Source organism: Streptomyces sp. NPDC005791, assembly GCF_042871485.1.
GTDB lineage: Bacteria > Actinomycetota > Actinomycetes > Streptomycetales > Streptomycetaceae > Streptomyces.
The window spans coordinates 1-54,532 of record NZ_JBIAIP010000021.1; the positions used below are offsets into that span (position 1 = coordinate 1).

The 54,532-nt window shown below is 69.8% G+C and carries 63 protein-coding genes (1 of these 63 cut by a window edge); 38 read left to right on the plus strand and 25 right to left on the minus strand.

Annotated elements, in window-relative coordinates:
• Together ACFYSH_RS30590 and ACFYSH_RS30595 are read right to left on the minus strand one after the other, a co-directional pair.
• A partial coding sequence (locus tag ACFYSH_RS30590) for a transposase (RefSeq protein ID WP_388756650.1) occupies positions 1–342 on the minus strand: 342 nt, incomplete at its 3' end.
• A 536-nt stretch (positions 343–878) separates the two neighbouring features.
• Positions 879–1,145: a hypothetical protein gene (locus ACFYSH_RS30595; RefSeq protein WP_388756653.1), complete on the minus strand. Its 267-nt coding sequence runs from the start codon at positions 1,143–1,145 to the stop codon at positions 879–881.
• Positions 1,146–1,364: 219 nt separating this feature from the next.
• On the opposite strand from ACFYSH_RS30595, the gene ACFYSH_RS30600 reads away from it, so the two are divergent.
• The 7 genes from ACFYSH_RS30600 (at position 1,365) to ACFYSH_RS30630 (ending at position 3,524) form a co-directional block, all read left to right on the plus strand.
• Positions 1,365–1,703 (plus strand): DUF317 domain-containing protein, encoded by a 339-nt coding sequence (locus ACFYSH_RS30600; protein ID WP_388756656.1) that lies wholly within the window; start codon positions 1,365–1,367, stop codon positions 1,701–1,703.
• An 81-nt stretch (positions 1,704–1,784) separates the two neighbouring features.
• Positions 1,785–1,943, plus strand: a complete 159-nt coding sequence (locus ACFYSH_RS30605) for a hypothetical protein (protein WP_388756659.1) — start codon at positions 1,785–1,787, stop codon at positions 1,941–1,943.
• Between the two features lie 37 nt (positions 1,944–1,980).
• Entirely contained in the window at positions 1,981–2,241 is a 261-nt protein-coding gene (locus ACFYSH_RS30610) for a hypothetical protein (protein ID WP_388756662.1), read from the plus strand.
• Between the two features lie 52 nt (positions 2,242–2,293).
• Complete coding sequence (locus ACFYSH_RS30615) at positions 2,294–2,506, plus strand: hypothetical protein (protein ID WP_388756664.1); 213 nt, start codon at positions 2,294–2,296, stop codon at positions 2,504–2,506.
• An 89-nt stretch (positions 2,507–2,595) separates the two neighbouring features.
• Entirely contained in the window at positions 2,596–2,925 is a 330-nt protein-coding gene (locus tag ACFYSH_RS30620) for an esterase (protein WP_388756851.1), read from the plus strand.
• A gap of 106 nt (positions 2,926–3,031) precedes the next feature.
• Positions 3,032–3,268: a MarR family transcriptional regulator gene (locus ACFYSH_RS30625; protein WP_388756667.1), complete on the plus strand. Its 237-nt coding sequence runs from the start codon at positions 3,032–3,034 to the stop codon at positions 3,266–3,268.
• A gap of 22 nt (positions 3,269–3,290) precedes the next feature.
• Complete coding sequence (locus ACFYSH_RS30630; RefSeq protein WP_388756670.1) at positions 3,291–3,524, plus strand: hypothetical protein; 234 nt, start codon at positions 3,291–3,293, stop codon at positions 3,522–3,524.
• 70 nt (positions 3,525–3,594) lie between these two features.
• Here ACFYSH_RS30630 and ACFYSH_RS30635 read toward each other — a convergent pair whose 3' ends face one another.
• From ACFYSH_RS30635 to ACFYSH_RS30675, 9 genes are all read right to left on the minus strand, one after another.
• A complete protein-coding gene (locus ACFYSH_RS30635; protein ID WP_388756673.1) occupies positions 3,595–3,999 on the minus strand; it encodes a hypothetical protein in 405 nt (134 codons plus the stop codon).
• 105 nt (positions 4,000–4,104) lie between these two features.
• Complete coding sequence (locus tag ACFYSH_RS30640; RefSeq protein WP_388756854.1) at positions 4,105–5,874, minus strand: relaxase/mobilization nuclease domain-containing protein; 1,770 nt, start codon at positions 5,872–5,874, stop codon at positions 4,105–4,107.
• Positions 5,874–6,539, minus strand: a complete 666-nt coding sequence (locus ACFYSH_RS30645) for a plasmid mobilization protein (protein ID WP_388756675.1) — start codon at positions 6,537–6,539, stop codon at positions 5,874–5,876. Before ACFYSH_RS30645 ends, ACFYSH_RS30640 begins: the two co-directional genes overlap by 1 nt.
• Positions 6,536–6,760 carry a hypothetical protein gene (locus ACFYSH_RS30650; RefSeq protein WP_388756678.1) on the minus strand — a complete coding sequence of 75 codons (225 nt, stop codon included), beginning with the start codon at positions 6,758–6,760 and terminating at the stop codon, positions 6,536–6,538. The genes ACFYSH_RS30645 and ACFYSH_RS30650 overlap by 4 nt, the downstream gene beginning before the upstream one ends.
• Before the next feature lie 90 nt (positions 6,761–6,850).
• Positions 6,851–7,918, minus strand: a complete 1,068-nt coding sequence (locus ACFYSH_RS30655; RefSeq protein WP_388756681.1) for a DUF2637 domain-containing protein — start codon at positions 7,916–7,918, stop codon at positions 6,851–6,853.
• Positions 7,915–8,481 carry a WhiB family transcriptional regulator gene (locus tag ACFYSH_RS30660; protein ID WP_388756684.1) on the minus strand — a complete coding sequence of 189 codons (567 nt, stop codon included), beginning with the start codon at positions 8,479–8,481 and terminating at the stop codon, positions 7,915–7,917. Before ACFYSH_RS30660 ends, ACFYSH_RS30655 begins: the two co-directional genes overlap by 4 nt.
• 117 nt (positions 8,482–8,598) lie before the next feature.
• Entirely contained in the window at positions 8,599–9,300 is a 702-nt protein-coding gene (locus ACFYSH_RS30665) for an ATP-binding protein (protein ID WP_388756686.1), read from the minus strand.
• Positions 9,300–10,319: a hypothetical protein gene (locus ACFYSH_RS30670; protein WP_388756689.1), complete on the minus strand. Its 1,020-nt coding sequence runs from the start codon at positions 10,317–10,319 to the stop codon at positions 9,300–9,302. Before ACFYSH_RS30670 ends, ACFYSH_RS30665 begins: the two co-directional genes overlap by 1 nt.
• Position 10,320: 1 nt before the next feature.
• Positions 10,321–10,647 carry a transcriptional regulator gene (locus ACFYSH_RS30675; protein ID WP_388756692.1) on the minus strand — a complete coding sequence of 109 codons (327 nt, stop codon included), beginning with the start codon at positions 10,645–10,647 and terminating at the stop codon, positions 10,321–10,323.
• Positions 10,648–11,051: 404 nt separating this feature from the next.
• Between ACFYSH_RS30675 and ACFYSH_RS30680 the strand changes: the two genes are divergently transcribed.
• From ACFYSH_RS30680 to ACFYSH_RS30695, 4 genes are all read left to right on the plus strand, one after another.
• Positions 11,052–11,480: a helix-turn-helix domain-containing protein gene (locus tag ACFYSH_RS30680; protein WP_388756695.1), complete on the plus strand. Its 429-nt coding sequence runs from the start codon at positions 11,052–11,054 to the stop codon at positions 11,478–11,480.
• Between the two features lie 201 nt (positions 11,481–11,681).
• Complete coding sequence (locus ACFYSH_RS30685; protein WP_388756697.1) at positions 11,682–12,209, plus strand: secondary metabolite protein; 528 nt, start codon at positions 11,682–11,684, stop codon at positions 12,207–12,209.
• A gap of 1 nt (position 12,210) precedes the next feature.
• Positions 12,211–13,383: an MAB_1171c family putative transporter gene (locus tag ACFYSH_RS30690; protein WP_388756698.1), complete on the plus strand. Its 1,173-nt coding sequence runs from the start codon at positions 12,211–12,213 to the stop codon at positions 13,381–13,383.
• A 59-nt stretch (positions 13,384–13,442) separates the two neighbouring features.
• Positions 13,443–13,961 (plus strand): hypothetical protein, encoded by a 519-nt coding sequence (locus ACFYSH_RS30695; RefSeq protein WP_388756700.1) that lies wholly within the window; start codon positions 13,443–13,445, stop codon positions 13,959–13,961.
• A 390-nt stretch (positions 13,962–14,351) separates the two neighbouring features.
• Here the strand turns inward: ACFYSH_RS30695 and ACFYSH_RS30700 are convergent, their stop codons facing one another.
• Both ACFYSH_RS30700 and ACFYSH_RS30705 read right to left on the minus strand, forming a co-directional pair.
• Positions 14,352–14,588, minus strand: a complete 237-nt coding sequence (locus ACFYSH_RS30700) for a DUF397 domain-containing protein (protein WP_388756703.1) — start codon at positions 14,586–14,588, stop codon at positions 14,352–14,354.
• On the minus strand, positions 14,585–15,478 hold the full coding sequence (locus ACFYSH_RS30705; RefSeq protein ID WP_388756706.1) for a helix-turn-helix domain-containing protein: 894 nt from the start codon (positions 15,476–15,478) through the stop codon (positions 14,585–14,587). Before ACFYSH_RS30705 ends, ACFYSH_RS30700 begins: the two co-directional genes overlap by 4 nt.
• A 198-nt stretch (positions 15,479–15,676) precedes the next feature.
• On the opposite strand from ACFYSH_RS30705, the gene ACFYSH_RS30710 reads away from it, so the two are divergent.
• From ACFYSH_RS30710 to ACFYSH_RS30730, 5 genes are all read left to right on the plus strand, one after another.
• The gene (locus ACFYSH_RS30710) at positions 15,677–17,155 is read left to right on the plus strand and encodes a transcriptional regulator, XRE family protein (RefSeq protein WP_388756709.1); all 1,479 of its coding nucleotides are present in this window, start codon (positions 15,677–15,679) and stop codon (positions 17,153–17,155) included.
• 55 nt (positions 17,156–17,210) lie between these two features.
• A complete protein-coding gene (locus ACFYSH_RS30715; protein ID WP_388756711.1) occupies positions 17,211–18,215 on the plus strand; it encodes an asparaginase in 1,005 nt (334 codons plus the stop codon).
• A gap of 27 nt (positions 18,216–18,242) precedes the next feature.
• Positions 18,243–18,707, plus strand: coding sequence for a PPC domain-containing DNA-binding protein (locus ACFYSH_RS30720; RefSeq protein WP_388756714.1), 465 nt, complete (start codon positions 18,243–18,245; stop codon positions 18,705–18,707).
• An 80-nt stretch (positions 18,708–18,787) separates the two neighbouring features.
• Positions 18,788–20,137 carry a hypothetical protein gene (locus ACFYSH_RS30725; RefSeq protein WP_388756716.1) on the plus strand — a complete coding sequence of 450 codons (1,350 nt, stop codon included), beginning with the start codon at positions 18,788–18,790 and terminating at the stop codon, positions 20,135–20,137.
• A 15-nt stretch (positions 20,138–20,152) separates the two neighbouring features.
• Positions 20,153–20,890 (plus strand): 2'-5' RNA ligase family protein, encoded by a 738-nt coding sequence (locus ACFYSH_RS30730; RefSeq protein ID WP_388756719.1) that lies wholly within the window; start codon positions 20,153–20,155, stop codon positions 20,888–20,890.
• Positions 20,891–20,939: 49 nt separating this feature from the next.
• Here the strand turns inward: ACFYSH_RS30730 and ACFYSH_RS30735 are convergent, their stop codons facing one another.
• The gene (locus ACFYSH_RS30735; protein WP_388756721.1) at positions 20,940–21,944 is read right to left on the minus strand and encodes an aldo/keto reductase; all 1,005 of its coding nucleotides are present in this window, start codon (positions 21,942–21,944) and stop codon (positions 20,940–20,942) included.
• Positions 21,941–22,396, minus strand: coding sequence for an ATP-binding protein (locus ACFYSH_RS30740; RefSeq protein WP_388756723.1), 456 nt, complete (start codon positions 22,394–22,396; stop codon positions 21,941–21,943). Before ACFYSH_RS30740 ends, ACFYSH_RS30735 begins: the two co-directional genes overlap by 4 nt.
• A 572-nt stretch (positions 22,397–22,968) precedes the next feature.
• Between ACFYSH_RS30740 and ACFYSH_RS30745 the strand changes: the two genes are divergently transcribed.
• The 13 genes from ACFYSH_RS30745 (at position 22,969) to ACFYSH_RS30805 (ending at position 33,577) form a co-directional block, all read left to right on the plus strand.
• Positions 22,969–23,328 (plus strand): hypothetical protein, encoded by a 360-nt coding sequence (locus tag ACFYSH_RS30745; RefSeq protein WP_388756725.1) that lies wholly within the window; start codon positions 22,969–22,971, stop codon positions 23,326–23,328.
• A 391-nt stretch (positions 23,329–23,719) separates the two neighbouring features.
• Positions 23,720–25,051 carry a histidine kinase gene (locus tag ACFYSH_RS30750; RefSeq protein WP_388756726.1) on the plus strand — a complete coding sequence of 444 codons (1,332 nt, stop codon included), beginning with the start codon at positions 23,720–23,722 and terminating at the stop codon, positions 25,049–25,051.
• Positions 25,044–25,466: a roadblock/LC7 domain-containing protein gene (locus ACFYSH_RS30755; RefSeq protein ID WP_388756728.1), complete on the plus strand. Its 423-nt coding sequence runs from the start codon at positions 25,044–25,046 to the stop codon at positions 25,464–25,466. The genes ACFYSH_RS30750 and ACFYSH_RS30755 overlap by 8 nt, the downstream gene beginning before the upstream one ends.
• A 26-nt stretch (positions 25,467–25,492) precedes the next feature.
• A complete protein-coding gene (locus tag ACFYSH_RS30760; RefSeq protein WP_202435929.1) occupies positions 25,493–25,819 on the plus strand; it encodes a DUF742 domain-containing protein in 327 nt (108 codons plus the stop codon).
• The gene (locus tag ACFYSH_RS30765; protein ID WP_388756732.1) at positions 25,800–26,399 is read left to right on the plus strand and encodes an ATP/GTP-binding protein; all 600 of its coding nucleotides are present in this window, start codon (positions 25,800–25,802) and stop codon (positions 26,397–26,399) included. Before ACFYSH_RS30760 ends, ACFYSH_RS30765 begins: the two co-directional genes overlap by 20 nt.
• Complete coding sequence (locus tag ACFYSH_RS30770; protein ID WP_388756735.1) at positions 26,396–27,646, plus strand: cytochrome P450; 1,251 nt, start codon at positions 26,396–26,398, stop codon at positions 27,644–27,646. The genes ACFYSH_RS30765 and ACFYSH_RS30770 overlap by 4 nt, the downstream gene beginning before the upstream one ends.
• Complete coding sequence (locus ACFYSH_RS30775) at positions 27,643–28,878, plus strand: cytochrome P450 (protein ID WP_388756738.1); 1,236 nt, start codon at positions 27,643–27,645, stop codon at positions 28,876–28,878. The genes ACFYSH_RS30770 and ACFYSH_RS30775 overlap by 4 nt, the downstream gene beginning before the upstream one ends.
• 114 nt (positions 28,879–28,992) lie before the next feature.
• Positions 28,993–30,045, plus strand: a complete 1,053-nt coding sequence (locus tag ACFYSH_RS30780) for a hypothetical protein (RefSeq protein WP_388756741.1) — start codon at positions 28,993–28,995, stop codon at positions 30,043–30,045.
• A 122-nt stretch (positions 30,046–30,167) separates the two neighbouring features.
• Positions 30,168–30,620: a hypothetical protein gene (locus ACFYSH_RS30785; protein WP_388756744.1), complete on the plus strand. Its 453-nt coding sequence runs from the start codon at positions 30,168–30,170 to the stop codon at positions 30,618–30,620.
• Entirely contained in the window at positions 30,617–30,781 is a 165-nt protein-coding gene (locus ACFYSH_RS30790; RefSeq protein ID WP_388756747.1) for a hypothetical protein, read from the plus strand. The genes ACFYSH_RS30785 and ACFYSH_RS30790 overlap by 4 nt, the downstream gene beginning before the upstream one ends.
• A complete protein-coding gene (locus tag ACFYSH_RS30795) occupies positions 30,778–31,353 on the plus strand; it encodes a hypothetical protein (protein ID WP_388756750.1) in 576 nt (191 codons plus the stop codon). Before ACFYSH_RS30790 ends, ACFYSH_RS30795 begins: the two co-directional genes overlap by 4 nt.
• A gap of 32 nt (positions 31,354–31,385) precedes the next feature.
• A complete protein-coding gene (locus tag ACFYSH_RS30800; protein WP_388756753.1) occupies positions 31,386–32,051 on the plus strand; it encodes a hypothetical protein in 666 nt (221 codons plus the stop codon).
• Between the two features lie 200 nt (positions 32,052–32,251).
• Positions 32,252–33,577 carry a transcriptional regulator gene (locus tag ACFYSH_RS30805; RefSeq protein ID WP_388756755.1) on the plus strand — a complete coding sequence of 442 codons (1,326 nt, stop codon included), beginning with the start codon at positions 32,252–32,254 and terminating at the stop codon, positions 33,575–33,577.
• Positions 33,578–33,676: 99 nt separating this feature from the next.
• Here the strand turns inward: ACFYSH_RS30805 and ACFYSH_RS30810 are convergent, their stop codons facing one another.
• The 10 genes from ACFYSH_RS30810 to ACFYSH_RS30855 form a co-directional block, all read right to left on the minus strand.
• Positions 33,677–34,780, minus strand: a complete 1,104-nt coding sequence (locus tag ACFYSH_RS30810) for a class I SAM-dependent methyltransferase (RefSeq protein ID WP_388756758.1) — start codon at positions 34,778–34,780, stop codon at positions 33,677–33,679.
• Between the two features lie 93 nt (positions 34,781–34,873).
• Positions 34,874–35,437: a nitroreductase gene (locus ACFYSH_RS30815; RefSeq protein WP_388756761.1), complete on the minus strand. Its 564-nt coding sequence runs from the start codon at positions 35,435–35,437 to the stop codon at positions 34,874–34,876.
• The gene (locus ACFYSH_RS30820; RefSeq protein WP_388756764.1) at positions 35,434–36,696 is read right to left on the minus strand and encodes a cation:proton antiporter; all 1,263 of its coding nucleotides are present in this window, start codon (positions 36,694–36,696) and stop codon (positions 35,434–35,436) included. The genes ACFYSH_RS30815 and ACFYSH_RS30820 overlap by 4 nt, the downstream gene beginning before the upstream one ends.
• A gap of 67 nt (positions 36,697–36,763) precedes the next feature.
• Positions 36,764–37,630, minus strand: coding sequence for a dimethylarginine dimethylaminohydrolase family protein (locus tag ACFYSH_RS30825; RefSeq protein ID WP_388756767.1), 867 nt, complete (start codon positions 37,628–37,630; stop codon positions 36,764–36,766).
• A 127-nt stretch (positions 37,631–37,757) separates the two neighbouring features.
• Entirely contained in the window at positions 37,758–38,192 is a 435-nt protein-coding gene (locus ACFYSH_RS30830) for a GFA family protein (RefSeq protein ID WP_388756770.1), read from the minus strand.
• Complete coding sequence (locus ACFYSH_RS30835) at positions 38,192–39,022, minus strand: DUF3865 domain-containing protein (RefSeq protein ID WP_388756773.1); 831 nt, start codon at positions 39,020–39,022, stop codon at positions 38,192–38,194. The genes ACFYSH_RS30830 and ACFYSH_RS30835 overlap by 1 nt, the downstream gene beginning before the upstream one ends.
• The gene (locus tag ACFYSH_RS30840; protein WP_388756776.1) at positions 39,019–40,344 is read right to left on the minus strand and encodes a JmjC domain-containing protein; all 1,326 of its coding nucleotides are present in this window, start codon (positions 40,342–40,344) and stop codon (positions 39,019–39,021) included. The genes ACFYSH_RS30835 and ACFYSH_RS30840 overlap by 4 nt, the downstream gene beginning before the upstream one ends.
• Positions 40,345–40,420: 76 nt before the next feature.
• Entirely contained in the window at positions 40,421–41,566 is a 1,146-nt protein-coding gene (locus ACFYSH_RS30845) for an inosamine-phosphate amidinotransferase 1 (RefSeq protein ID WP_388756779.1), read from the minus strand.
• A gap of 112 nt (positions 41,567–41,678) precedes the next feature.
• Positions 41,679–42,722, minus strand: a complete 1,044-nt coding sequence (locus tag ACFYSH_RS30850) for a fatty acid desaturase (protein ID WP_388756782.1) — start codon at positions 42,720–42,722, stop codon at positions 41,679–41,681.
• 134 nt (positions 42,723–42,856) lie between these two features.
• Complete coding sequence (locus tag ACFYSH_RS30855) at positions 42,857–43,102, minus strand: hypothetical protein (RefSeq protein WP_388756785.1); 246 nt, start codon at positions 43,100–43,102, stop codon at positions 42,857–42,859.
• 503 nt (positions 43,103–43,605) lie between these two features.
• Between ACFYSH_RS30855 and ACFYSH_RS30860 the strand changes: the two genes are divergently transcribed.
• The 9 genes from ACFYSH_RS30860 to ACFYSH_RS30900 all read left to right on the plus strand — a co-directional run.
• A complete protein-coding gene (locus ACFYSH_RS30860) occupies positions 43,606–44,484 on the plus strand; it encodes an amino acid--tRNA ligase-related protein (protein ID WP_388756788.1) in 879 nt (292 codons plus the stop codon).
• 26 nt (positions 44,485–44,510) lie between these two features.
• Positions 44,511–45,383, plus strand: a complete 873-nt coding sequence (locus ACFYSH_RS30865; RefSeq protein ID WP_388756791.1) for a TauD/TfdA dioxygenase family protein — start codon at positions 44,511–44,513, stop codon at positions 45,381–45,383.
• A gap of 52 nt (positions 45,384–45,435) precedes the next feature.
• Positions 45,436–46,572, plus strand: a complete 1,137-nt coding sequence (locus ACFYSH_RS30870) for a hypothetical protein (protein WP_388756794.1) — start codon at positions 45,436–45,438, stop codon at positions 46,570–46,572.
• Between the two features lie 541 nt (positions 46,573–47,113).
• Positions 47,114–48,979 (plus strand): ABC transporter ATP-binding protein, encoded by a 1,866-nt coding sequence (locus tag ACFYSH_RS30875; protein ID WP_388756857.1) that lies wholly within the window; start codon positions 47,114–47,116, stop codon positions 48,977–48,979.
• A gap of 81 nt (positions 48,980–49,060) precedes the next feature.
• Positions 49,061–50,536 carry an NUDIX domain-containing protein gene (locus tag ACFYSH_RS30880; RefSeq protein ID WP_388756796.1) on the plus strand — a complete coding sequence of 492 codons (1,476 nt, stop codon included), beginning with the start codon at positions 49,061–49,063 and terminating at the stop codon, positions 50,534–50,536.
• Positions 50,537–50,617: 81 nt separating this feature from the next.
• Positions 50,618–51,064, plus strand: a complete 447-nt coding sequence (locus tag ACFYSH_RS30885; protein WP_388756798.1) for an HIT family protein — start codon at positions 50,618–50,620, stop codon at positions 51,062–51,064.
• Positions 51,061–52,095: a phosphotransferase enzyme family protein gene (locus tag ACFYSH_RS30890; protein ID WP_388756801.1), complete on the plus strand. Its 1,035-nt coding sequence runs from the start codon at positions 51,061–51,063 to the stop codon at positions 52,093–52,095. Before ACFYSH_RS30885 ends, ACFYSH_RS30890 begins: the two co-directional genes overlap by 4 nt.
• Positions 52,079–53,461: an MFS transporter gene (locus ACFYSH_RS30895; protein ID WP_388756804.1), complete on the plus strand. Its 1,383-nt coding sequence runs from the start codon at positions 52,079–52,081 to the stop codon at positions 53,459–53,461. The genes ACFYSH_RS30890 and ACFYSH_RS30895 overlap by 17 nt, the downstream gene beginning before the upstream one ends.
• A protein-coding gene (locus ACFYSH_RS30900) for a protein-L-isoaspartate O-methyltransferase (RefSeq protein WP_388756807.1) crosses the window boundary here: on the plus strand, positions 53,458–54,532 show its 5' portion. It continues 275 nt past the right edge of the window; only the first 1,075 of its 1,350 coding nucleotides appear in the window; its start codon is at positions 53,458–53,460; its stop codon lies off the right edge, out of view. Before ACFYSH_RS30895 ends, ACFYSH_RS30900 begins: the two co-directional genes overlap by 4 nt.

The following is a 54,532-nucleotide window of genomic DNA, read 5'->3' on the forward strand; positions in this document are numbered from 1 at the left end:
ATCAAGGCGCATCCCGGCGGCGTCGTGGTGGGCACGTGCGGTGGTGGAGTCCACGCTGACCAGCGAAAGGTCCACCTCACCCCGCTCCGCGGCCTTCGCGATCAGACCTTCCAGCAGGTTCTCGAAGACCCCGGCGTCCCGCCACTGGCGGAACCGGTTGTACACGGTGGGCCAGGCACCGAACTCGGCCGGCATCTCCCGCCACTGTGCGCCCGAGCGGAACTTCCAGATCACACCCTCGAACTGCTCGCGCAGTTTCTTGGGGTACGGCCCGTACTCGCCGATCGGCAGGTACGGCTCCACGTACCCCCACTCCTTGTCCGTCAGCTGTCTCCGCGTCATGCACACCGGACTACACGATCCGCCCCCGAAGCGAGGGCGAATCCCGCAGATTGATCACAACTCGATACAAGCCCTAATGCCCACACTTCGGGCGTGTAACATCCCGTGAGTTTCTCTGAGCCCCGCTGAGTCCTTGCCTCTGTGGGCAGGGGCTCTTCCTCCTTCGTATGGTCTGCGGTCTTGCGTCGTAACTTCCGAAGGGTTCGGACTCCGTCCGGCCGGCCCACAGTTGGGCCGAAGGCGAGGGGGCTCGGGTTGGCGGCGCTGGTAGTCGTATGTGATCTGCGCGACCGCTGGGCGCCAGCGTCGGCGGAGGAGCGGTTCGAGACCGACGTACCGGCTGGGTTCGTCTTTGCCCGAGCCTCGGCGGGCCTGGCGGACGGCACCATCCGCGGCGACGTCGGACACCTGGCCCAGGCCGCTGTCGCCCGCTCCGGGCATGCGCCCAATGTCCCAAGCCAGATTGCCCGGCCCGCCCGCTCCTTCGGCTGTCGTCGGGCCGCCGACGCCCGCTGCGGGGCCGCGTCGCTAAACGGTCAGGCGAGGTCCTCGTCGCGGTGGGCCTCCTCGCTACGGGGGCTCACCGCGCGGGCCAGCTCCTCCAGCGTCAGCTCGACGCGTCGGCTGTCCGCGACCCGGTGCTCCACCACCGTCTCCTCGTCCGGCCACCTGTCGGCCTGCGTGTCGACGCCCCACTGGCCGTCGGCGACCATCCCGATGTCGCCCACGGTCCACGGCCGCCCGGCAGCGCGGATCTTGCGCTCCAGCCCGGCTCCGTCCCAGGGTCTGCTCGCCTCTGCCATCCCTGCACCCCCTTCGTTCTCGTGCGGCCTGTCGCCGCAACCCAGGTACGACAACCGCGTTCACCGATCCATTCCCCCGGCCTGCGGCCACCCGCTGGCGATCTCCAGTTCGCCCACGGCAGACGTTTCCCTCGGGGAAACGACTACGTACTTCGGCATGTTTCATGTCAACGTACGGGGATCGGGAAAACCGCAGGTCAACGAAGGGATCGTCTAACCGTGAACATCTCCGCCGCCCTCCTGCCCGCCGTCGTCCGCCCCGCCGTGGAAGACCGCCACTGGCTCACCTCCGACCACTGCGCCGCCCCGGTACTCGACCTTCTCGACGGCCTCGGCTGGGTGATCGTCGATACCCCGGAGGCCAACGTCCACGCGACCAGCCCCGACGGCTGCGTCTACGTCGGCTGGCTCCCGGAGGAGGCCACTGCCTGGAAGCGCGGCACCGTCTGGCACGTCCGGGTTCAGCCCGCCCACGGTGACGCGTGGGTCCAGGAGTTCGGCACCCACACTCCCTCCGAGGCTGTCGCCGGATTCCTCGCCGCCCATTCCTCCCGCTGACCGCTGAACCGCTGGGGTGGGCCGGTACCGGCCCACCCCGTTCACCGGCGTGCTCGTCCGCCCGACAGGGGGTTTCGTCCCGTGCGCATGCTCCTGGCCACCCGCCCCGGCTACCGCCGTAAATACGCTTACGCCCGCCGCTGCACCTGCTATTACCTGCCCGGTCAGTACGGCCGCCGCGCCAAGACCATCCGCCGCCGCGCCGAAGCGCGCCTGCGGCGGCGCGACCTCACTGAATGACCGTGTGCCCCACCCCACCTACGAGGAGCTGCCCACCATGTCTTTCCGCGCCCCGCTCACCAACCACCACGCCGACGCCACTCTCTGCCCGGCAGACCACAAGCACACTAACTCCGGCAAGCCGCTCCACCCCGACTGCCCCGGCCGTGCGTGCACGAAGGCCGTCTGCTCATGCGGCGACTGGGAGAAGAAGGATTGCGGCAAGGGCTACGTCAACGAGTGCCGCAAGCGGCATCTCGCCGACCATGCCCAAGGGCCGGATGTCCTCCGCGACCTGCCCCGCCTCGACGCCTTCTGACGCGCCGCCACCGGCCCGGACTCGTCTTCCCGTACCGCTCTCGGAGGTTCCCATGCCCCAGTACCTGACCGTCGGCCACCTGCTCCGCCAGCTCCAGGGGCTCGACCCCAACCTGCCGGTCCGCCTCGCCGTCAACCCAGACTTTCCCTTCGCCCACTACGTGGGGGCCGATGTCGTCGTCCGGGACGGCACGGCGTTCATCGCCGAGGACGGCCAGGAGGGCTATCTCCCGGCTGGGGCCCGCGATGCCCTCGCCTGGGCCTGACCAGTTCCCTCAACACCACGGAGGCTTCCATCTCGTCGCGATCCCACCCTTCGCCCGTCCTTCCGCTGCACAACCTCGCCGTGCGCCCCATGCCGGACGGCGTGAACGGCGCGCTGGTCCGGCGTGTCTCCGCCCGGCCCGACGGCCCGCTCGACATCACGTGGCTCGCCACCGGAACTCCCAGACTCCCCCTCGGCCGTATCCGTCTGCACTGGGGGCCCGCCCCCCTCACCGGCTGGGACGTCACCGCCCACCTGGGCCTGGCCACCACCGAGGTGCACCTCGCCTCCTGGCCCGCCGCCCCGGACGACTGGCCGCGCCTGGTCCGTCCGACCCTCCACGAGGTGACCGGCCTGTGCGCCGCCCTCACGTTCGCGACCGACGCCCTCGACCTCTCGAACCGCCTCGCCGGAGTCTGACCCAGGACCACAGAAGGCCGCCCCGCGCCGATCAGGCAGGGGCGGCCTTACCGTGGACCCACCCGCGCGTTGCGTACGCTCATCCCGACGAACGAGGAGGAACGCCATGGCCGACGACCAGCAGCTCTGGGGCTACACCGAGGTCGCCGCCCACCTGGGTATCAGCGTCGGTGCCGCCCGCAGCCGAAAGAGCCGGGGCAGCCTGCCCGTACCCGACGACGACAGCGTGCCGGACCGGCCCCGCTGGAAGCCGGCCACCTTCCAGCGCTGGAAGCCGGTCGGCCGGGGATTCCGCAGCGACCTGCACCGCTCCTCCCCGCAGGAGAACGCTCCGTCTGACTGACCGGCACCCGTAGGGTTCGGCCATGACGACCGACTCTCCGATGCCCTCCCCGCCGTTCCCCTCAACCGACAACGTAGTGCTCCGGTTGATCGTCGGTAACGCCATCAAGGCGGTCCACAGCGGCGAGGTCTCCGTCGAGGACGCGATCCTGCACGCTGCGGTCCACAGCTGGTACGAGGGTCACATCCAAGGTGAGGACGAGTGCCCCGGATGCGGCTTCCGGGGCGAGCTGCCAAAGGGCACCAAGCGCGGCTGACCATTCCAGAACACCGAGGGGTGCCACCGATGTATCGGTGGCACCCCTCGGCGTTTGGTCTGTTGCTCGCCTACTCCAGGTAGGTGCCGGCGAAGACGCCGTCGAAGCCGAGTGCGGCCAGGCCCTCCTCGACGCTCGGATAGGTAGTCCCGTTCGGGCCGCCGATCAGGGCGTCGAAGTCGGCGCGGTTGATCTCGGGTTCGAGCCACTGGTTGCCGCACCGGCAGCGGATCCAGACGTTGCGGCCGTGGTTGATGAGCAGCCAGTCGCGCCGGGCCCGGCAGGCCGCGCACCTCGCGGGTATGCCGCCGAGGGCCAGCTCGTGTGGGTGGCCGACGCAGCGTGTCGCGCCGGGTCCGTCGGCCGGCTGCGTCTCGTACTGAAGTTGCAGCAGGGGGTCGGTGCCGGTGGGAGGGACGGGCAGCGCGGGTGCCGGCTCCGTGGTGCGGTTGGTGGTTCTGAGCACGAGCGTCATCTCCCGGTCGAGGGTCCTGTTTTCATCCCTAACAGCCGGTGGAACCGGCTGTTAGGGGGTTTCATGGAGTCCGGTCGGCCAGTAGTCGGCCTCCGGATGAGCTGATCAGCGGCGCGGTGCGCGGCTGCGCGGGTCGGGGACGGCCGGGCGGACCGCCGCCGCAGGGGCGTTGCGTTCGCTGGTGCGGCTGGCCGGGGTCTTGGTCGGGCGGGTGTCGGCCTGCGGCCGGCGCGGAGCTTCGCCCGGGTGGGCGGGGAGCTGGGCGAGGCGGCGAAGGCGCCACACCAGGACGTCGTTCACGTCCTCGGCGGTGTCGAGTTCGCGCATGTCGATGGCCTGCCGTAGGAGTGCCTCGGGGTCGTGGCCCTTCCGCTCGGCTTGGGCGAGGGTGGCGACCAAGGCGTCGGTCCTTGTCGGTGTGCCCTCTGCTCGTACGCCCGGTTTCGGCAGAACCGCACGGAGGGTGGCCTCGTGCGTCCGGCGTTGGGCCTCGGGGAGGGCACGGCCCTGGTCGTGCAGCACGCGCATCGGCGTGGCGGCGGCCTGGTGGTAGGCCGTTCGCAGGTGTGCGGCGGCTTGTCGGGAGGCGTGAGCCTGCTGGGCGTGGCCGCGGGCGGAGTGCCAGTGGGCAGCGGCGAGGGTGACCAGGACCAGGGTGGAGAGGAGCATGGCGGTGGTGCCGCCGTCCTCGCCCCGGCCGAGCGCGCCACCGGCCTGGACGATGCCCCGGGCGGCCGAGCGGAGCGCCCGGGTGTCGGCGCGTTCGGCGCGGACGTGGCTGCGGGTTGCCCGCTCGAAGGCTCGGGCGGCGGCAGCCAGCTCGGCGCGGGTGGCGGCCGGGGAGGTCTGGGCGACCGCGTCCAGGAGTTCTCCGACGCCCACGAGCTGGGCGGCGGCATTGTCGTCGCCGTCGTCGAGGAGGCCGGCGGCACGCTCGGCGATGCCGGTGGCGCTGCGTCGCTCGCGGGCGGGCGGGGACCAGTCCGCCCGCCCGTCGGCGGCCGGAGGCACTGCCTGCTCGGCGGTACCGTCGGCCAACCGGAGGCGGATCTTCGGCAAGGAGAGGTCCGGGGACAGTTTGGAACCCGGGTACCAGACCGGCTCGCCATGGCGGTTGCGGTCGCCAGGCAGGGCCACGTTGTACCCAAGGGCGTCGCCGGACGGGGCGTGGCGCACCTTGACCCGCAGGCCCGCCTCGCGCAGCCGGGTGAAAAACTCCTTCTCGTCGTCGGCTCCGGCGAGGGCCTGGCGGACGGCTTCGCGGAGCGTCTGGCGCGAGGGCTCCGGGCGGCCGGTGCGCTCGGCTTTGAACTTCTCGGCGCTGGTGGGGTTCTTCGCTGCGGTTCCGTCGCCGGCGTTGAGTCGGCGCAGGCCCATCTCCTTCTCGATGCGGCGGCATTCGGCCTGGGCCTTGTTGAAGTCGTAGTTCAGGCGCGGGTTGCGCAGATCGCCACGTACGAGGGTGGCGACGATGTGGATGTGGTCCTCCGCGTGGCGGACGGCGATCCACCGGCAGCCGTCGGGGTCCCCGTCCGGGGCGATGCCGGTGGCGTGAACGATGCGCTGGGCGACGGCGTTCCACTCCTCGTCGCCGAGCCACCGGTCGCCGGGGGCGGTGCGGACCGAGCAGTGCCAGACGTGCTTGGCGGGCCCGCGGTCGCCGGCCTGCTTGACCCGGAGGTCCAGAGCGGCGGTGAGCCGGGCGAGGGTGACCTTCGGGTCGGGGTCGAGGCCGGTGTCGCGGCCGGGGTCGGGGGCGAAGCCGTCCCAGGAGCCGACGAGGTGCGCGTCGGTGTGCTCCTCACGTCGTCCGGGGCCGTACAGGTAGACGAGGAGGCCGTGGGTGCGGGAGCCGCGCCCGATATCGGGAACCATCACAGCCGCCGAGTCACCAGGACGTTCGCCGCGTCATCGACGCGGGCGAGAAGTCCGGTCAGCGCGCCCAGCGCGTGTTCGAGTTCACCGGCGCGCGGGTGGCCACCGCTGTTGAGGACGAAGGCGATCTGGTTGATGTTGTTGCCGATCCGGGCCAGCGCGGTGCGTAGGGCGGCGAGTTCGTCGATGGCGGTGTCGAGTTGGTCGTTGCTGTGCACGGCGGCGCGTCCGCGGGCGGCGCTCAGGCCGGCGGTGGCGAGGAAGCGGGCGACGGTGACGCCGCGTTGGGTGGCGGCGTCGGTGATCTCGGCTTTCTCGGTGTCGGAGAGGCGGGTGGTCGTCTTGCGGGTGCGCTGGCTCGGGTTGCGGCTACGGCGGCGCGGGGTGCGGTCGGGGAAGGCGGGCGTGCTCGGGCTCGGCTGCTCGCGGTCGGCAGGGTCATCTGCTTCTCCCCCGGTGACCGGCGCCCCCTGGTGCCGGTTGCCCGGCTGGTCCCCGAGCGCCCTCGCTCGGGGACCAGCCGGGCTTCCCCCACTCTCTGGGGCGGGGGCAAGTGCGTACGACGGGCCGTAGGACCGTCGTACGCGATAGCTTGCTCCGCCAGGAGCCGTCGTGGGGTCACGCTGCTGTCCGTCCGTGGTGGCCACCGGGTCGTTGTCGGTCACCGGTGCGTCTCCGGGTTCTGCTGACGGATTTCGCGGACGAGTTCCTCGATCCAGTCCATGGCCAGGACCGGGTGGTGCAGGGTCCAGGGGCGAGAGTCCCGGGTTCGTTGCACGGTCCAGGTGTTGTCGGGGCCGGCTTGGGCGCGGTGGAGGTGGCCTCGCTGGTGCAGGACGGTCAGCAAGGAATCGACCTCGGCAGATGTGGCCGGGTGGGTGCGCATGCGGGGGTTCTCCGGTTCGCTTCGGAAGGATTTGGGGAGCGGGTGACCGGTCGGGGTTGCCGGCTCGGTCACCCGCTTTGTGATGGCCGGTCAGTTCCGGGCGGAGGTGACCGGCTGTCCGTGCTGCTCGCGGAGCTGGGCCATCAGGGCGGTCAAGGTGTCGCTGGACAGCGGTATCTGCTGACCTCGGATCGCCTGGGCGACCACCTTGCGGGTCAGCTTGTCCTCGGCCCTGACCGCTGACCGGGCGATCTTCAGCAGCTCCTCGGTGTCCGGGTCACTCCGCCGGTCACTGACTGTCCGGGTGTCCCGGTCAGTGACCGGCGGCGGAGTGACCGGCCGGTCGGTGTCCGGCGTGTGGCTGTCCTGGTTGCCGGTGACCGGCTCGGTACCGACCGCACGGTCAGTGACCGGCGGCGCGGTGTCCGACTGTCCGTGCAGGTCAGGGGCCTCGCGCTGCTGTTCGCGGTCACCCGGACTGACCGAGCTACTGTCCGCCGGGGCGCTGTCCCCGGTCAGTGACCGAGGACTCGGTGCCTGCTTGTTCAAGGACGGTCGGGGTCGGTTAGCCAGAGCGGTGACCGGCTGCCCGGCGCTGACTTGACCGACCTGCGGCTGCTGCTGACCGACCCGGTCAGTCCGGGTGACCGCTATGCCCTCGGGCCGGTCAGCCTGACCGAGGTGACCGCCCTGACCGGAGTCCTCGCGGTCACTGTCTTTGACCGGCCCCCGGGCGATGAGGATGTAGAGGTGGACCGCTCCGGCCAGCGCGAGCGGGGCGATGGTGGACAGCACGGCGACCACCGTGTCTCCGAGCCGGAGCCCGGTGTCGGCGACCATCTCTTCGTTGAGCCGGACCGCGTGGAGCGCGTTGGCCCAGATGCTGGCGGCGGTGGCCGTGCCGAAGAGGGCCCAGACGTAAAGCCGGGCGCGCATGGGTGCCTCGCGGAGGACCAGGAGGGCCCGTACGCCGTAGGCGATGAACCCGTCGATCACCAGGGGGAAGAGGTAGGTCAGGAAACCGCGGACGTGGATGGCGCCGGCCATCTGCTGGAGGGCGTCGTAGGACAGGGCGCATCCCGCGCCGCCCAGGGCGATGACGACCGCGCGGTCCCAACCGGAGATGTGCGCCGTCTTCGGCGCGCTCGTGGCGCTCACGCCGCCGTCCCGAAGTCGTCGCGGCCCAGGTGTTCACCGTCGGTCGCAGGTGAGGTGATGGTCTCCGCGTTCTGCGGCAGGTCTCGGTTGCGCAGGGCGCGGCGGATCTCGCGGTACAGCTTCTGGGCGTGCTCCTCGGTGATCTTCAGGAGCCAGGCCAGGCGCTGCTCGGTCACTCCGTGGCGGTAGGCGGCGTGGACGACCGCGCGGCGTTCGGCCGTGGTGAGGTGGACGTCACGCCCGGCGATGGTGGCGTTGACGCGGCTGTAGTCGAAGCGGTGGGCGAGCTTCTTGTGCAGCGGTCCGCGCTCCTCCTCGGTCAGTCCGCCCCGGATGCCGTCGGTGTCGCCGCCTTCCAGCGCGGCGTCCAGGCAGGCGCGGCGGACCGGACACTGGCCGCACAGTGACTTCGCGGCGGTGATCTTGTCGGTCTCGTCAGGCTCCGGGAAGAAGATCTCGGGGTCCACCGGGTTGTACTCGGTGTTGTGGCAGACGGCCTCGCCCTGCCAGGTGTGGTCGCCGAGGAGGCGGTGGGGGGCAGGGGTGATCGTCGTGGTGGTCATGCGGGGTGCTCCGATCGCTCTCCGCGCGCAGGGGCGTCTGCGGAGAGGTGCGCTGGTCGGGAAGGTGCTCGGGGCGGCGTGCGGAGGGCGCGGCCCGGTGTAGCGGCCTGCTTCGGGTCAGGCGGCGGCGCGGTAGCGTCTGCGGTCGACGTCTTCGAACTCGACCCGGGTAGTCATCTGCGCGAGCCGGGACGCGACCCTGTCGCCGAGGTAGGCCCGGAGGTCGCTGATGCGCAGGTTGGTGGTGATCAGGGTCGGGAGTTCGTAGTTGTACCGGCGGTTGATCAGCCGGTAGGTGATCTCCTCGGTCCAGTCACTGGCCTTGGCCGCGCCGAGGTCGTCGATGATCAGGAGCGGGCAGCGGCTGACGGCCGCCAGTTCCCGCTCGCTGTCGACCCCGGGCCGAGGGCGCAGGTCGGCGTACAGGTCGGCGGCGGTGGTCGCGCGCCAGCGCACGCCGACTCCGCCCTGCACCAGCAGCCGGACCGCGCCGTACGCCTGATGGGTCTTGCCCGCGCCGACGACCCCGGCCATCAGCAGGCTGGGCCCGGTGGCGACCTGCCGGCGGGCTCCTCGGCTGGGGGCGACGGCCGCCTCGGCGACGTCCCGGACCCAGGCCAGGACCTGGGGGTGGTCGGCGATGGCGGCCCGGTAGCGCGGGGGCATGCCGGCGGACAGGGCGTCCAGCGGGGAGAAGGGCTCGGGTTCGTCGGGCAGCTCGGCGGCCGGGTCGATGTTGCGGGCAGCCAGGATCCGGGCCATCCGGTCCAGCGTTCCCTCGCTGGCGAGGGTCTGCGGTTCGCGGTTACGGGTGCGCATCACAGCTCCTCGGCGTAGGCGGTGGCAGCGTTGGCCGGGTTGGTCCACGCCTGGTGGGCGGGCACGTTAGGCCGGATTCCCGGGCGGGCCAAACCGCCGGAGCGGACGTTCATGGCCTCGTTGACCATGCTGGTCAGCACGCTGGGGTGCTTGGGGTTGGCCGCGAAGGTCTGCAGCCCGGCCCGGATGTGCTCCGGGGCGATGCCCTCGCCCAGGAGCTTCTTGGTGATCCGCCCGAGGTGCCCGATCACGTCGCTGGGCGGACGCTCGTCGCAGGCAGTGATGTACTCGCCGACGAGCTGGTTGGCCGAGACGGTGGGTGCGGGCGCTGTGCGCCCCGTAGGGATAGAAGATCCAGGATCCAAGATCCTAGATCCAGGCGCCGAGCCCTCTCCGAAATTTCGGGGAAGGTTCGGAGAGGGCTCGGCGAATGCCTCCTGACCTGCACTTTTCATGTCTGGGCGACTAGGGGCGCCGACCATGCCGTCGAAGGCATCCTGCTGAACGGCGGGAGCCTGCTCGGCGTGGCCGCGAGGTGTCGCGGCGGGCAGCGCGGGCAGATCGAGGGCGCGGGGAGGGTTCGGCGAAGCCTCGCCGAACCCTCGGGTAGGAATGGGCGACTCCTCGACTCGCTTGGTGCAGGTCCCCCTGCAGGTGCCGCACCGGTCGGCACCGTGGTGCTGCGGGCAGGAGGGCAGGCGGGACTGGCTCGGCTTGTCGATCTTCTGATGCATTGACCAGGTCACGATGTGCAGGTAGCGGCGGCCGTCGCAGCCGGTGTACCGGCAGATCAGACCGGCAGTCGCGAGCTGGTGAAGATCGTCCTCGACGTGGACCGAGGTGTGCTCAGCGCGCAGCGGCCAGAGCAGCCCAGCGATGATCGCAGCGTTGTCCCGGTGGCGACCGTGGTCGTCGGCCTGGGTGAGCAGGCCGAAGAAGGTCCGTTCTGCCTCGACGCTTACTTCGGCGAGCGACTCGGAGATGAACGCCTCCGGCTTGATGGTGCGTATCCGCGCCATGTCAGCGGCCCCGATCGGCAGAGATCAAGTCGCTGCGAGTGAGGACCGCGGTGGCGAGGTCGAAGGTGTGCGGCCTGGTCCAGTCCACCTTCGGCCAGACCCGAAGGATCCAGCGGGCTGCGGCCCTGGCTGCAGTCCGGACCAGTTCCATGGTCTCCCCGGCCTCGTCCTTGACTATGGCGTGAGGGTGGGGCCACGTCTGTTGCGGGTCGGTAAGGCTGACCCGGATGGTCGCCGCGCCCGGGATCATGTCGGCGAGCTGGGCGGCGAGGCGGTGCTGGCGGTCGGTGTCCGGGCAGGCCGGGATTCCGCTCGGCATGGCGAGCATGCGATACTCCGTTGTTCGTAAGAACGCGGTGCGGCGGTTCTCGTGCAAAAGCCCCGCCGCCCGCGAGATGTGAGTCGGCACTCCTCGGAGTGTCGGCCTGGCGTTCCGGGAGTTACAGCTCCCGGGCGCTGGGCCCTCTTCTACGGCTCCCTGCCCCTCTCGTTGGCGGCTGCAGCGCCGGGCAGGCGTCTGCGTGGACCAGGACCATATGGTGAGCCTGGCCACAAGTCCACCATCGGCACCCCTTTGACCAGGGGCTTAACACTCCAGTCGATGAAGTGGTGATCAACATACACTGCGATCGCGCCACTTCGTCAACTGCAGTGTCGTCAGCCGGTACGCTCGAACGCGAGGCGCGACCGGAGTGGATAAACTCGCCCCAGCGGCGAAGGGATACGGACCGAATGACTACAGAGCGACAGTTCTCGGAACTGCTCGACCGACTCTTCAGAGACATGCACCCCAAGGGGCGAGGGCCGTACACGTACGCCGAGGTGTCCGCCGGTATCCGGGAGCGCCAGGGCGTGTCCATCTCGGCCAGCGCCATCCAGCAACTTCGGACAGGAGGCAACCGCAACCCGAAGCTGGAGACGATCAGAGCCCTGGCCTCCTTCTTCGGCGTGCCTCCCGCCTACTTCTTCGACGCTGAGCAGTCGGAGCGGATCGAAGCCGAACTGGCCTTGCTGACGACCATGCGGGACGCCGATGTCCGCGCCGTAGCCTTGCGCGCCGCCGGCCTGTCAACGGAGACGCTCTCGACGATCAGCGGCTTCATCGAAAGAGCACGCGCACTGGAAGGGTTGCAGGACGACGCCCCGAAGCCGAGCACGTGACGGTCGTCACCGCACCGCCGGCGAGGCGCGACAGCAGGCAACAAAAGGTCGCAGTATGTACCAATTTCCCACTTGATCAACTGACGGACGATCAATAATTGCATTCCTCACATTCACCTGGCCGATTCACGCGCGCTCCCTGTCGTATCGTGATTTGGCCGAAGGGAACGCTTCGGTAAGGCGTTGAACCGGAGCCGTACCTTGAATCTGCGCAGTCATTTCGGCCGGGCGGGCGGCGGCGGGGCGCGACCTCCAGGCTTCGAAGACTTGCTCGCTGCGACGGAGATCCCCGACCCGTTCGACGTACAGCTCTTCTGCGAGAGGCTGTCCGTGCAACGGGGGCGGCCCTTGCACCTTCACAGCACGCCGGGAATTACCGCCACTGGGGTGCCGTGTGGAGCGTGGATCGCCACAGAGCGGGCTGACCACATATTCCACGAGGAAGCAACTTCCCCACTGCACCGCACGCACATCGTCCTTCATGAGGTCAGCCACATGCTTCTAGGCCATACCTCGCTTCAGCTTGAACAGCTGGCCCATCTTTTTTCACAAGTCGACCCGTCGGCCGTGAAAAGTGTGCTCGGGCGGGCTAGCTACAACACGGAGGATGAGCGAGCTGCCGAGCAGTTCGCCGACCTTCTAGCCAGGAAAGCCAACCTGTTCTCCCCCAGCGAGACCAGGAACAACCCCGTCTTGCAACGGCTCGACGATGCGTTGAGCGACTCTTGAGATGATTTCCCTCATTCCCGCTGCTCTCCTGTGGGTCGTTACGGCATGGCGTGCGCCCGCTGCGTGGCGTGTCTCAGCCAAGCGTCCTCTGTGGGTGGCCTTCTTCGCCTTGTCAATCGCCATGACGATTCGCCCGGACAGCATTGCGACTGCTGTGGATGCCTGGTTGCGGATTAACAACCTGGCGACTCTCTTCAAGCATCTGGCAGGTATCGCAGCAGCGTACGCCGTGCTGATGTTCGTACACGACGTCGCGCAGGAACAGGCCAAAGCTCTCAGAAATTCGCGCCTGCACATCGCTGTTCCCTTGATCGCAGGAGCGAGCCTGATCCTGCTGTTCTTTGCCGCTCCACTACCCAGTGAAGCCACCGACCTACTCACGGACTTCGCCGACGACTGGCGGATCGCTACTTACGGCGTGATCTGGTCCGGATATCTCGGTGCCGCTCTTGTCAGCGCAACTCGACTGTGCTGGCAATGGGGTCGTTTGCCGGGTACTGGACTTCTTGGGCGCGGGCTTCAGCTGACTGGGCTGGGAACGGCGCTCGGTATCTGTTACGCGGGCCATCGCGTGCTCGCCTTGGCACTGCGCTTTTTCGACGTCGCTCCTCTGACGGCTCAGGCGGACGAACGAATCAGCAACATTTTCCTGTTCGGCGCTTTGGTCTTCATCCTCGCCGGCAGCACCTTGCCCGCCGCCCGACGGCTCCGCAGATGGGGCCGCGCCCATCTCGCTCTCGTACGGCTCTACCCCCTGTGGCTCGATCTCACTGCTGCTGTCCCTTCCGTGCGTCTCGATCCGCCACGCAGCAGAAGATCGGATGCTCTCCACTTCCGTCGTACGCGCGACCGTCTGTACCGACGGGGTATAGAAATCCGGGATGCAATTCTGGATCTTGGAGACCACGCCTCCCCAGCTCTGCGATCCGAGGCTGCAAGCTACGTAGCTGAGAAGGGCCTCGTAGGCGCGCAGGCCGGGATCTACGCCGAGGCATGCTGGTTGGTCAGGGCCAAGGCGGCACGCGAGCATGGTGACGCCCGTATAGGCGAACACACTTCTCCTGCCAGCGGCGGTCAGGACCTCCACAGCGAGGTTGAGGCCCTGAAACACCTGGCCACTGCGTACGAATCCGCCATTGTTCTAGAATTCGCCTCAGCCCGGAAATCAGGATGAACTCCAAAACTCGTCTCGCACGCATAGTTACCGATGCCCTCGCACCCGCTTATCTCGTAATGGCCATCCTGCTGGTCATCGGGTGGCACAGCACGAAAAGCTTCGAGGGCCTCGCCTGGGGGCTTCTCGCTGCGCTGTTCTGTGGAGGGATTCCCTTCGCCATCATCCTGCTTGGTGTGAAGCGCGGTTCTTGGACGGACAAGCACATCAAGGTGCGCTCCCAGCGAGCGGTCCCGCTCACAGCGACCATGGTCTCTGTGCTGGTCGGGATCTTGCTTCTGGTCGTCTTCGATGGCCCGCGCGAGGTCTTCGCTCTGGTCATCGCCATGCTCGTCGGTCTGGCTGCCACCATGGTGGTCACCATCTGGTGGAAGGTCTCGGTCCACACCGCCGTCGCCGGCGGCGTGGTCACGATCTTGACGCTCGCCTTTGGGCTCCCACTCGCCCTCCTCGCTCTCGTGGTCGCTGCGATCGGATGGTCCCGTGTTCAGCTCCGGGACCACACCGTCGCCCAAACCATCGTCGGCGCCCTGCTCGGTGGACTAGCCGCTGCCGTAACCTTTGGGCTTCTGCGATAGCTCGCCGTCAGGGCCCAACTCGCCCGGTCTGTTGCACCTCAGGCCCTCACGCCAAGGACCTCGTGGTAACCACGCAATGCCGTGCTGGGAACCGGAACACGCCGAGTCCTCGCGCCGGCGCCAGCCCAGTGCTCGGTGACGGCGCCGTACACGTACCCGAGCGAGGCCCGGTCGTTGATCGCCTCCAGAGTCCGTGCCCATGGTCTGCGCGGTGTGTCCGCGCGCGATGGTGGTGATCTGCGGCTCGCCGCGGCTGTTGGCCACGAGAACCCGTCCACCGGGGCTTGTCGTGAAGCACGAGTGGCACCGAGCAAGCGCCAAGCGCAAACGACTGGGTTGGCCCCAGATGTCATGGAGCCAGCCCAGACCCTCTCCGCCCTCAGGACAAGGTCAGAGGTCGAGCACGAAGTCGAACTCGCCGCCCTTCGCGCCTTCCAGCCATGCCTTGGCCTCAGACGGTGTGTAGACGTGGGGCAGCCGATCGGGATTCTGCGAGTCGCCGACCAGGACGTAGCCGCCCTGCACGCCGACTCGAACGCAGTTGCCACTGCCTCCACTGCGCGAGGAGACGGTCCACTCGACACTTTCGAGGTCGAAGGTGGACGGCTCGGGCTTCACGACGGTCACTTTTGGAGCTCCTTGATCTTGTTCTCTAGGTATATGTACGTCTCATCGGGCGCGAGTGCCCGCCCCCACATTCCGGTGAAAGCATCGGTGTAGAGACGCACGCTTGCCTCAGTGTCGACGTACACCGAGTGGGTCATGGTCTCCGCCCAGGCGACCTCTCGGGCGGCTTCGGGGAAGTGCATGACGACGAACGGGCCCGCCATGCCGGGATGGAACCCGAGCTTGGGCAGAAGCCGAATTTCCTGTTTCGACTTCTCGCACTCCTGGAGCAAGCGCCGGATCTGGATGAGGTCGCACGCTGCGTCGTTGACCGCTTCGAGGTTGATGAGAGCGCGGAAGGACTCCATGGCCCACTCGTCGACTTGCCGTTGTCGCTCCATGCGAACGTCGACGAGAACCTTGACCTCCCTCGGGCTCAGGTCGGGGCGCATACCCATGATCACGGCGTGCGCGTACTCCTCGGTCTGGAACAGGCCGGGAAGCAGCTCCCTCTCGTAGTTGTCGATGGAGGACGCGCGGCGCTCCATCCGGAGGAAGCCCTCAAACTGCGTAGGGCCCAGCAAAGTTGCGTTTCGGCGCCAGGAGGCCGGTCGGCGAGGACGGCCGGCGGGCGTCGTGTCCACGCTGAGCAGGTCGAGCACGTGCTGACGCACTTGCGACTCGGCGCCGTACACGTCGAGCAACGCTTCAACGGTCTCGCTCGGCAGTCTTTTTCTTTTACCGTTCTCGATGTTGCTGAGCGTGGAGATGTTGGTCTTGACGCCGTGTTCCTGCAGCAGAAGGTCGACGACGGCGCGCTGGGTCAGGTCGCGGAGCTCCCGCAACTCCTCCAGTCGGCTGCCCACCTCGCTGTGGGTGAGAGACCAAGGGGCCTTGCGTACGTCCGACATGAAGTCAGTGTGGCGGGTCTGCCCGGCTCCCAACAACCAATTCTATGGAGAAAATTTCTGGTTTCTGTTGCGCAGGGCACAGATGGAGGAGCATCCTGACCGAGGTCACGATCTGTGTTGTTGTTGTCGCGCCGTGTGGGATGTGTCCGCTCCACCGTGAGAGCCGCGCTCCGTCGCTGTTCGAGGAGGGCCGTGTTGATGCCCCACCCCAGTCTGTTCCACGTGTTGCTCGTGGAGCGCCGGTGGGACCAATGGAGCGCCTTCTGCCTTCAGTTCGAGCGAGTCGCCCGTGATCTGGCGCTAGAGCTGGGCAAACCGAAGCTGGCCAGTGTCACGGTGTCGCGGAAAAGCTTCCACCGGTGGGCGAAGGGCGACTGGTACGGACGGCCTTGGCCCGACACCGCTCTGATCCTTGAGCACCTCTTCAAGGTCCCGGCAGCCGATCTGTTCAGCCCGACACCGGATCCTGCGCCCGAGGGCGGGGCTCTGAGCGCCTCCGTACTTGTCGCAGAGCAGTGGCCCACGAGCCGGTTCTTCATGGGGTCCGGCGGGGCGGTCGGCGGGTGGGAGCTGGCCGGTCGGCAGACACTGGACGGCACGACAGCAGCTGTCGTCTTCCGCGCCGCCACTGGTGCAGGCTGCCTTGCCCACCTCGACGCCGGCGATGCGGGAGCGTTGGACGAGTTCCTCCGCCCGGCCCGTCGCGGCTTTCTCATCGGCGTCGACGACAGGGAGTCCCCACAACTGTTCGTCGTCGACGCCGCGATCGCCCGCCGTGACAGAGCGGCATCGGCCGGCCAAGGTGCGTCGGCCCTGCCGAGAGCTCACTTACTGGACGACCTCACGTACGGCTTGGTGTGGTCTCTCGTTCAGTTGGACGACGGACTCCTGGCCGACGACTTCACTCTTGAGCAGGAGCAGAAGGTACTGGAGACGTACCTCGATCTCCCGAGATCGGCCCCCAGCCGCAGGACCGTTCCCGACCTCACGAAGGCAGGTGCCCAGTGGCTCGGATCCACGTACTGCGCCCGCCACATCATGCGGCGGCTGGACGGCCTGACGGATCCGCCGGCGTTCTGGACCCGGGAGCAGACGGGCGAGCAGGCTGCCGCGTGGCTGTGGCTCAGTCACAAGGCTGACTATCTCAAGGCCATCTCGGCGCGCTATGCCGGCTCCGCCCCGCTCTCCCGCGCCTTCTGCATTCCCGAGACCGAGGTGAGCCGCAGTGGCAGGTACGAGCGGATCCTTCTGCTGCTGGCGATCGCGTTGATGGAACTGCACGGCGTCCGTGTGGATGTGCTGTCCAAGCCCGATTACTCCCACGTCGACGGCTTCGTCCTCGTCCCCGGACAGCGGGCCGTGGTGGCCAACTGGGCGCGGACAGACGAGGAGATCTGGGCCGTCGACACCGTCACACGGCGGCCGTCCCTGCGGGAGTACAGCGAGGCCCTCGGCGAAGCGCGGGAGCACAGCGTGATGCAGGGGCCCGACCCGGGAGCCCGGCTCCGCTCCATGGCCGCATACCTGGACATCGACTGGGTGTGGCTGGTCGAGAGGTCCCGAGAGATGAGCGAATGCGGAACGGCGAGCATCGTCCGTCCGCGCAGCCGGCACCTGACCGCAGAGTCCCTCGACTATGTGTTCGCCTTCCTCGCCTCGCTTACCCCGGACCGCTGACAAGTTCGACGCCGTTTCCGCACTCCTTGATCCGCTTCTTCGAAAGGTAGCTCTCATGGACCCCAGCCCTCGGGCCCAGCTCCCCTCCGCTCTCGTTCTCTCCCTTGGCGGCACCATCGCGATGGCTGCCCAGGGAACAGGACACGGCGGAGTAGCGCCCCGGTTGACCGCCGAGGACCTCGTAGCCGCGGTTCCGGAGCTCGCCGAGGAAGCCGAGCTGGAGCTGCGGGACTTCCGGAAGATCCCCGGAGCGTGGCTGGAGATCGACGACATCGCCGCTGTCGCCGAGCTGCTCAACAAACAGGCCGCAGCGGGTACGACCGGATTCGTGATCACCCAGGGCACCGACACCCTGGAGGAGACCGCCTACCTTCTCGACCTGCTGTACGAGGGGGCGGCGCCCGTCGTCGTCACCGGTGCTATGCGCAACGCGCAGATGGCCGGGGCCGATGGGCCGGCCAACCTCCTCGCCGCGGTGCGGACCGCGGTCAGCCCTCAAGCGCGTGACACGGGAGTCCTCGTCGCTTTCGCCGACGAACTGCACGCCGCCCGCCACGTCCAGAAGGTCCACAGCACCAGTCCGTCGGCCTTCTCCTCACCCGGGGCCGGGCCAGTCGGATACCTGGTCGAAGGTCGGCCGCGGTTCCACTTCGCCCTCCGGCGCCAGCCGCGCATCGAGCTCCCCCTGACCTGTCCTGCCTCCGTCGAGGTGATCGAAGCCACGCTCGGAAGCGAAGGCGCCTTCCTCGACACGGCGGCCTCCCTGGACGGCCTGGTCGTCGCGGCCTTCGGCGCCGGCCACGTCCCCCGGGCCTGGGCGCCACGGCTGGGCGACCTGGCTTCCCGCGTCCCTGTCGTCCTCACCTCACGCACAGGGGCAGGAAGCGTCCTGACCAGCACCTACGACTTCGGCCCGGGCTCCGAAACCGACCTCCTGGGCCGTGGCCTGATCAACGGCGGCCGACTGGAGCCGCGTAAGGCTCGGCTGCTGCTGCTGGCGCTGCTGCGCTCCGGCGCCGATCAGACCACGATCCAGGCCGCTTTCGCGGCGCACCGCTGACCCACCGAGACCCACGATCGGATCATCATGCGCGCCACCAAGATCACCGTCGGCCGGAAGTTCGCCGTCGTCTTCGAGCACGGCGAGGACTTCTTCGAGGCCCTGGACCGCTTCTGCCGTGAGGCCGGCGTCCGGGCGGGCCACCTCACCTTCATCGGCGGCTTCAGCCACGCCCGGCTGGTAGGGACCTGCGAGCCCCTGAAGCATCCAGAGCGCCCCCTGTGGAAAGAGATCGAAGTCGAGACCCTGGAGGTCCTCGGAAGCGGGACGCTCGCCTGGGACCCCGAGCAGGAGCGAGTCACGCCGCACATCCACATCTCCGCAGGGCTCAAGGCGGACTCCGCCGACGGACGCACCAGCCATCTGCAAGGCGGGACCGTGCAGTTTCTCACCGAGGTGGTCATCGAAGAGTGGGCAGCCCCGGAGGCGACCCGCCCGCGCGACCCCGGCCTGTACGACGTGCCCCTGCTCACGTTCGGCCGGACGGACTGAACGCACCGGCGGGCGCGGCCAGTACGCCGGTCCAGCAGAGCACGCGCATTCATCCGGAGCCCACCCGAAGGGGACGGCAGGTGCACACCACCACACGATTCGCCCTCCTGGTGCAAGAACGGCACTGGGACTCGTACGAGGTCTTCTGCATCCGCTTCGCCAGAGCGGCGGAGCGAGCGGCCGAGAAGGAGAACAACCCGCGGCTCGCACGCACCGACATCGCCCGCAGCACCTACGCCCGCTGGATGGGACGCAAGGGCGCGGTCACGAGCACCCCCCGCCGTGACGCCGCCCTCGTTCTTCGGCACATGTTCAACATGTCGCCCGAGCGGCTCTTCGAACCCATTGATGCCAGCTCCTGGAGCTCGGGGCACCTCAACACCACCTCTGCCGCGCCTGCGGATTCTCTCGGATTCGACGACCCGCTGACCATCGTGAGCCAGACGCACAGGCTGACCAGCTCCAACGCCGACGCCCCCATCCTCGGCATGGTGAGGGGAACGATCGCCAGCATCGTCGCCCGGTACGAGATGCTCGGACCCCAGCATCTGGCAGGGGAAGCCAGGATCATCCGCGAGACGCTGCACGGCATCCTCGCCGGCCACCAACCACCTCGTACGAGGACGGAACTCTTCCGGCTCGCATCGCAGGCCTCGGGACTTCTCGGTTATATGGCCGTCAACGCCGGCGCCCGCTACGAGGTGGTCGCCGCCTACTGCTCAGAAGCGGAGACCTTGGCCCGGGAGGTCGGCGAGGTGTCGATGGAGATGTGGGCGAACGGCACCCGCTCGCTCGGCCTGTACTACCAGAAGCGCTACGCAGAAGCGGATGACGCCGCCTCTGCCGGCATCGCCCTTGCTCCGGGCCACCCCCAGGCCATCAGGCTGCTGGTCAACGGCCGTGCCCGGGCGCTCGCTCGCATCGGCGATCGCGCAGGGGCTGAAACAGCCATCGGGCAAGCCCTTGAACTGTCCGACCGCCAGACATCACTCCCCGACGGCCTGACCTCGTGCATCAGCTTCGAGCCCTACTCCATGGCGCGCTCCCTCGTCAACGCCATCACCACTCGGCTCTCCCTCGGGGACACCGCGGAGGTCTTGGCCCACGCCGACCAGATCGAAGAGCTGGTCGAGCATTCACAGTCCGAGTGGAGCCGGGCCCTGGTTGGGCTGGATGTGGCATCCGCGCTGCTGAAGCAGGGCTCGCCCGAGATCGAGCACGCCATGGCGCGGGGCCGTCGCGCGCTGAGATCTGGTACCGGCCGGCCGATCAAATCCGTCTGGGAGAGGGCGGTCGAGCTGTACCAGAACGCCGAGCGGTGGCACGACGAAGCCGAGGTAGGGGACTATGCCGAGGAACTGCGGACCTGGCAGTCACAACCGCAGGTCGGCCTGATCGCCGTCGGCTCGCCGTCGCAGATCGCCCCCTGACCCCCGAGGAGCCTTGTGTCACCCGAGCTGGACACCGATCCCAGCGCCTTTCCCAGTGCGCCGCCTGCGAGCCTCGATGATCCCGAAGTGATCGTCGAGCACGACTGGCACGCGTTCCAGAGGGTCGAGCGTACGGCCGATCACTGGGACCGGCCCGGGTGGTCGGGTCAGCAGCGCTCGTACTACTGGATGCACACGTTCCCGGACCCCGGCGAGTTGCTGCAGCGGACGGAACACTGCCAACGAGCCCTGCAGCATCTGGGCATGGACCCTGTCCCCGCCGACGGTCTGCACGTGACCGTGCTGCGCGTGGGCGCAGTCGACCAGGTATCGACCGCGCAGGTGGAGCACCTCCTGGACTTGACGCAGGAGCTGCCCGTCAGCGCTTTCCACGTCCTCGCTCACCCTCTGGCCGGCTCACGGGGTGCCGTCCGTTTCAGCCTCACGCCGTGGAAGCCGCTGGTCCGCCTCCACGCCGCTCTCCACGCCGCAGGAAAGCAGGCCGGCGTCCCCGGCGGCGCTCCGACGACGGCGTTCCGTCCGCATCTGGGTATCGCCTACAGCAACCAGGAGCGATCCGCGTCCGCGGTCATCGACGCCGTCGCACCTCTGCGGTCTCTTCCTCCGGTGCCGCTGCACTTCACTACCGTCGATCTCGTGGAACTGCGGCGCCAGAGCAGAACCTACCGCTGGAAAACGATCCGCTCGATTCCCCTGCCCTCTGCCGCAACCTCGCGGACTCCGTTCACCTAGGAGACGATCGCACGGTTGACAGCAACGGCCCGGCGGGACCACTGCCCCGTCACATGCCGGTGCCGGCCGCCAGCCTCTCCTTCGGCTTCGGGTGCGTCTGCGCGCGGACCCGTGCGTACGCATCGTCGAGCAGTCGCAGCTCGACAGCGGTGAGGACAGGGCCGGAGAGAGACTCGAAGCTCTCTTCGAGCTGATCCTCGCTGGTGAAGCCGACGACCGTGGCACAGTGGCCGACGCGCTGAACGCCGGACAGCAGCGCGAGGCGGGTCAGAGTTCCTGGAGTGTCACCGAATCGGGCGCGCAGCGATTCCAGCCCGCCGGGTACCTTCTCGGCGCCGGCCGGAGCAAGAGCGGTCCGGAGGCCCAGGGCGACCGGCGCCGCGAGGATCACACCGACCCCGTGGCGTGCCGTGAACGTGAAGAGGTCATCGCCCTCCAGTGTGATCACCGGCGTGAGGGCGTTGCATCGAGTCCAGATGACGTTCGGTCTGATCAGTCGGAAGAGGTAGAGGAATCGCTCGGCGCAGGCAGCGCGTTCGGCGGGCGTCGCTTCGGCGGGCGTGTACGGTCCCCGCATTCCGATGGCCTTGATGGCGCCGACTTCCCGCAGGGTGTGCATCTGATCGATTGCGGGGCCCAGGTAGCGGTCTTGAGGGCCGAAGTCCCACGAGTCCAGGGTGTAGAGGTCCAGCTCCTCGACGTAGAGATTCTCCAGTGTCTGCTGCAGCTGGTGGTGAATGTGCCGGTCGGCGTAGGCGTGCGGCGCGGAGCCTCGGATCCTCCCGACCTTGCTGCTGGTCAGGAAAGTCCGATGCGGATACTCCCGCAGCAGGCGCCCCAGCATTCGTTCAGCTCGCCCGGCTCCGTAGGAGTCGGCTGTGTCCAGGAGGTTGGCGCCGAGCTCCACGGCGCGGCGCAAGCCGTCGAGGAAGGGACCGTCGTCCTCCTCGCGGGTGTGGCTTCCCGGCAGCCCGACGGCGCCGAGGTTGACGCCCAGGGGATGAACTGAGAGGCCCTGTCCCAGATGGCGACTCGTGATGTCCAAGTCGGTCATCGGCGAGATTCCTCCCGCGTCAGCACAGCGATGACGATCTTTCCGTTCACGGTTTCCTCGACCGACCAGGTGTCGGCGAGGTTCTGGATGATGAACAACCCGCGTCCGTTTGTGGCCACGGTGTCCGGCTTCACGGACGAGTTGCACGGGTGTGAGGGGAGGGCCTCGGTGTCATGGCCCAGGTCGACGACGCCCAGCGCCGTGCCGAGCTCATAGACCTCGATCCTTATGAGGACCGCGCCAGGGCTGTGCTTGACGGCGTTGGCGATGAGTTCACTGGCGATCAGCATGGCGTCGTCGACCTGTCCCTCGTCGACGGCGTCCAGGAAGCTGGTGAGCGCAACGCGTGCGGAGCGTTGCGGGGCCGGAAGTCCGGCAAGCTCGACATCGCAGTGGTCCAGCAGATTTCCGAGGCTCCGGTCGTGGACCAGCTCGGCGGTAGTCGGAGGCAACCTCGTCTCCTCATGATCGAAACGCCCTGCGGCGCGGCCGGAATCGACCTGCCTCCACCGTGGCGGAACACCGCAGGCATCGGTACGCCAAACTGCGGCCACTTCTGTGTCACTTCGCCCCCCACTCGTCGCTCCGCCGCATGCGCCAGGATGGGCAAAACAGATCAAACCACCCCCGGATTGTGCTCGCGCCTCGGGCGAAGTGGCCCACAAGTGGCCGCGGTTTGGCGTATCGCTGTCCCCCCGGTTCCGTCACCGTTGAGTGAAGCCAGCGACCGCGGTCCCGGAGCCACCGGATCGCGGACCGCTGTCTGGGCGGTCAGCTCTTCCCGGGGCGTCGCCCAGATCAGTGCCGCGCACGCCTGACAGCCGCGGAACCCGTCCCCGTTCTGGTGCCGCACCGGCCTCCCCCGCTACGGCACGGCACCAGAACTCCCTCTCACGTTTCACCCGACAGCGGCCTTCTCGTCTGGAGAGCAGTCCACATGAACCTACGGAGTCAGCACCTGTGGCAGGTTGCGATCGGCGAGCCGCCGCCGGGCGCGTTCCCCCGAGCCCACGACACTGTGCGCGTGAGCCTGGCTCTGGGGCTGCCCGCCATCGACGCCCTCGTGGCCGACGGCACAGAGGTCGGCCCGCTGAAGTACTGCCTCGGCCACCAGAGGCTTCTGGTGCCGGTGGAGGCCGGCACGTTCCACCGGTGGGGGGCTGCCCACTCCGACTGCGTGCCCGGCGCCAGAACCGGACGGTGCGTATCCGATGGGTACGGCGGCCGCGGCTGTACGGGCCTGTGGGTCACCCGGCCGGAGCCGGTCGTTGTGTCCACCACCCCGGCGGCTGCGCTGCACGAGGCACTCAGCCGGACCAGGGACCGCATGCGGGCACCGCGCAGCACGCCCGTCCCGCAGCGCCGGGAAGTCTGCCGTGCATAGTCCTTGGCGGACACGCAGCCGACGGGCCTGGCGCCCCACCCGTCAACGTCTGCGCGCCCTCACCTTCGCCCTCGCTCTGTTCACGATCGCCTACGCCGGATCCACGCCGAGGCCGCGATGACCAGCACCGGACTGATCATCATCGGTTTGATCGTCGGAGCCATGGCCGTCCTCGTCGTCCGAGGACAGAGAACGAGCCGACCGCCGCGGGCGGGGCCCACCGACACCCGGTCATCTGTGCCACGCGACCAGTCCTGAACCGCTCGGCCACACCACGCAAGGACCATCATGTTGGCCTCCTCCCGCCGTGCACTGCCGGCCCCTGCAGCCCGCCCGGCCTGTCGGGCGCCGTTCGGCGCCCGCAGTCGGCCCCCACGTGTGAGGACACTCCATGCTCGATTCACAGATGACCGTGACTGCCCTGCTTGGTGCCGGCCTCGTCGCCACGTCGGCAGGGCTCATAGCGCAGACCCGCAGCAAGCGGGCCCTGGCCGTTCGGGGCGCCTCGGCGGAGAAGCAGCGTGATGCCGCCGCCGCCCACGTTGCCGCGCTGGAGACGGAAGTGCGGCAGTTCGCCGAGGTGACGATGCCCGCCCTGGTGGACGTCCTCGCGCGCGGATACCGCGGCGTTCCTGTGCCGGGCCTTCACCAGGAGCAGCTCGTCGGCACCCCTGTCGACCTTGCTCATCAGGCTGTTCGGCGGATTCTGCAGGAGGCGGTGGCCGTCACGCGCGAGCGGATCGGGCGCGCGGCGCGGTCTTCGGTGCGGGACATCATCGACGAGGCGCAGACCCGTCTGCACCGTTGTCAGATGTCCGTCCTGCAGGAGATGGAGCGCCACCCCGACGGCACCGCGTACCACCAGAGCCTGATGAACTTCGATCACCTGGTGACCCAGGCTCTGCACACCCTCCAGCGCACGCGGATCCTGACCGGATCGTGGCCCGGCCTGCAGCGCGCGGACTGCACCGTGCGCGAGGTCGTGGAATCGGCCCGGGGTCGGATCAGCGACTACCTGCGGGTCTCCTACACCTACGAGCCGGGCACCGGGGAGGCCTGGCTGGAGGGGCGCGTGGTCGAGCCGATCACCGTCGCGCTCACGGAGCTGTTGTCCAACGCCACCGCGTACTCCGAGGGCAAGGTCTACGTCGAGGTGCAGGCCTTCCAGACCGGGTTCTGCGTCTTCGTCGACGACGGTGGCCTGAGCATGAACGGCTTCCAGCGCGAGGAGGCGGCCCGGCAGTTGGCTCAACGGGAGGTGCTGGACGTCACCACCGTGCGGGACACCGGCCAGCTCGGGTTCGCGGTGATCGGTCGTCTGGCTAGCGAGTACGGCTTCGTCACCGATGTCACCAGCACCTCCCCCCAAGGCGGGGTGCGGGCTGTTCTGCGCATCCCGCGGGAGCTGTTCGGGCACGGCCCGAGTGACGCGGAGATCCAAGCCGAACGACATGCGGCCATGGCCCACACCACCGAGGCGCCCTTCACCGAAGGATCTCTCTCACACGGCGGTGACGGCCGCACCCCGCCCGCGGAAACCACCGGCCCCGGAGGGTTGCCGAAGCGGCGCCGACGAGCCGCCCGTACTGCGGAGCCCGCCCGTGACGGCGTGCCCGCGCCGGCGGATGACCCCGATGCGCTCTCCGCCGGCCTCGCCCATCTGGGGCGGACCATCCACGACACCGAGCAGCACGCCTTCGAAGGAGACCAGCCCCATGACTGAGCAGCAGCCGACCGCCGACACCCACGACATGACCTGGGTCCTCACCCGTCTCGCCGAGGAGAAGGACGTCCTGCACGCCGTCCTGTTCACCACCGACGGCCTGGTGCTGGCGCACTCTAAGGAGCTGCATCGCGACGTGGCCGACCCCACCGCCGCCAGCTCATCGAGTCTCTTCTCTCTGGGCCGCAGCCTCTCGCAGTTCGCCCAGACGCCCCCCGACACGGCCCCCCGCAAGATCATCGTCGACCTGCCCGACGCGTGCGTGCTCATCTTCGGCGCCGGAAACCACTCGGTGCTCGCCGTCTCCATCCGTGCGGAGATGACCGAACCCGAGGTGGCGGTCGCGTCCGCGGCGACCATCAGGGCCATCAGGGGTCTGGCGCCCGCCCTGTCCGCGCGCGCCAGGATCTCGTGACGCCCCGCGGACGGAGGCGTGCCGGGATGGTGCGGCCCTACACCCCCACCGGGGGTAGAGCCGCGCCCACCCGCCGCACCCTGGACCTGGCCACGCTCCTGATTGCCGATCCGGAGAGGCCCTTGGCCGGGCTGGACGCCCACTCCCATCGGCTGATGCAGCACTGCCTGCCCGGTGTGCTGTCGCTGGCCGAAGTCAGCGCCGATCTGCAGCTCCCGGGCGCCGTGACCAAGGTCCTCGTCGCCTCCCTCGTCGACAGCGGCCACCTCCTCAGCCGCAACCCCGTGCCCGCCGCTCAGCAGAACGACAGACATCTGCTGGAGAGGATTCTCGATGCGCTCCACAAGCTATGAGGGCCATTACTTGGCGCCCGGGGTCGATCAATCCGTGAAGCTCGTCGTTCTCGGACCTTTCGGCATCGGCAAGACCACCCTCGTCGGTGCCGTGTCCGAGATCGAGCCGGCCTCGACCGAAGAACGCATGACGAGGGCTGGCGAAACGGTCGACACCTTGCGCGGCCTGACGGACAAGACCACCACCACGGTCGCGCTCGACTTCGGCCGGCTCACCCTCACCGACGACATCGTGCTCTACCTGTTCGGCGGCCCCGGGCAGTCCCGATTCAGTTTCATGATCGACCAGCTGATGCACGGCGCCCTGGGCGGAGTGGTCCTGGTCGACACCGCCCGGGTCACCGATTCCTGGGACGCCATGGAGCGCCTCGAGGAAGCCGGCCTGCCGTACGTGGTCGCGGTCAACACCTTCGCCGAATCCCCCCGCTACGGCGAAGCCGAACTGCGCCAGGCCTTGGACCTCCACCCGTCCACCCCCTTGGTCATGTGCGACGTGCGGCGCAGGGAGTCGGCCAAGACGCCGCTGATAGCGCTCGTCTCCCATCTGCTGTCGCGTCCCAGCCTGGAGCCCGCCTCATGAAGACGCCGCCCCCTCTCTCCGCCAGCGGCTGCCCCATGCTGCACGGCGCCGCCTTCGCCACCCGCCCGATCGCCGTCTACGAGCAACTGCGCGCCCAGGGGCCGGTCGGCTGGGCTGAGATCGCCCCGAACGTGCACGCCCTGGTCGTCACCCAGCACCGCGCCGCCGTCACCCTGCTCAACGATGCCCGTACCTACTCCAAGGACTCACGCCTGTGGGCGGCCCTGGCCGCCGGTGAGGTCCCCCAGAACAGTCCGGTCCTGGGCATGATGGGCTGGCGGCCCTCCGTCCTCTACACCGACGGCGATGAGCACGCACGCCTGCGCTGGGCCATGGACGACTGCATCGCCCGGATCGACCCCCACCAGCTGCGGGACATCACCCGGCGCAGCGCGCTGTCGATGATCGCCCACGTCATCGGCACCGGCCGGGCCGACCTCATGAGCGACTTCGCCGACGTGGTGCCCATGCTCGTCTTCGCTGAACTCCTGGGCTGTCCATCTGAGATGACCCACCGGATGGTCCGCGCCTGCCAGGACCTCATCAGCGCCGGCCCCGAAGCGGCCCAGGGCGCAGAGGACTTCGCGGGGCTCCTGTTCGAGCTCATCCAGCTGCGCCGTGAGCAGCCCGGCCAGGATCTCACCTCCTGGATGATCAACCATGCGGCGAAGCTGAGTGACGAAGAGGCCCTCCACCAGTTGTTCTGCGCCGTCGGCGCAGGCGTCATCCCCGTTGCCGCCTGCACGGCCTGGACCCTGCATCTGCTTCTGCGCGACGACGAGCACGCCGGCAGTCTCGCCGCCGGCACCCTCACCGTGCGGCGGGCCCTGGAGAAGGCGCTGTGGGAGCGCGCACCGATGGCGAACTTCTCCGTCCACTTCGCCCGCGGCGACACCCATCTCCACGGCGTGCCCCTGCCGGGCCGCGTCCCGATCCTGATCTCCCACGCGGCGGCCAACACCGACCCGTCGCTGCCGCAAGATCTCGGCTACGACAGCCGCGCCCATCTCGCCTGGTCGGCCGGCCCGCACCGCTGCCCCGCGATTTCCCAGGCCACGACGATCGTGCAGACCGCCGTCGAGACGATCCTCGACCAGCTCTGGGACATGACACTGGCCGACGACGATCCCGAACCCCCGCTGCGCCACGGACCCTTCCACCAGTGCCCGCAGTCGATGCCCGTCACCTTCCGCCCCAAGTCTCACGACCGTCTTCCCGTCACCGCTCTCGCAGGAGGTTCCTCGTGACCAGCAGCCCCGCCCCTACCACGGCCGTCACCCTCGACAGCAGCGGCGGCCGCCGCCTGTTCGCACAGGCCGACGAACTCCGAAGCGCCGGCCCCGCCGTCCTGGTCCGCCTGCCCGACAACGTGACGGCCTGGTCGGTCACCCGCGGCGACGTCGCCAAACGGCTCCTGACCCACCCCGACGTGTCCAAGGACGCCCGCAAGTCGTGGCCGTCCCACACCCCCGGGTCTATACCGTGGCTCTACGCCTGGGTCGACGTCGTCTCGATGTTCACCTCCGACGGCGACGACCACAAACGCCTGCGCCAGCTGGTCAGCCGTGCCTTCACCCCGGGCCGGGTCGAAGCGATGCGCCCGATCCTCCACGCCATCGTCAGCGACCTTTTGGACAACCTGGCCGGCCAGGACCGCAGCGTGCCCCTCGACCTGCGCACCCACTTCTCCTACCGGGTGCCCACCCGGCTGATCTGTGATCTCTTCGGCGTCCCCGCCGACCAGCGCCCCGAGATGCTCTGCGTCATCGACTCCGTCCTGGCCACCGACGTCACCGCGCAGGAAGCCGAAGCCACCAAGCACGCCCTCTACCGGGCCATGCAGACGCTCGTCGACATCAAGCGGGACTCGCCGGGCGAGGACATGACCAGCCTGCTGCTGGCCGCCCACGAGGAGGACGGCGACCGGCTCGGCCACATCGAGCTGATCTCCACCCTGATCCTGATGATCGGCGCCGGCAGCGAAACCGCCGTCGCCCTCATCAACGCCGCGGTGCGCGAGCTCCTCACTCACCCTGACCAGCTGGCGACCGTGCTGGCCGACCCGGCGCGCTGGCACGACGTCGTCGAAGAGGCCCTGCGGCTGCACCCGCCGATCATGCACCTCCCCCTGCGCTACGCCACCGCGGACATCGCCCTCGGTGAGGGCGTCACCATCAGGGAAGGCGACGCCATCCTGGTCGGCTTCGGCGCCCCCGGCCGCGACCCGAGCCTCCACGACGACCCCGCGGCCTTCCGCATCGACCGGGCCGACAAGGACCACATGGCCTTCGGCCACGGCATCCACTACTGCCTGGGGGCCCCGCTGGCCAGGCTCGAAGCCGAGGTCGCGCTGCCGGCCCTGTTCGACCGGTTCCCCCAGATCGCCCTGGCCGTCAATCCCGAGGACCTCGAACCGCAGCGGTCCTTCATCGGTAACGACGTCGCCGCCCTGCCCGTCCTGCTGGAGGCCGCGTCGTAGGGAGCACCGAATCGCACGCCGGGTGGGGCGGCCCTCTCGCCGCTCCACCCAGCGCTCCTCGCGATCCACGTCCTCGACCACCGCCCCAACCGCCTCCTTCAACCGGGACCCCAGATGACCACCGCCCCACCGATCACCCCCCTCACGGAACCGCAGAAGCGCGTGACCGCGCCCCTCGTCTACGGCGTGTCCAACGAGGCCATCTCCGCCCAGATCCATCTGTCCGTAGACGGCGTCGCCAGCCAGCTCAGGGTGGCGCGCAAGAAGCTGGGCCGGCCGGGTTGCTCACGGGCCGTTCTTGTCCACGCCCTGCTCACCGCCCGGCAGGTCGCCCCGCCCGTCTGCCACCGCCCCGCTCCGGAATTCACCGAAGACGAGCTGAGACTGCTACGCGCGCTCTCGAAGCACTCCCTCAACGAGGACATCGGGCACGCCATCGGCGTACGCGCCTCGGACGTACGCGCGGAGATCGACGCCCTCCTGGCCAAGGCCTGCGCCGACAACCCGGCCCACCTGGTAGGCCTGGCACACGCCTGGAACATCTTCGGCGGCCCCTCGGACTCACAGCCCGTAGCACTGGCGGCAGCTTCCGCCGCGCCGGCCTACGAGATGCTGCCGATCACCTCCGACGCCGCGCGTGCCGCAGCGACGGCCCTGGCGGAAGACCGCGCTCACTTGCTCGCCGATCAGGGCATAAGGGTCCCCGCAGGCTCGACCACGGCACTTCTCAAAGAGCCCGGCGCGCTGGGGCTGTACGAGGATGGCATCCTCGTCGGCTGCCTCGCCCTGCGCACCCGCCCCGACGTGCGGCACTGGGGTGCTGACGGCCGTGATCCAGGCACTCTCGTCCTCCTCGACCCGGCCACCGTCGGAACGACCCAGGTCGGACGGCTGCTCACCATGTGGCTCGCCGATCACGCGGCCCGAAGGCGGCTGACGTGGGTCTGGTGCGACGTGCCGGCCCCGCGCGGCCAGGCGGAGGAAGCGAGCGAATGGCTGCTCGATCACCTGCACGAGCTCGGCTGGGAAAGGCGGTCGCCGACCGTCCTGACCCCGGCCGGTGACCGCGTCGTCCGGCTGCGGCTGCGCGCCGAGGCCAGAGCCGCACTGGGTGCAGCGATCTCGGTTCCGCACTCCAGCGTCCCTACGGCGGTACCGCCGTCGTGAAGACATCCCGGCTTGTCACTCAGCGGCCAGCCCCAGGTATCTCGCCTTCCTCGATCTGTGATGCCGAGGCGTTCCTTTCCGGCCTTACGCACCCGTCGGACCGACCCGAGAAAGACACGCTCATGCGCAGTGCAGCCTCCGTTCGACAGGACCCCTACCTCGCCCAGCCCCCGTGGGCCCCGCCAGCCGGCGGCCTGCGTACCTGGGAGTGCGGTGAGCACTTCGACGCCGTACGGATCCCCGCCACCCTCGCACCCCCGCTGATCGCCGCGCTGCAGACCGCCGGCGGCCGAGGGCCGGTTCTTGCCGATCCCTACAGCGGCAGCTGGCACATTCTGCTCGACCCTGGCACCGTCCAGTCCGCGCCGTGGGCCCGATACGGGATACGCCTTCTCCGGCCCGGAACCCGCCTCACCGTTCCGGCCGCCCACGTCACCACCGGCACCGACCTCCACTGGCACATTCCGCCAGGCATCGGCGAAACCCCCACCGAGTTGCTCGGTGACATCCTCAATGACGGCCCCCACGACATCAGTCCGCGTCGCGGTGCCCAGCGCGCCAGGCGAAGCCGATGACCGCCCGCGCCTCCGCCCGCACGCCCAACCTGCGCGCAGCGGACACCGCCACCGGAACGGCCGTCCTGCTGACCGCGATCGTCTGCCACACCGAGGGTCTCGACGCCTTCCTCGCCACCAAGGTGCCCGTGCAACCCGCAGAGCGGGGGACCGTCTCATGAGTGCGATGACCGGCCGCGCCCACCCGGCACCGCTCGACGGTTCGCCCGCCCGGCACACACTGGCGGGAGGATCCCCTCCGGGCTACGCGTCGCAGAGCCGCCACCTGCCTCCCCGGGCCTCCGGCAACCGCCCGCAGCCGGGCTTTCCGCCCGTTCCGGGGCCCCGAGCGCTGGAGTTGCGCCGTGCTGCGGCCAACCGGGCTGCTCGCGCCCGCCCGGGACCGCTGCACATCGTGCTGTACGCGCTGACAGGACCCGACGGCACGGCGAACGGCAATCTGGCGACGACCCGAGGCTACGCCGAGAGACAACACCTGGTGGTCACAGGCCCCCCGCTCGTCGACACCCTCGACTCCATCGACATCCGCACCGGCGGCGATGACCCCCTCCTGCGGCGCGGCTACGCCCGCGCGCTGCAGATGCTGGCCGATCCAGCCTGCCCGGTGCGCGGCGTCGTCGCGGTCAGCCGCACCGCGATCACCCCCGTCGACCGCCTCTACCAGGACCAGCTGTCCTGGTACGCCGACCGTCGCGCCGGGCTGTGGCTCGTGCGCGGCGAGACCGCGATGTGACCTCTATCGGACACCACGAAGGGCATCTGGCGATGACCGTTCCCACCTCGGCCGCGATGGCCGGCTACGTCTTCCGGCGTGCCGGCCGCCGGGAGATCCGCACACCGATCGTGCGTGGCACGGAGGGCGTTCACTACGCCGATGGCGCACGCCACGCACAGATTGATCCGCACTTCGGTGTCCTGCGGGTCCGGATGGCCGGCCCCACTGATCAGGGCGAGGTTCTCTTCGGCACGTTCGACCCTGACCTGCAGTGGAGCGCTGCGGCCGAGATACGGTGCGCGTTCTGTGGCCGGCCCGACACGCATGACGCCGACGGACGCATGTGGGTAATTCCGAGACCGCGCGTGTTCGGCCTGTCGGCAGCCACCCACCTGGACACCACCACCCCGCCCGTGTGCTCGACCAACTGTCTCCGCAGTTGCCTGACCGGCTGCCCGAGACTTCGAGCACGGAGCATCGTGCTGCGAGCCAAGACCGCTGCACCAATCGGAGTCCTCGGCATCGTCCACGGCACCTCCGACCGGCCTGTCACCGAGGGACTGACATACGTGCCGCTGCGCGGCGACGACCGTCTGGAACATACCGTCGCTCACTTCCTGACGCTCCGGGTTCGCGACCTGACCGAAATCTCCCTGACGTCGCTTGGCATCACCGACGTCTCCCCCCGATCCTCCGACCCACGGTGCCGACCATGACCAAGCCGCGACAGACACCGGGAACTGACCGGACCTGGTGAGGGTCGCTGAAGCGTTCGCGAGATCGCGACGTCGCCGGCCGCATCCCAGCGAGGCATGTTCTCTGGCCCGGTGCGACGCGGGCGCACCAGGCAAGAGGTGATCCCTCTGCCGACAGGGCCCCGCAACATCCGCTATACGGCCTTTCCGACTCCACCGCGATGGGCGGCATGATGATGAGCTCAAGATCAAACGCTGAGCGCAACGAGGTGTTACTCAAGCACCTGGAGGTTCTGGACTGGTCGATCAGCGGCTTCGCGCGCCGGATCGCCGCGCGCTGCGAGGCGATCCGGCTGCCCTACAGGGTGGTCACGAGCACGGTCTCGCGGTGGTGCAAGGGATCCACTCCCGGCGACGATCTCGCAGCCGCCGCATGCCACGTGCTGTCGGCGGCGCTGAACCAGGTCGTGACGCCCGCGAGCTTGGGCTGGCCGTCCGACACCGGCCTCGTCGCGGCCCAGTCGCTGGAGTACCTGGATGTGCCCCACGCCGTTCGCATGCTGTCGAAGCTGTGGGCTCTGGACGCCATGCGGCGGCGCAACGTCGTCAAGAGCGCGTTCTCACCGAGCGTCTTCGGCCCTGCCTCGCGGGAGGCCCTCGTGATGCCTGCGGACCCCGTCATCGGTGGCCATGGGCAGCACAAGGTCACCGGGGCGGACATCGACCTGCTGGACGAGCAGACACGGCTGTACGGCAAGTTGGATTCCCAACACGGCGGGGGCAAGTTCCGCGGGGTGTTCGCGTCGATGATGGACACGCACGCCACGCCGATGTTGAACGGGAGCTTCCCTGCTCGGACCGGGCGCCGGCTCTACGGCAGCGTGGTGGACGCGGTCCTCGCGATGGCCTCGATGGCCTACGACGACCAGCTCCCCGGTCTGGCTCAGCGCTACGACCTGCAGGCGATGCGGCTGGCCCAGGCGGTCGGTGACCGCGCCCGCATCACCCGGGTCCACATCCACCAGGCCCGACTGGCGGCGACGCAGGGCGGGCAGGCGGATGTGCTCGCTCACGCGCGCAGCGCTGTTCTGGCGGCCGAGGGAGCGCCTCCCCTCGTCAGGGCCTACTCGTGCGTAACCGAGGCTCGGGCGTGGGCGCTGAACGGACAGCCGGACCAGGTCGTGGCGGCGGTGAAGCGGGCCCGCGAGTTCTTCGCCCGCGCTCAGAGCGGCATCGGCCCGGCGTGGCTGGAGTGGTTCGACATGCGTGAGCTGGAGGGACAGGCGGCGTGGGCGTTCGCCCTGGCCGGACTGGCCGAGCAGGGGGTGCAGGCCCTGAAGGAGGCGTCGGCTCTTCCCTCGGACCGAACGCGCGACACCGTGGAACTCCTGATCACCGAGGCCGAACTGGCTCGGCTGCGTGGTGACGCGGCCGAGCACGCGGCTGTGGCAAGACGTGCCTCTCAGGCGTCGCAGCACCTGATGAGCCGACGTCTCTCCGAACGTCTTGAGCACCTGAACTCGGGGGAGCCGCTGCGCGGGTTCTGAACCGCTCGGCCAAGGCCCCCGAAAGGTCGGGCGCGGGCAGCGAGGAGGTCGTGACGCACATCGTCAATTCTCTGGGGCGCGCCGGCAACGGACCGCCGGTCAGGTTGCGGGGAAGAGCGCCCGGTAGATCGCCCGGGCCCTGAAGGCACCGCCGTGGTGCGGAGATTCCAGGGAGCCGTGGTGCTGTTGGCCGTCGACCGTGCGCAGGACGGCGTTGAGCTGATAGTCCGGGTGTACGCCGTCGTCGCTGAGGGATGCCGCGAAGCTGAGTTCCAGGATGTCTCCAGGCGTAACCGGCACGGGGCTGTCGAAGAGCGGCAGGTAGATGGTGGCCCAGTTCGTCTTCATGTGCAGTGCGTCAAGGGGCGCTTCGTCCGGCAGGCACCAGAGGTTGAGCCAGGTGAGCACGCCGTCCATGCTGCCCGGCTGGGTGATGACCAGGCGCGTTGCGGTGCGCTGCTCGGTCCGCAAGGCCCCGTTGAAGTCGAGCACCTCGACGGGTGCGCCTTCGGAGAGCAGTGCGTCGGCAGACGGGTTCTCGACGCGGAGTCGCACGTCGAAGGGCTTGCGGTGCCAGTCGAAGATGCTCTGCAGGTACGGGAGGGAGGCCTCGGCGAACGCCACGGGCTGCTCGGGGAGCAGGTCGTACAGGCGGACCGCCGCGGCCAGGGTGACCGCGCGGTGGGGTATCACCAGTCCACCGGGTTCCAGGTGGCGGCGGCGGGCGTCGGCCAGGACGGCTGCCGCGCCTTCGGCGCCCGCCAGGGAGCCGATGATCTCCGCAACGCAGACATCGGCTCGGGGCGCAAAGTGGAGGCTGGTCGACTCGCCGAGCAGGAGGGTGATCCGGTCTTGGGGGGTGCGGGTCGGCAAGTTGGCGGCCGCCTTGTGGAACGCGTCCTCGATGACTTCGACGGCTACGGCGTGCCGGGCTCCCGCCTGCACACTTTCGCGCGCCCAGAGAAGATCTTGCCCGGTCCCGATGTCCAGGATCCTCCGGTCCGGGGCCAGTTGCGACAGTGCCGTGCGGAAGCGCTGGTTGCGTTCGTCGTCGGTGGTCATGGTCGTGTAGAGGAACGGGTCGTAGATCGGGTACTCCCCCACGCTCGGCCACAGGGCTGGGCGGCCCTCCTGCTCGGGTTCGGGGTCCACGCTCACGCGCAGGGAGCGCCCGTGTGTCTCGATCTGCTGGACGTTGGACATGGTCCGCCTTTCGCGGTGGTCCTCAGCGGGGTTCGGTTCAGTGGCCGCAGGGGATGTCGGATGGTCTGGGAGACCGCGTGCTGGATGGAGGGCTCAGCCGCCGGCCCAGGTGATCTTGGTGGTGGGATCGAGTGGCGGCCGTTCAACGGAGGCGCAGGACGAGCAACGGGTGTCGACGTACAGCCAGCCGAGCAGTTGCTCTTCGTCGGCGACGCCGAGGTACTTACGGACTTGGGGCGCCTGAATTGCGGATCCGGTGCGCCAGATCGACGCGAAGCCATGGCTATGCAGGAGCAGTGAGAGGGTCGTGACCATGCCGGAGGTGGTTGCCAGTTGTTCCCACTCGGGGACCTTCGGGTGGTTGGGCACGGGCCGGTGCACGATCGTCAGGAGCAGGGGCGCGCGCTGGGGCTTCGCGGCGGCGCGGCGGGCCTGTTCCGGGGTGTCGGTGGCTTCGCCGAGCGCGTCACCGAGGCGGGCCCGCTCGTCGCCGCTCACCGCACCCGACCAGGGGCGAAGCCGCCCGTGGTCGGGTGCGGTGGCCGCGGCCTGGACGAGGCGCTCCAGGTCGGCGGGGCCGGGGGCGGGCTCGGTCAGGCGGGGTGCGCTGCGCCGGGTGAGGGCCGCGTCCAGGACCGGGGTCGGGGAGCGGGTCATCGGGTCGCCTTCCGGGCCGGGGCGCGCTCAGGATCGTCGTGGGGTGCCGACGGAGTCATGCGCGGGTCGTCGCCGGCCACGCGCCGGAAGATCGGGGCGGTGGCCGCGGTGGTGATGACGGTCATGATCACCAGGAGGGTAAACAGGGGGGCGGTGATGACGCCGGTCTGCAGGCCGATGCCCAGGACGACGAGTTCGGTCAGGCCGCGGCAGTTCATGAGCGTGCCGACGGCGGCCGACCAGCGCCAGTCGGAGCCGGTGAGCCGGGCGGCGCCGGCCGCGCCGCCCCACTTGCCGACGACAGCGACGGCGAGGATGGCCGCGCCCCAACCCCACTGTCCGGCGGGCAGGGTGGAGAGGTCGGTGTGCAGGCCGGCGTCGACGAAGAACAGCGGCAGCAGGAGCGGCAGGACGACGGCGCGGAGGCGCGCGGCGCTGCGCTCAACGGCCGGCAGGCCGCGGGGGGCGGCGGCGCCGAACAGGAACGCGCCGAAGGCGGGGTGCACGCCGATCTGGTCGGTGGTGTACGCGCTGAGGCACAGCCCGACGAAGAGGAGGGCCAAGACGAGTTCGTCGCCGGTGCGGCCGACGCGCTCGAGCAGGATGCGCAGCAGGGGGCGTATGAGGGCGAGGCCGGCGGCGAAGGTGGCGGTGAGACCGAGGGTGGTCAGGGCCGACAGGGCGGTGCCGGTGGTGGCAAGGGCGACGGCGGCGGTGAGCAGGCACCAGGCGAGGGCGTCGTCGGTGGCGGCGCAGGCCAGGGCGAAGGTTCCCAAGGTGGTGGTCTCCAGGCCACGGTCGGCGAGGATCCGGGCGAGGACCGGGAAGGCGGTGATGCTCAGGGCGACGGCGACGAACAGAGTGAACGGCAGCCGCTCGACGCCGTCGGGGGCGAAGTGCGGGTAGAGGGCGGCGCCGAGGGCCATGGGGAGCAGGAGTCCGGTGAGGCTGACCGCGGCGACGGCGCCGCGGGTGGTGCGCAGGCTGCGCAGGTCGAGTTCCAGTCCGGTCAGGAACAGGAAGGCCAGGAGTCCGAGGGTGCCCAGGGCGGAGGTGACGGGCAGGACCGAGGGCGGCAGGAGGTGCTGTTGGACGGTGGGGGCGAGCCAGCCGAGCAGCGAGGGACCGAGCAGGATTCCGGCAAGGATCTCGCCGATGACCGGAGGTTGGCCGAGCAGCCTGACGGCCCGCCCGCCGGCCTGACAGGCGATGACCACGACCGGGACGACGAGGAGCACGGGCAGCAGCGGGTCGGACACGACAGCTCCAGGAGTCGGGCGAGAGACCGCACGGCAGTGCGGCGGCCGGGCGGGGACCGGGGGTGGATCAGGCGCGGGTCAGCGGCAGGGTGGTACAGCGCAGCGAGCCGGGAATCCGGGTGACCTCGCTGTAGTCGACGGTGAGGATTTCGAGTCCGCGTGCGGAGAGCTGCGTGGCGATGCGGTCGCTGCCGGCGGTGACGATCACCGTGTCCGGAGCGATCGCCAGGACGTTGGCCTGGACGGCGCGCGCCTCTGTCTCGGTGACGTCGATGAGGTCGAAGTGTTGCTCGAACCAGCGCAGTTCGGCGGGCGGGAAGACGTCGCGGTGGATGAGGGCGGTGCCGGGCGCGACGATGGCGAAGTGGTCGTCCAGGTGGACGACGCCGCGGGTGGCGAAGCGGACCGGGCGGACTTCACGGTCGACGCCGTGGTGGGTCAGCGCCCGCTGCAGCGCCCCCACGCCCGCGGGGGACGTCTCCTCCCCGAGGCCGACCAGGACGGTGCCGGTGTGCAGGGCGACGTCACCGCCCTCGATGGTGCCCTCGTCCAGGTGGGCGACGTGCGGGGCGCCGGTCAGCAGCGGGGCGAGCGCGTCGGCCTCGGGGAGGCGGTGCGTGGAGTTCAGGCGCGCCATGACCAGGACGTGGTCGATGACGAAGGCGATGTCGCGAGGGTAGTGCTGGACTGGGCAGCCCGGCGCGGCGTCGAGGAGGGTCACCGTGGTGCCGCGGCCGCGGAGGAGGCCAATCAGGGTGTCCTGCTGGGTGCGGACGGTGGCCGGGTCGTACGGCTTCCAGGAGCTGGTGGTCTTCTGGCGTGTCAGGACGGGGTGGGCGTCGGGGCCGTCGAGGTCGGGGGTGACGTCGCTCGCGTAGCGCATGGCGACGTGGCGCAGCGCGCCGTACTCGCTGGTTGCGTGCAGGGTGAGCACGATGGGTCTCCTGGGCCGGGGGGCGGGGCGGTCGGACGGTGAGTCGGACGCGGCGCAGACGGTCCCAGGAGGGTGCAGGTCCGGGGCCGGCAGGTCAGGGCTGCCGGCCCCGGAGGTCTCGCGGGTGTCAGCCGACGGGGCTCTTCTTCTGGGTGTCGGGGACCTGGGGCAGCCAGTGCACGGCGTCGTCGCGGAAGGACTGGTTGATCGGCACGAGGTCGGCGCCGCTGGTGTCGTCCAGGGCCGTGACGACGATGCCGAGCTCCGGGACGCCGTTATCGATGGCGGCGAGGCGGCTGAAGCAGTTCGGGCAGCAGCTGCGCTTGGCCTCGCCTTTGAACGTCTCGAACCAGATCTGCTCGCTCTCACCGGTCCAGGTGACGTTCTCGGGGGCGAAGCCGGCCCACCACATCATCGGGCCGCCGCCGAGCTTCTTGCAGTGCGGGCAGCTGCAGGTGTGGGGGTAGACGGCTTCGCCCTTGACGGTGAAGCGGATCTTGCCGCACAAGCATCCGCCGGATCGCTCCTGGGCGGCGGCGACGATGTCGGGGGTGGCGTTCATCAGTTCATCTCCGAAGCACGGCGGGCGAGTTGAGCCCACCAGTGTGTCATCCCCTCGGTGATCGTCAGCCAGCCGTCGAGGGCCTGGGGCAGGTCGATGTGGAAGAGTTCACTCTCCTTGATGAACCTGGCCAGGCCCTCGATGTGAGCGGCCTCGACGCTCATGCCGCCGACCTGGGCGGCCTCGTGCTCGTCGTCGAGGTGGAGGTCGTAGTAGTAGTGCAAGGCCTTGAGTTCGCTGCCGCTGCGGCTGATGGTCAGCTCGCCGTAGCGGTTGGTGATGTCGCGCAGGATCTCGGTTTCGGCGATCGCCACGGCCTCGGTGGCGTAGTAGGCGCCGGCGATGTGGCTGGGCATGTGTGAGCCGACCATCCACTGGTGGAGGTTGACCAGCGTCTCGGTCTCGGGGGCGGGCACGTGGCCGTTGACGAGCAGGCCGAGGTCGGAGAGGAGCGCGTTGGTGTAGAGGACGTAGTGCGCGGGCACCTTGCCGCGCTCGCCGCCCTCTTCCAGGTGGTTGCGGCGCAGCTCGTGGGCGAGCTCGGGGCAGTAGCCCTCCACGGCGGTGGCGGCCGCCTTGAGGTACTGGGCGTTGTAGCGGGCGAAGACCGAGAGCTCCTCGATGTACATCCGGGCCTGGCGCTCGTTGAGGTCGGTGGCGCCGACCTTCTCGGCGATCCGCGCGTACGCCCAGTCGACCAGCGGGGCCAGGTGCGCGGTGACCAGGGCGGTGCCGGAGGTGAACTTGCCCAGCAGGGTGCCGTTGACGGCGCTCTGCGTTTCGGGGTGGGCCTTCAGATAGGCCTGGACGAGGCTGTTATCGGGTGTCATGCGTCGGCGTCCTTGGGGTCGGCGGGGCGGGGGGTCAGGTGCAGGCCGCCGGTGGCTCCCAGGGCGCGGGCGGCCGTGAGGAGCGCGGCGTTGTCGGGCAGGACGAGGGTGTCGCCGCGGTTGAGGGCGGTGACGGTGTCCTGGTTCAGGCCCGCGCCGTCGAGGGCGACGCCCACCTGGTGGCCGCGCAGCAGGACTTGGCGGGAGTCGCCGTCGTCGTCGAGCAGGGTGGTCACCTGGTAGGGCGCGATCACGCGGATGCCGGCGCCCGGCTTGACCTGCTCGGGGTCGAAGGCGTTCGCGGCTTCCTGGCGGGAGAGGTCGCCCTCGACGAGTTCCCAGCCGCCGTTGCTCAGCAGGGTGGCCCACCGCTGCTCGGCGTGCTGGCGCGCGGCGTCGCGGACGCGATCGGCGGCGACGGTCAGGAGTTCGCGGCCCATGCCGGCCAGTCGGTCGGCGACGGCACCGGGCCCGGCGGCCGTGTCCGCCATCGCGGAGGGCTCGTTGAGCGGGTCGTCGGGCCCGTCCCCGGCCAGGTCGGCGAGGACGTCCGGGATGACGCGGCTCTGCAGGATCTGCGCGTACGGGTAGGTGTACAGCGGCATGGCCACCGAGACGGAGAAGGTGTCCTGGGTGCCGACGTGGAAGACCCGGCGGGGCAGGAAGAGGGCATCGCCCGGCTCCAGCAGGAAGTGTTCGGCCTCCTCCAGCAGCGCGCGGTAGTCGCCGAAGGTGGGCTCCTTGCCGCCGGTGAGCTTCTCGTACTGCTCGGCGGGCCAGCAGTAGAAGTTCTTGGCGTTGGGGCCGAGGTGGACGAGGAAGGCGTCCTCATAGCCCTCGTGGATCCCGAAGGCGGTGCCGGCGTAGTTCCCGGCGAAGGCGACCTGCTCGGCGCCGCCCAGCGGCAGGCCCCACCCGTCGATGAGGGTCTTGAGGAAGGTGCCGAGGCCGGCGGCGAGGGCGGGGCTGACGGTCTCCAGGTTGTTGACGACCAGGGAGAACCGTTCGGCGCCGGCGAGGCCCTGCATCCACGGCACGAAGGCGTCCACGCCCCCGTCCCAGGACGGGGCGGTCAGCGCCTGGGGCAGGAGGTCGTCGCGGCGGTCCTCGCCGACGTAGACGCGGGCATGCGCCTTGATGTCGGTGCCCGCGGCGTGGGCCCGGCGGATGGCCTCGAACCCCGTCAGGACGTCGTCCGGGCCGGCTGCGGCGGCGGGGATGATGCCCTTGAACAGGAAGGGCGTGGTCCGTCCGGTGGTGTGGTCGGGGAAGGTGCCGGTCCAGAAGGACTGGTCGGGCGGCCAGGGGTAGGCGGTGTCCATCGAGGATCTCCTGACGTCGGGGCGGACTGCCGTGATCGGGAAGGCGGAATGCGGTCGCGGTGACGGGGCGCCGGGATCAGCTGAGGTAGTCCTCGGGGCCGCCTCGGCGGACGGTGTCGAGCGTGAAGCAGTGGTAGCCGCCGCCGAACAGCCGCCGGTGGCGGTGCCGGACCGGGACGACGGTGAAGCCGCGGGCCTCCAGGACCTTGATCAGCTCCGGGTAGAGGGAGTTGACGACGACGGTGTTCTCGTCGACGGACAGGAGGTTGATGTCCATGTACCGGCTGCCGATGGGGATGACGAAGCCGAGGTCGCTGTAGTCAGGGAAGTTGCGGTCGTCGGTCTCGGGGGCGTAGATCACGTCCCAGGACTGCATGGCCTCGGGCAGGAACTTCAGGTACTCCGGGGAGCGCAGCAGCACCAGACCGGGGCGCAGCGGGGCCAGGACGCTGTCGATGTGGTTGTCGGCCATGGCGTCCAGGCGGTGGAAGCGCAGGTCGCGCAGGTTGTCACGGAGCCAGCGCAGGGCGAGCTCGTGGTTGCGGTTGGCGACGTTGACCAGGACGTCGCGGCCCAGGCGCATGCACTGCGCGCCGTCGAAGACCATCTCCAGGCCCAGGCCCTCGATCGTGCCGGCCCTCTCGTTGTCGGTGGCGCGGGCGACGTCCAGGCCCTGACGGGTGAAGTAGCTGGTGTCCAGGGAGCCGCGGGCCAGGGCGGGCCGGGGCATGGACAGCCAGTTCGCGCCGCCGTCCTCGTAGTAGCGGTAGAAGACCGGCTTGAGCAGGTCGTTCTCGAAGGCCCGGGCGCGTACGTGGGGCGCGGTCTCCACGATGGTGTTGCCGAGAATGATGGTCTGGTCGCGGACGTTGAGGGGCGGGGTGGCCCGGGCGTCCCAGTACGGGGAGCGGATGTCGACGTCCTTGCCCGGGGCCGGGGGCCGCAGGACGTTGACGCCGCACCCGGTCAGGGCGTCGGCCAGGCCGGCGATGTCCTCGTTGAGCTCGTCGACCAGCTGCGCGGGGATCGGCAGGAGCTCCTCCCCCGACGGGCTGGTGTGCCGGCCGAGGACGGGGGCGACGTTGTCGTAGAAGAACAGCCGCCACGAGGTGTCGGTGTGGTGGGCGTCGTAGTGATCGGCGCGTCCGAGGACGACTTCGTCGAGCCGGGTGAACTCGTCGAAGCTGTTCAGAGCCGGCGGGGCAGGCGCGGGCTGGGGCATGATGGGCCGCCTCCTCGGCGGCGGGCGACAGCACGCCCCTGCCTCCGGCGCGCGGGTGTGCGCCGGGAGGGGCGGTGCCGTACGGGGTTCGGTGGACGGATTCGGGGCGAGGTCAGGCGGCCGAGGCGTGCCGGTGCGGGGTGCAGGCGGCGCCGGGGGCGGCGAGCCGGGCGATGATGTCCTCGATCACGCACGGCTGGTCGGGAGTGGAGCGCCGGCGGAAGAAGTAGCCGGAGCACCAAGGAACTTCACCGAAGCGCGGTAGGTGCTGCGCGGTGAGGGCGCGGGCCTCGGGCAGGCGCCGCCAGGGGATCTGCGGGCACCAGTGGTGGACGGGGTGGTACATGTCGTCCAGGTGGCCGCCGAGCAGGTGCCGGGTGAGCCAGTGCGAGGTCCAGCCGCGGGTCTGCAGGAGGATGTCGTCGTTCTCGATCAGTCCGGCGTGGTTGCCCAGATCAGTGATCCAGGTGACGACGGGCCGCACCAGGACGAGGGGGAGCAGCCAGTAGAGCAGGAGGTACGACACGCCGCCCACGGGCCACGGTGCGGCGACGACGCCCGCCCAGAGCAGGGCACGGGCGGCCAGGGCCCGCCACGCCTCCCCCGGCGCGCGGGTGAGCAGGGTCAGCACGGCGGTCTTCGGCAGGCGCCACACGGCGTTGCGCACGATGACCCGCAGGACAAATGCGCTCCGGCTGGGCGCCCGGCCGGCGGCACGGATGTTGCCCGCGCGGTAGGACTGGAACATCGGATCGTCGTCGGAGCCGAGCTTGGCGTGGTGCACGTAGTGGCTGCTGCGGTACGGCGCGAAGCCCTCACCCAGCAGTCCGGTCAGCAGGTATCCGATGATCCGGTTTCCGCGTCGGGTGACCATGAGTTTGGAGTGCACGCACTCGTGTCCGAGGTTGGACAGGTGGCGCTGACGGAAACCGATGTAGCAAATGGCGAGGAGCGGGCCGACGACGTGGCCGATGGTGTGGCCGGTGATCGCTGCTGCGGCGATCGCGATGATGTCCCAGGCGATGTCCCACAGGCCGATGGTCGGGCGTCCGCACAGCTTTTCCAGATCGGTGATGAGCTGCTGGCCGAGGCCCTTGCGCACCGGGCCGGAGGCTCCGGTGCCGTTGCGGGTCCTGCTGGCGGCGGGGCTGCCCATCAGGTCCTCCAGTCGGGTGTGGTGCGGGGTGGGGAGGTGCCGTGCTCCGGCGCGCCCGCGGCTGGGCAGCGCACTGCCGTGCGCACGGTTGGCGGGCGCGCCGGAGGACGACGGAAGGGTGGTTCAGCCGCGGATCAGGCGGCGGAGAGGGCGCTGTCCGGGCGCATGCCAGCCTTGAGGCCGGGGGCGTCGGGGCGCATCCCGAGCTTCAGCTCCGGGGCGTCCGGGCGCATGCCGCTCTTGAGGCCGGTGGCGTCGGGGCGCATCCCGAGCTTGAGGGCGCCCGCGTCGGGACGCATACCGAACTTCAGGTCGGTGGCGTCCGGGCGCATCCCGGCCTTCAGGCCGATGTCCGGGGTCATTGCGGCGGTAGCGGTCATGGAGGTTCTCCCTCTTCGGTCGCGGGTGACCCCGCGAGTCCGTGTGATCGGGCGATGGAGCTGCCGGGCCGCGGTCGGGTGAGTGCTGAACCGTCGGCTCGGACGTCGTGGGCGCGGGCGCCCGGCGGTGGAAGGTCGCGCCGGAGCACGTCCGCTGCATCCGTGGATGAGCGTTGCGGTACGTGGTCGCGCTGGGCGCTTGGCCAGTCACGCTAGGGCTGCGCCGGAGGCAGCCGCAACGGCTGTGGGCGTTGCGGCGGTTGCACGGGACCGTTGCGTGACCGTTGCGCACCCACACCACCTGAGCTGCGGAAACGCTGATGTCTGGTCCTGGAACAACGGCGGATCGGGGCCGCAGGGCGCTGCGATGCCGGCGGAAGGGCTTCTGCTGCGCGCGTCGCCGCGGCTAGCTTGTGGGCCCGCCGAGGAGCCGTGCACGAGGGCGCCGTGGCGACCGGCTTCCCTCCATCTGCCGTCGAAAACACAGGCCTTGAGGAGCACACGTGCTCAACCCCGTTGTGATGAAGTCCGACCTGCTGTTCAGCCTGCGTGACACGCTGCGCTCAGAGACGTTCGTCGAGGTGGTCACCCCTACGGTGCGCCGAGCCGACCTCGGCCCGGGGCGTCGCGTTCCGGTCGATCTCGACGGGGGCCGGTTTCTGCGGGCGATGATCGGGCCGGCGCTGCGTGTGAACATGGAGCACCACCGGCGGGTCTTCGAGATCGGTCAGTGCTTCCGGCCCGAGAAGCCGGACGAGTTGCACGCGCCCGAGTTCCAAATGCTGGACCTCTACGCCGCCGACGAGAATTTCGAGTTCCTGTTCGCGCTGGCCGAGCGGCTGGTCGTCCCGCACATCCGCTACACCCCCGAGCGGGTATCTGTCGCCGGCCACATTCGTGACGTCTTCGGCATCGACCTGCGCCGCGATCCGCTGGGCGACCTGCCCGCTCAGATGGCCGCCCACCTGGACATGAGTGCCGAGATGCCGTTCAAGACGGTGCTCGGCCGGTTCGTGGAGCGCGAACTGGAGACCCAGAGCACTGGGGCCGCACTCTTCCTGACCGAGTACCCGGTTGGGGGGGACGAGCCGTGTGCCCGACTGACACCGGGCACGACCGCGGTCCTCAACCGGTTCGAGGTCCTGATCGACGGCCTCGAAGTCGTGCACGGCTACGAGGACGAACCCGACCGGGAAGCGTTCGTCGAGCGGGCCCGTGCGGTGGACCTGTACGACGACGAGCAGGCCCTGGCGTGGAAGGCGATCGACGCCGGGCGTGCGCCGGCCCACAGCGTCGGGCTCGGCATCGGCATCGAGCGGCTGTGCATGGCCGCCTCCGGGATCAAGGACATCAGCGTCTTCCAGCAGTCGGCCCAGTTCTGACCTCCACCCTTCCGAAAGGAGCCGCGATGTCCTTGTCGCTGCGCCCGCTCGACGACAGCGGCTTCGGCGCCGTACTCGACTGCGACCTCGCGACCGAAGCCGACGACCTCGCGCCCCAGCTGGCGCGAGCCCTGCACCAGCACCGGCTGCTGGTCGTGCCCCGCCAGCACCTGACCCACGTCGATCTCCTGACCGTCGCCGCCTGCTTCGGAACGGTGGACACGAACATCGACCGCCGCTACGCCGTCGGCGGCTTTCCCGGGCTGACCGTCATCAGCAACATCGTCGAGGACGGCGAACACGTCGGCATCTACGACGGGGACGACGAGGAGGAATGGCACGCCGACAACAGCTTCAAGCCACAGCTGACGGCCGCGACGCTGCTGTACTCGGTCATCACCCCCGAGGAGGGCGGCGAGACCCGCTTCGCCGACGCGACCCGCGCCTACGCCGCCCTTCCCCCGGCGGCACGGCAGCGGATCGAGGAGATGCGCGCGGTGCACTCCATCGAGCAGCTCGGCGCGTTGCAGAGCCAGGCCAGCGGCGGGCAGTCGTCGGCCGCGGCCGGGAGCCTCGCCGGCCACCCGGAGGTCGAGCACCCGCTCGTCCTGACCCATCCGGTCACCGGAGCCCGTTCACTGCTGCTCGGTTCCATGGTGATCCGCTGCGTCACCGGTCTGTCCGATCAGGACAGCCGCGCCCTTGTCGACGATCTGCTGGAGCACACGACCAGCGCGCCGTACCTCTACAGCCACCGCTGGAGTCAGGGCGACCTCGTCGTGTGGGACAACCTCGCCACCCTCCACACCGCATCCCCGTGCGACAGCTCCCGCCATCCCCGCCTGCTGTATCGCGCTGCCGTTCGACAGCATGCGGATTCCCGTGGCTCCGAGGGATGACCGGCGGCGAGAACACGCTGTCTGCGCCGGTCGCCAGCCCTAGTGTTTGCCCATGACGTCGAAGGCCGTGAAGGTGCCCCTGAAGGAAACCGCCCTCAACCTCGAGCGCATCACCCAGATCGGGCACCAAGTCCACGGCGTGTGCCCAGACTTCGACGCCGGCGCGTTCGTGCAGGACGTGATGTCCGATCTGCCCGGACTGGAGCTGAAGGACCGGATCACTCGGACCAGTCAGGCACTGCACTCCCACCTTCCGGTCACGGGCACCGAAGCCCTCGACGTCCTGCTGCGCTCGCTGCCGCCGACGCCCGAAGCCGCCGGCATCACGAACGACTTCGGATGGCACACCTACTCCCCGCACTCCGACTTCGTCGCCCGCTACCTGCGCACCGGCGGGTACCTGGACCAAGCCCTCGACGCCCTCGCGCGCTTCACCCGGTACTTCTCGGCAGAGGTCGCCGTGCGGGACTTCCTCAACGACTTTCCCGACGAGACGATGAAGGCCGTCGACGCCTGGTCCCGCGACGAGGACCACCGGACCCGCCGGCTCGCGAGCGAAGCCACCCGCCCCCTCCTGCCCTGCGCCCCCCGCATCTCCCTGCCCGCCGATGCGGCGCTCCCCGTGCTCGACCGGCTCTACGCCGACTCCAGCACCTACGTCCGCACCTCCGTCGCCAACCACCTCCACGACCTCGCCGGCACGCAACCCGAACTCGTCCTGGCCACCCTCAGGCGGTGGAAGGACCAACACAGCGCCTCCGACCAGCACTTCGCCTTCATCGCCCGAACAGCCCTGCGGAGCAGACTCAAGAAGGGCTCGCCGGACGCCTACGCCTTCCTCGGCTACCCGCATGACGCACCGCTGGAGCTGACACCTCTCGTCTTGGAACGCACCGAGCTGGCCGACGGCGACGTGCTCAGCTTCTCCGCCGCCCTCACCGCCACCGTGGCCGTCCCGGTAGACGTCATGTACGTGATCTCCTCCACCACGCCCACCGGCAAGCCGCGCGAGAAGGTCTACTTCCTCACCCGCAACACCGTCCGGCCCGGCCGGCCGCTCCACCTGTCCAAGCCGCACAAGCTGCGGTCGACCGCCACCACGAAGATCACTCCCAGCCCGCACACCGTCGCGATCCAGGTCAACGGCCGCCGCTTTCCCCCCGTGCCGTTCACGGTCGTCGCAGCATGATCCGCGACCGACCTCCCACCTGACCTGACCGCTCTCCGCCCAGGCCGTGCCTCCACCTCGCCACGGCCCGGTCAGCCATGCCCCACACCGCAGCCCCGGCCGGCACGGCAATCCCCCGAAGGGGTGACTCGACCGCGTCGAACAGATTTCAAGGCCCGCCGCCGCACCCTGCCCGCCCCAACACCCCGATCAGAACGTGTGTTCACGAAATGAGCCGTGACGGAGCCCGATCCGACGCGTTCTTAGAGCACCAGTGCCACTTCCCCGCCCAGATGGAGGACATCATGAATCCCGCCCCCGCCCCCGTGCATCAGCCCTCCGGAATCGAACGACGGCCCGCCTCCGCGACGGTGCGCCGTGTTGACGACACCCGCTCCTCAGCACGTCTGGATACGAGGTGGGCGGCATGAGTGAGTCGGCCGATGAAACCGCCGAGACCGTCCCGGGGCCGCGCCCCACCCCCCTTCCGCCCGCCCCGCCGACCAAGGTGCCGGAAATGGCGCCGACCGCGGGCTCGGAGCAGAACTCCCCCGTCCCGGAGATGCGGTACGTGGACCTGACCGGCAGCCGTGAAGCGGCCGGCCGCTCCATCCGGATGCGCGACATGGCCCGGCGCCTGCCGCAGCTGGTCCGGCGCTCGCTGGCACTCGCCTGGCGCGTCGACCGACGGGCCACCACCGGCCTTCTGCTGTGCCAGACGGTCGCCGGCGTCATGCAGGCCCTGGGCCTCATCGCGATCAGCGGCACCCTTACCGCTCTGCTGACCAGCGGGGACGTCTACCACCGGCTCCTGCAGGCATGGCCGTCCGTAGCCCTGCTGGCCACCGCCACCGGAGTCCGGGCACTGTTGGGAATCACCGTCAGCTGGCTCTCCTCCCGGCTGAGCCCCCTCATGTCGCGGGAAGCCGAGCAGATGCTGCTCACCGGCTGCGCCGAGGTGGAGCTCTCCGCCTACGACGACCCCGACTTCAACCGCGACCGCGAAGCCGCCGACCGCGGAGCCCAGGTCACCGGCGAGCTCATTGACGAGGGCCAGGACCTGATCGCCTCGGCCGCCTCCTTCCTCGCCGGAGCCGTCGTCCTGGCCGGGGTGAGCTGGGTACTCCTCCCCCTCCTGGTCGCCGCCAGCCTGCCGCAGGCCCTCGCCCAGGTCAGCGCCGCCCGGGTCCGCTACCTGGCGAACCTGCGCAGCAACGGCGACAACCGCATGCTGTCGGTGCTGCGGTGGCACATCTTCACCCGCGAGGCCGCCGACCAGATCCGCGCCGGCACCATGGCCGGCTTCCTCTCCGGCCGCTACCGGCAGACGGTCGCCCGGATCAACCGCGAGGACCGGACAGCGGCCGACAAGGGCGCCCGCATGTCGCTGGTCGGCGCCCTGTGCGGCGGCCTCGGATCGGCTGTCGTGTGGGCTGCGGTGGTGTGGCTGCTGGCCACCGGCCGCATCAGCGTCGGCCACGCCGGCACGGCCGTGTTCGCTCTGCAGACGGTGGGCCAGTCGGTACGCGGGCTAGTCGCCGTCGGAGCCCGTGCCGTGCGTACCGGCCTCTACATGGACGACTGGACACGGTTCCTCGACCTGGCCGGCGGCTACACCATGCGCCGCGGCGAGCACCGGCCGGCGCCACCGGCCGAGATCGAGATCAGGCAGGTCTCGCACCGCTACGCCGGGAAGGACCACAACGCGCTGTCCGACGTCTCGCTCACACTGCGCCGGGGCGAGGTCACCGCACTGGTCGGCTTCAACGGATCGGGGAAATCGACGCTGTCGAAGCTGGTCAGCGGCCTGTACCTGCCGAGTGGCGGACAGGTGCTGTGGGACGGCGTCGCCACCGATGACGCCGACCCGCAGGCGCTGTGGCAGCAGGTGGCCCTGGTGCCACAGGACTACGCGCACTGGCCGCTGACGGTCCGCGAGAACGTGACCCAGGGGCAGCCCACGGCCCGCGGTGACGCGGCGGTGCGTGAAGCGTGCGAGGCCGCCGACGCGGACGAGGTCGTCGACAAGCTCGGCGCCGGCCTGGACACACTGCTCGCCCGCGAGTGGCTGAACGGGGAGGAGCTGAGCGGCGGCCAGTGGCAGCGCATCGCACTCGCGCGGGCCTTCTTCCGCGAGGCCGGTCTCCTGGTCCTCGACGAGCCGACCGCGAACCTCGACCCCCGCGCCGAGTACAGGATCTTCCAGCGGCTGCGGGACCTGGCCCGGGACCGGGTGGTCCTCCTGGTCACGCATCGCATCACCAACGTCGCGGTGGCCGACCGGATCGTGGTTCTCGACGAGGGCAGGGTCGTGCAGGAGGGCACCTACAAGGATCTCGCCGCGCAAGAAGGCGGCCTGTTCCAGCAGTTGCTGTCCTACCAGGTCACCTCGGAGCCGGACGGCGAGAGGCACGGTACCCGCGCGTGAAGAATCCCGCACGCTCCGCCCGGGCTCACGGCCCCGGCTGCCCCGCCCACCAGTCCTTCCCTGCTTCTCCGAGGTGTTGACGTGTCGATCACCCGCTCCCACATCCGCGCGACCCTCGACAGCTATCTGACCCGGCACCCGCACGAGCGAGAGTCCCTGGCCGGCCTGTTCGCCATCCTGGACGGGCCGGACGACCCGTCCAGCCGGGCAACTCTTCCCGGCCACGTCACCTGCAGTGCGGTCGTCATCGACCGAGACCGGCGCGTACTGCACATCGTTCACAAGATCACGGGGCTGCTGCTCACCCCGGGCGGTCATGCCGAGACGGACCGGAGCCTGCTGGCTGCGGCTCTTCGGGAGGTGTCCGAGGAAACGGGCATCCAGCCCGGTGACCTGTGTCTGACCCCGCAGTTCCTGGGCGCACCGGTCGATATCGACGTTCACGGGATCGACGCCAATCCCGCAAAAGGCGAGTCCAGACATGAGCACTTCGACTTCCGCTTCGCCTTCTACGTCAGCACCGAGCAGCTGCCGCCGCTCCGGCTCCAGGACGAAGAGGTCTCGGGTGCCCAGTGGCTTGCGTTCGCCGACGTCAGGTCCCCGACGCTGCGGGCCAAACTGCTGGACGCCCAGGTCGAGGGGCTCGACGGGCGACCGGAGCCCGTCAATGCGTCGGCGTTGGTCCACGACGGCTTCGGAAGCTACCTGCTTCATCTCAGGGATCTGCGGGATGGCATCTGGGCGCCCGGGGTCTTCGCTCTTCTGGGCGGCGGGCGGGAGAGGGGTGACCGGTGCCTGGAGGGGACCTTGCGGCGGGAGCTTGCCGAGGAGGCCCCCGGCCTTGAACCTGTGGGCCTGACGCCCTACGCAGTCGAGGAGGCGACGAGCGTCGACGGCCTCGCGGTGCCGATCAAGGTCTACACGGCCCGCTGGAGCGGACACCCCGACACGGCGGACCTGCGAGAGGGCGTCCTCCTGCAGTGGTTCACCCCCGACATGCTGGACCGACTGCCGCTGAGTCCCGGCCTCGGCGACCTAATCCGCCGCCACGCGGCCGAGCATCCCCCGGCCGGCAGTCCGCCGGACCGTCTCCGCCCTCTGCACGACGAGGCACCCGAGGGGACCGAGCTCCACATCGTCGGCGTCCACCTCCACCTCCAGGACGATCAGGGCCGGATCCTCCTCGGACTGCGCCATCCCGACTCGGCCTTCGCACCGGACGAATGGCACTTTTTGGCAGGTCACTGCGAGAGGGAAGCCGCCATCAGCTGCCTGGTGCGCGAAGCTCAGGAGGAGGCCGGGCTGATCGTCGATCCTGGTGACGTCGAGCTCGTGCATGTGGTTCACCACGTCGACTCGCCGACGGCGCGGGCACGGATCGCGCTCGTCTTCCAGGCCCGGGTCTGGTCCGGTACCCCGCAACTCCTGGAGCCCGACCGGTGCGTGGCGTGGCGGTGGTTCAGCCCGCAGGATCTTCCGGCGAAGGTCGTGCCGTACACCCGCCTGGCGATCGAAGGCATCGGCGCGGGCCGCCCGTACACCCAGACGGGCTGGTGAGGACCTGTGACGCTCCCCCCGGCCACCAGCGCTTCCTGGCCTGAACACTTCCTCGCGCACCGCGCCGGCCACCATTGCCCGATGTGCGGCAACGACCGGACAGCCGACGACATCGGTTGGGGGATCCTGCTGCACCGCGGCGAGGTCTCCCAGTCCTACCTCTGGCGCTCCGGGCAAGTCCGCGGCTACTCGATCACCATCGTGACCGCGCGGCACGTAGCCGAGCCCACCGAACTCACCGGCGACGAAGCAGCCGCCTTCTGGCGGGACACCCTCGCCCTGGGCCGCGCACTCGAAGCGCACTACCAGCCGCTGAAGATGAACTACCTCCTGCTCGGCAACGCCATTCCCCACGCTCACCACCACGTCGTTCCGCGACGCGAGGCGGGTGCGGACCCGGCGCCGGGCGGCCCTTTGCCCTTCGACGTGCTCGACTTCGGACGCCAAGACGAGGCCCAGCTGCAGGCGGACGCCCGAGCCCTGCGCCGGCTGATGAACGGCGCCAGCAGGCCGGAGGCGGGGCGATGAACGCGCAGTCCGACGTCATGGTCGTGGCGGGAGTCCTGGCGTTGCACTACCGCCTCGTGCCGACCGACGTCCGCGAGGGGCCGTCAGGGACCGCCACGTGCAACTACGTGGCCAGGGACGGCGACGGCCGCCGGTGGTTCGTAAAGGTGTATCCGGAGCACGCTGAACTGGGTGCCGAACGGCGCGCCCTCGAGCTGGCCGAGTTCGCCGCACTCGGCGGGGTCCCGGTGCCGGCGATGCGCCGCACCCTGGACGGCGACCTCATCGCCGTCGGTGGCGGCCTCGCGGTGTCCGTCGCCGCATTCGCCGAGGGCGCCGAGACAGCGGACGGCGCTCTGTACGGCGGGCGGTGGGCGGCCGTCGGCTCGACCGTGGGCCGGCTGCACCGCGCGCTCACGCGGCATCCGGACGGGCCGTCGCGCCGCGCCCCCTCCCACGAGATCTGCGATGTCCGGCGAGGCCAGCAGCGCCTGGAACGGCTCCTCGCCCGCTGGGCGGAACATCCCCCGAGTTCCCCGTTCGGAGCGTGGGCAAAGGACACCGCCCGGGTACGGCTGGACGAGCTCCCCGCCACGGCATCGCTGCTCAAGGCTCTTCCCGCGACTCTCGCCACGCAGATCGTCCACGGCGACCTGTCCTCCCTCAACCTGATGCTGAAAGGGGACAAGGTCGCCGCGGTCATCGACTTCCGGCCGCCGGCGCACCGCAGCCCGATGTGGGAGCTGGGACGCATCGTGCTCGATCCGCGCACGGTCCTAGCCGCCCCGGACTGGCCCACCGGCCTGGCCACCGCCGTCGCCGCCTACCGGGAAGCCAACCCAGCCATGCCGACCCAAGACCTCATGACGGTGCCGCGGGTGGCGGCCGGCTACCTGACCTGCTCGGTGTACCCCCTCTCCGAACCGCTCGACGACCCGCCCGCGGTCACCCCTCAGCTGGAGGCGTACGGGCGAGCCCGCCACAAGGCGCTGGGAGTGCTGCGCGCTCGCCTGGACGAGGCGGAGGAGGTGCTCCGTGACATCCTCCGCTGATTCCCCCGCACCACCCGAGCCGTCCCTGTGGCGGCACCGCAACTTCCGGACGTTCCTGATCGGGCAGAGCGCCAGCGTGACCGGCAGCTCGATCAGCTCGATGGTGATTCCCGTGATCGCCGTCCTGGAACTGCACGCCACCACCTCCCAGGTGGCCTGGCTGGCGTTCCTGGGACTACTGCCGCCCGCGCTGCTCGCCCTCCACGCCGGGGCGCTCGCCGACCGCCACAGCAAGAAACGCCAAATGATCACCGGGGACTTGGCGAGTGCGGTCGCGCTGGCCACGGTGCCGGTGGCGGCTGCCCTCGACGTCCTCACCCTGTCCCAGCTCATGGCCGTCGCCGTGGTGCAGGGCGCCGCGGGCGTGATCCACGACGCGGCGGCCATCAGCATCCTGCCCAGCCTGGTCGACCGGTCCCTGATCCAGCGGAGCAACAGCCGGATCGGCGCATTGTTCGCCCTCTCCGCGACCGGCGGAAGCAACCTCGGCGCCGCGCTGACCGCCCTGGTCGGACCGGCCCGGGCCCTCCTCGGAGACGTCCTCTCCTACCTCGTCAGCGTCTGGTGCACCACACGCATCCACACGCCCGAGACCGACCGGGTCCAGGCCGAGGAACGGCGGCTGTGGGCGGAAATCGGCGACGGCCTGAGGTACGTACACGGCGACGAACGTCTGCGCACACTGACGCTGGTCAACGCGACGACGTCCTTCGCCCTCGCACTCCTCAACACGCTGTGGGCGTTGTACCTGCTGCGAGCCCTCGCGATGAGCACCACGGCGTTCGGGGTCGTGCTGGGGCTCGGCGCCCTGGGCGCGGCCGCCGGGGCACTCCTCGCCCCAGCGCTGGCCCGACGGATCGGGCCCGGGCCGATGATGCTGACCGCGCTCGCGATCACACCGGTAACCCAGATTCCGCTGCTGCTCGCCTCCCCCAGCCTCGGCTGGCGGATCGTGATCGGCGTTGCGCTGTTCCTGCAACTGGCGTGCGCGGGCGCGGCAGGCACCACCCAGCGGTCGATCCGTCAGACCATCACCAGCTCCCACATGCAGGCACGGATGCAGGCGGTGAGCACCTGGCTGACCGCGGGCGCCCGCCCGATCGGCGCGCTGCTCGCCGGCGCACTGGGGACGTGGGCCGGCGTCCGAACCGCCCTGATCATCGGCACCTGTCTGCTCACCGTGCCGCTCCTGGTCCTGGCCCTCTCTCCGCTGCGCAGCCTGCGGCACATGCCCGGCGCCCCGCCCGAACCCGCGCCTGCCGAAGAGCCCCCGCGCCCCGGCCCCCCGCCACAGGTGCCCGCCCCTGGAGCGGCGCCCGCCACAGATACCCGCCGTGAGAGCTCGTTGGACGGAGGCGCAACATGACCGAGCTGAACACCGGGGACACCACGCGAAAGCCCGCTGCCCCAGCTGCCCACGTCCCAGCGAAGCCCACCATCACAGGGCCGTCCCACACCGAGACCGCAGAGGTCACCCGGACCGGGGGCGGCGCCGGAGCCCGGGGCGATCGTGAGGCTGCTGCGGCCCGGACTGCGATGGTCGCCCGCCTGGAAGAGGCCGGTGACCTTGCGGCCGGCCCGGTCCGCGAGGCCCTGCTCGCCCTACCGCGCGAGATCCTAATGCCCCAGGCGTACGTGCGGCGCAGCGCGCCGGATGAGAAGCCGCCGCGGTGGGACCTGTTGGACTGGGCCCGGCCCGGTGACCGAGAGGAGTTGCTGCGCGTCCTGCACAGCGGGGACAGCGTGTCGGTCCAGCACGCGGGTGAGCCGCTCCTCGGCCGGCCCGCCAGCCCTCGGTGCGGGGGTTCCATGACGGCGATGTCAAGCACGATGGGCATGACCGCAGGCCTGTTGGACGTGCTGGACCTGCGACGGGGGCAGCGGGTTCTGGATGTCGGGACCGGCGCGGCGGTCACCGCTGGAGTGATGTGCTTCGTCTGCGGGGACGGCGGGGTCGTCACGCTCGACGTCGACCGCAACGTCGGCGCGGCCGCGCGAGCGCGTCTGGCCGAGCTCGGGTACCGGCCCGCCGTGGTGAGCGGGGACGGTCTGGCCGGCTGGCCGGACGGGGCGCTCTTCGACCGGATCTTCGTGTCCTTCGCCGTGCCCCGCATCCCGCCCGTCTTGGTAGACCAGCTCGCGCCGGGCGGTCGCGCCCTGATGACGTTGGGCACCTCGTCCCCGTCCTGGCCGGGCCTCGCCGTGATCACCAAGACCGCCACGGGAAAGGTGGTCGCCGAGATCCGCGCGGTGGAGTTCGGGCATCGCGGCGGGGTGGGCTTCGACCGGCTGTTCCTGTCCGCCGACTTCCGCAACCAGATCACCACCGGCGAGGGACGCTGGACCCAGCGCAGCCGACTTGTGCCCCCGGCGGACACCGAGCGCGGCATGTGGCTGGCCCTGGACTACCTCCACCCGGGCCTCGTCCGCCACTTCG

Coding starts and splice junctions, on each gene's coding strand:
- ACFYSH_RS30790 (WP_388756747.1), top strand. CDS start 30,617: ATGACCGCCCGCGCCTCCGCCCGCACGCCCAACCTGCGCGCAGCGGAC.
- ACFYSH_RS30665 (WP_388756686.1), bottom strand. CDS start 9,300: ATGCGCACCCGTAACCGCGAACCGCAGACCCTCGCCAGCGAGGGAACG.
- ACFYSH_RS30695 (WP_388756700.1), top strand. CDS start 13,443: ATGGCCATCCTGCTGGTCATCGGGTGGCACAGCACGAAAAGCTTCGAG.
- ACFYSH_RS30650 (WP_388756678.1), bottom strand. CDS start 6,760: ATGCGCACCCACCCGGCCACATCTGCCGAGGTCGATTCCTTGCTGACC.
- ACFYSH_RS30675 (WP_388756692.1), bottom strand. CDS start 10,647: ATGCTCGCCATGCCGAGCGGAATCCCGGCCTGCCCGGACACCGACCGC.
- ACFYSH_RS30815 (WP_388756761.1), bottom strand. CDS start 35,437: ATGACCCGCTCCCCGACCCCGGTCCTGGACGCGGCCCTCACCCGGCGC.
- ACFYSH_RS30810 (WP_388756758.1), bottom strand. CDS start 34,780: ATGTCCAACGTCCAGCAGATCGAGACACACGGGCGCTCCCTGCGCGTG.
- ACFYSH_RS30735 (WP_388756721.1), bottom strand. CDS start 21,944: ATGACCGACTTGGACATCACGAGTCGCCATCTGGGACAGGGCCTCTCA.
- ACFYSH_RS30870 (WP_388756794.1), top strand. CDS start 45,436: ATGACGTCGAAGGCCGTGAAGGTGCCCCTGAAGGAAACCGCCCTCAAC.
- ACFYSH_RS30670 (WP_388756689.1), bottom strand. CDS start 10,319: ATGGCGCGGATACGCACCATCAAGCCGGAGGCGTTCATCTCCGAGTCG.
- ACFYSH_RS30875 (WP_388756857.1), top strand. CDS start 47,114: ATGCGGTACGTGGACCTGACCGGCAGCCGTGAAGCGGCCGGCCGCTCC.
- ACFYSH_RS30885 (WP_388756798.1), top strand. CDS start 50,618: ATGTGCGGCAACGACCGGACAGCCGACGACATCGGTTGGGGGATCCTG.
- ACFYSH_RS30805 (WP_388756755.1), top strand. CDS start 32,252: ATGGGCGGCATGATGATGAGCTCAAGATCAAACGCTGAGCGCAACGAG.
- ACFYSH_RS30615 (WP_388756664.1), top strand. CDS start 2,294: ATGCCCCAGTACCTGACCGTCGGCCACCTGCTCCGCCAGCTCCAGGGG.
- ACFYSH_RS30830 (WP_388756770.1), bottom strand. CDS start 38,192: ATGAACGCCACCCCCGACATCGTCGCCGCCGCCCAGGAGCGATCCGGC.
- ACFYSH_RS30750 (WP_388756726.1), top strand. CDS start 23,720: ATGCTCGATTCACAGATGACCGTGACTGCCCTGCTTGGTGCCGGCCTC.
- ACFYSH_RS30840 (WP_388756776.1), bottom strand. CDS start 40,344: ATGGACACCGCCTACCCCTGGCCGCCCGACCAGTCCTTCTGGACCGGC.
- ACFYSH_RS30660 (WP_388756684.1), bottom strand. CDS start 8,481: ATGACCACCACGACGATCACCCCTGCCCCCCACCGCCTCCTCGGCGAC.
- ACFYSH_RS30715 (WP_388756711.1), top strand. CDS start 17,211: ATGGACCCCAGCCCTCGGGCCCAGCTCCCCTCCGCTCTCGTTCTCTCC.
- ACFYSH_RS30720 (WP_388756714.1), top strand. CDS start 18,243: ATGCGCGCCACCAAGATCACCGTCGGCCGGAAGTTCGCCGTCGTCTTC.
- ACFYSH_RS30610 (WP_388756662.1), top strand. CDS start 1,981: ATGTCTTTCCGCGCCCCGCTCACCAACCACCACGCCGACGCCACTCTC.
- ACFYSH_RS30760 (WP_202435929.1), top strand. CDS start 25,493: ATGGTGCGGCCCTACACCCCCACCGGGGGTAGAGCCGCGCCCACCCGC.
- ACFYSH_RS30595 (WP_388756653.1), bottom strand. CDS start 1,145: ATGGCAGAGGCGAGCAGACCCTGGGACGGAGCCGGGCTGGAGCGCAAG.
- ACFYSH_RS30800 (WP_388756753.1), top strand. CDS start 31,386: ATGACCGTTCCCACCTCGGCCGCGATGGCCGGCTACGTCTTCCGGCGT.
- ACFYSH_RS30710 (WP_388756709.1), top strand. CDS start 15,677: ATGCCCCACCCCAGTCTGTTCCACGTGTTGCTCGTGGAGCGCCGGTGG.
- ACFYSH_RS30865 (WP_388756791.1), top strand. CDS start 44,511: ATGTCCTTGTCGCTGCGCCCGCTCGACGACAGCGGCTTCGGCGCCGTA.
- ACFYSH_RS30690 (WP_388756698.1), top strand. CDS start 12,211: ATGATTTCCCTCATTCCCGCTGCTCTCCTGTGGGTCGTTACGGCATGG.
- ACFYSH_RS30630 (WP_388756670.1), top strand. CDS start 3,291: ATGACGACCGACTCTCCGATGCCCTCCCCGCCGTTCCCCTCAACCGAC.
- ACFYSH_RS30795 (WP_388756750.1), top strand. CDS start 30,778: ATGAGTGCGATGACCGGCCGCGCCCACCCGGCACCGCTCGACGGTTCG.
- ACFYSH_RS30890 (WP_388756801.1), top strand. CDS start 51,061: ATGAACGCGCAGTCCGACGTCATGGTCGTGGCGGGAGTCCTGGCGTTG.
- ACFYSH_RS30765 (WP_388756732.1), top strand. CDS start 25,800: ATGCGCTCCACAAGCTATGAGGGCCATTACTTGGCGCCCGGGGTCGAT.
- ACFYSH_RS30850 (WP_388756782.1), bottom strand. CDS start 42,722: ATGGGCAGCCCCGCCGCCAGCAGGACCCGCAACGGCACCGGAGCCTCC.
- ACFYSH_RS30705 (WP_388756706.1), bottom strand. CDS start 15,478: ATGTCGGACGTACGCAAGGCCCCTTGGTCTCTCACCCACAGCGAGGTG.
- ACFYSH_RS30620 (WP_388756851.1), top strand. CDS start 2,596: ATGCCGGACGGCGTGAACGGCGCGCTGGTCCGGCGTGTCTCCGCCCGG.
- ACFYSH_RS30835 (WP_388756773.1), bottom strand. CDS start 39,022: ATGACACCCGATAACAGCCTCGTCCAGGCCTATCTGAAGGCCCACCCC.
- ACFYSH_RS30845 (WP_388756779.1), bottom strand. CDS start 41,566: ATGCCCCAGCCCGCGCCTGCCCCGCCGGCTCTGAACAGCTTCGACGAG.
- ACFYSH_RS30770 (WP_388756735.1), top strand. CDS start 26,396: ATGAAGACGCCGCCCCCTCTCTCCGCCAGCGGCTGCCCCATGCTGCAC.
- ACFYSH_RS30625 (WP_388756667.1), top strand. CDS start 3,032: ATGGCCGACGACCAGCAGCTCTGGGGCTACACCGAGGTCGCCGCCCAC.
- ACFYSH_RS30635 (WP_388756673.1), bottom strand. CDS start 3,999: ATGACGCTCGTGCTCAGAACCACCAACCGCACCACGGAGCCGGCACCC.
- ACFYSH_RS30780 (WP_388756741.1), top strand. CDS start 28,993: ATGACCACCGCCCCACCGATCACCCCCCTCACGGAACCGCAGAAGCGC.
- ACFYSH_RS30855 (WP_388756785.1), bottom strand. CDS start 43,102: ATGACCGCTACCGCCGCAATGACCCCGGACATCGGCCTGAAGGCCGGG.
- ACFYSH_RS30755 (WP_388756728.1), top strand. CDS start 25,044: ATGACTGAGCAGCAGCCGACCGCCGACACCCACGACATGACCTGGGTC.
- ACFYSH_RS30640 (WP_388756854.1), bottom strand. CDS start 5,874: ATGGTTCCCGATATCGGGCGCGGCTCCCGCACCCACGGCCTCCTCGTC.
- ACFYSH_RS30785 (WP_388756744.1), top strand. CDS start 30,168: ATGCGCAGTGCAGCCTCCGTTCGACAGGACCCCTACCTCGCCCAGCCC.
- ACFYSH_RS30680 (WP_388756695.1), top strand. CDS start 11,052: ATGACTACAGAGCGACAGTTCTCGGAACTGCTCGACCGACTCTTCAGA.